The organism is Acinetobacter sp. SK-43 (assembly GCF_015351505.1).
GTDB lineage: Bacteria > Pseudomonadota > Gammaproteobacteria > Pseudomonadales > Moraxellaceae > Acinetobacter > Acinetobacter junii.
On sequence record NZ_JADKPY010000076.1, the window covers coordinates 1 to 53464 of the forward strand.

General features: G+C 36.7%; 40 protein-coding genes, 1 tRNA gene, 6 pseudogenes and 1 other annotated feature. Of the genes and pseudogenes, 24 read left to right on the forward strand and 23 right to left on the reverse strand.

Features of this window, described 5'->3' with window-relative positions:
* Window positions 1-679: hypothetical protein (locus IRT38_RS14220; RefSeq protein ID WP_260523784.1), on the reverse strand; the 679-nt coding region annotated here is incomplete at its 3' end.
* A gap of 258 nt (window positions 680-937) precedes the next feature.
* Here IRT38_RS14220 and IRT38_RS14225 point away from each other — a divergent pair.
* Entirely contained in the window at window positions 938-1975 is a 1038-nt protein-coding gene (locus IRT38_RS14225; RefSeq protein ID WP_194598064.1) for a L,D-transpeptidase, read from the forward strand.
* 78 nt (window positions 1976-2053) lie between these two features.
* On the opposite strand, the pseudogene IRT38_RS17590 reads toward IRT38_RS14225, so the two are convergent.
* Window positions 2054-2271, reverse strand: a pseudogene (locus tag IRT38_RS17590) (NF045616 family extracytoplasmic (lipo)protein); the annotation flags it as partial.
* Window positions 2272-2636: 365 nt separating this feature from the next.
* Here IRT38_RS17590 and IRT38_RS14230 point away from each other — a divergent pair.
* Window positions 2637-3017 (forward strand): IS982 family transposase, encoded by a 381-nt coding sequence (locus IRT38_RS14230; protein ID WP_260523785.1) that lies wholly within the window; start codon window positions 2637-2639, stop codon window positions 3015-3017.
* Here the strand turns inward: IRT38_RS14230 and IRT38_RS14235 are convergent.
* A pseudogene (locus tag IRT38_RS14235) lies at window positions 2986-3318 on the reverse strand (phage late control D family protein); the annotation flags it as partial. The gene IRT38_RS14230 and the pseudogene IRT38_RS14235 sit on opposite strands and share 32 nt — an antisense overlap.
* A 99-nt stretch (window positions 3319-3417) precedes the next feature.
* Here IRT38_RS14235 and IRT38_RS14240 point away from each other — a divergent pair.
* Window positions 3418-3738: pseudogene (locus IRT38_RS14240) on the forward strand (helix-turn-helix domain-containing protein); the annotation flags it as partial.
* 36 nt (window positions 3739-3774) lie between these two features.
* Here IRT38_RS14240 and IRT38_RS14245 read toward each other — a convergent pair.
* A pseudogene (locus IRT38_RS14245) lies at window positions 3775-5008 on the reverse strand (IS3 family transposase).
* Window positions 4617-4733, reverse strand: a sequence feature (AL1L pseudoknot). It overlaps the preceding pseudogene by 117 nt.
* Before the next feature lie 92 nt (window positions 5009-5100).
* Here IRT38_RS14245 and IRT38_RS14250 point away from each other — a divergent pair.
* Window positions 5101-5652, forward strand: coding sequence for a hypothetical protein (locus IRT38_RS14250; RefSeq protein WP_194598083.1), 552 nt, complete (start codon window positions 5101-5103; stop codon window positions 5650-5652).
* Window positions 5653-5954: 302 nt separating this feature from the next.
* On the opposite strand, the gene IRT38_RS14255 is transcribed toward IRT38_RS14250, so the two are convergent.
* Both IRT38_RS14255 and IRT38_RS14260 read right to left on the reverse strand, forming a co-directional pair.
* Window positions 5955-6044: transfer RNA gene (locus tag IRT38_RS14255), tRNA-Ser, on the reverse strand.
* Between the two features lie 96 nt (window positions 6045-6140).
* Window positions 6141-6488: pseudogene (locus tag IRT38_RS14260) on the reverse strand (GreA/GreB family elongation factor); the annotation flags it as partial.
* A 108-nt stretch (window positions 6489-6596) separates the two neighbouring features.
* Here IRT38_RS14260 and gmtY point away from each other — a divergent pair.
* The 6 genes from gmtY (at window position 6597) to IRT38_RS14290 (ending at window position 14705) form a co-directional block, all read left to right on the forward strand.
* A complete protein-coding gene (gene gmtY, locus IRT38_RS14265) occupies window positions 6597-7907 on the forward strand; it encodes a gamma-mobile-trio recombinase GmtY (protein ID WP_004660863.1) in 1311 nt (436 codons plus the stop codon).
* Window positions 7904-10672, forward strand: coding sequence for a VPA1269 family protein (locus IRT38_RS14270; RefSeq protein WP_004660861.1), 2769 nt, complete (start codon window positions 7904-7906; stop codon window positions 10670-10672). Before gmtY ends, IRT38_RS14270 begins: the two co-directional genes overlap by 4 nt.
* Complete coding sequence (gmtX, locus tag IRT38_RS14275; RefSeq protein WP_004660860.1) at window positions 10662-11270, forward strand: gamma-mobile-trio protein GmtX; 609 nt, start codon at window positions 10662-10664, stop codon at window positions 11268-11270. The genes IRT38_RS14270 and gmtX overlap by 11 nt, the downstream gene beginning before the upstream one ends.
* Window positions 11267-11746, forward strand: coding sequence for a transcription elongation factor GreB (gene greB, locus IRT38_RS14280; RefSeq protein ID WP_004660857.1), 480 nt, complete (start codon window positions 11267-11269; stop codon window positions 11744-11746). Before gmtX ends, greB begins: the two co-directional genes overlap by 4 nt.
* A gap of 65 nt (window positions 11747-11811) precedes the next feature.
* Window positions 11812-13032, forward strand: coding sequence for a DUF4297 family anti-phage-associated protein (locus IRT38_RS14285; protein ID WP_004660856.1), 1221 nt, complete (start codon window positions 11812-11814; stop codon window positions 13030-13032).
* Window positions 13029-14705, forward strand: a complete 1677-nt coding sequence (locus IRT38_RS14290) for an ATP-binding protein (protein WP_194598066.1) — start codon at window positions 13029-13031, stop codon at window positions 14703-14705. Before IRT38_RS14285 ends, IRT38_RS14290 begins: the two co-directional genes overlap by 4 nt.
* Window positions 14706-14773: 68 nt before the next feature.
* Here IRT38_RS14290 and IRT38_RS14295 read toward each other — a convergent pair whose 3' ends face one another.
* From IRT38_RS14295 to IRT38_RS14310, 4 genes and pseudogenes are all read right to left on the reverse strand, one after another.
* Window positions 14774-17461, reverse strand: a complete 2688-nt coding sequence (locus tag IRT38_RS14295) for a DEAD/DEAH box helicase (protein WP_004660852.1) — start codon at window positions 17459-17461, stop codon at window positions 14774-14776.
* A 9-nt stretch (window positions 17462-17470) separates the two neighbouring features.
* Entirely contained in the window at window positions 17471-19015 is a 1545-nt protein-coding gene (locus IRT38_RS14300; protein WP_194598067.1) for a site-specific DNA-methyltransferase, read from the reverse strand.
* An 86-nt stretch (window positions 19016-19101) separates the two neighbouring features.
* Window positions 19102-20379 (reverse strand): hypothetical protein, encoded by a 1278-nt coding sequence (locus tag IRT38_RS14305; protein WP_004660848.1) that lies wholly within the window; start codon window positions 20377-20379, stop codon window positions 19102-19104.
* Window positions 20380-20557: 178 nt separating this feature from the next.
* Window positions 20558-20704: pseudogene (locus tag IRT38_RS14310) on the reverse strand (transcription elongation factor GreB); the annotation flags it as partial.
* A 371-nt stretch (window positions 20705-21075) separates the two neighbouring features.
* Here IRT38_RS14310 and IRT38_RS14315 point away from each other — a divergent pair.
* Window positions 21076-22185 carry a transglycosylase SLT domain-containing protein gene (locus IRT38_RS14315; RefSeq protein WP_004908222.1) on the forward strand — a complete coding sequence of 370 codons (1110 nt, stop codon included), beginning with the start codon at window positions 21076-21078 and terminating at the stop codon, window positions 22183-22185.
* A gap of 55 nt (window positions 22186-22240) precedes the next feature.
* On the opposite strand, the gene IRT38_RS14320 is transcribed toward IRT38_RS14315, so the two are convergent.
* A complete protein-coding gene (locus IRT38_RS14320) occupies window positions 22241-22624 on the reverse strand; it encodes an SCP2 sterol-binding domain-containing protein (protein ID WP_004676693.1) in 384 nt (127 codons plus the stop codon).
* A gap of 197 nt (window positions 22625-22821) precedes the next feature.
* A complete protein-coding gene (ttcA, locus tag IRT38_RS14325) occupies window positions 22822-23727 on the reverse strand; it encodes a tRNA 2-thiocytidine(32) synthetase TtcA (RefSeq protein ID WP_194598069.1) in 906 nt (301 codons plus the stop codon).
* 494 nt (window positions 23728-24221) lie between these two features.
* Between ttcA and IRT38_RS14330 the strand changes: the two genes are divergently transcribed.
* Together IRT38_RS14330 and htpX are read left to right on the forward strand one after the other, a co-directional pair.
* Window positions 24222-25082 carry a lytic transglycosylase domain-containing protein gene (locus IRT38_RS14330; protein WP_227592176.1) on the forward strand — a complete coding sequence of 287 codons (861 nt, stop codon included), beginning with the start codon at window positions 24222-24224 and terminating at the stop codon, window positions 25080-25082.
* A gap of 214 nt (window positions 25083-25296) precedes the next feature.
* Window positions 25297-26202 carry a protease HtpX gene (htpX, locus tag IRT38_RS14335; protein ID WP_004908232.1) on the forward strand — a complete coding sequence of 302 codons (906 nt, stop codon included), beginning with the start codon at window positions 25297-25299 and terminating at the stop codon, window positions 26200-26202.
* Between the two features lie 74 nt (window positions 26203-26276).
* Here the strand turns inward: htpX and IRT38_RS14340 are convergent, their stop codons facing one another.
* The 3 genes from IRT38_RS14340 to IRT38_RS14350 all read right to left on the reverse strand — a co-directional run bounded on the left by IRT38_RS14340 (window position 26277) and on the right by IRT38_RS14350 (window position 31681).
* On the reverse strand, window positions 26277-26861 hold the full coding sequence (locus tag IRT38_RS14340) for a DUF4112 domain-containing protein (RefSeq protein ID WP_004908234.1): 585 nt from the start codon (window positions 26859-26861) through the stop codon (window positions 26277-26279).
* Window positions 26862-26939: 78 nt separating this feature from the next.
* Window positions 26940-28277, reverse strand: coding sequence for a magnesium transporter (gene mgtE, locus IRT38_RS14345; protein WP_194598070.1), 1338 nt, complete (start codon window positions 28275-28277; stop codon window positions 26940-26942).
* A gap of 299 nt (window positions 28278-28576) precedes the next feature.
* Window positions 28577-31681 carry a multidrug efflux RND transporter permease subunit gene (locus IRT38_RS14350; RefSeq protein ID WP_194598071.1) on the reverse strand — a complete coding sequence of 1035 codons (3105 nt, stop codon included), beginning with the start codon at window positions 31679-31681 and terminating at the stop codon, window positions 28577-28579.
* A 318-nt stretch (window positions 31682-31999) separates the two neighbouring features.
* Here IRT38_RS14350 and IRT38_RS14355 point away from each other — a divergent pair, with 318 nt between their 5' ends.
* Together IRT38_RS14355 and IRT38_RS14360 are read left to right on the forward strand one after the other, a co-directional pair.
* On the forward strand, window positions 32000-33613 hold the full coding sequence (locus tag IRT38_RS14355) for a phosphoethanolamine transferase (RefSeq protein ID WP_194598072.1): 1614 nt from the start codon (window positions 32000-32002) through the stop codon (window positions 33611-33613).
* Window positions 33614-33765: 152 nt separating this feature from the next.
* Window positions 33766-34902: a glycerophosphodiester phosphodiesterase gene (locus IRT38_RS14360; RefSeq protein ID WP_194598073.1), complete on the forward strand. Its 1137-nt coding sequence runs from the start codon at window positions 33766-33768 to the stop codon at window positions 34900-34902.
* Between the two features lie 34 nt (window positions 34903-34936).
* Here the strand turns inward: IRT38_RS14360 and pnuC are convergent, their stop codons facing one another.
* Window positions 34937-35506 (reverse strand): nicotinamide riboside transporter PnuC, encoded by a 570-nt coding sequence (gene pnuC / locus IRT38_RS14365; protein WP_194598074.1) that lies wholly within the window; start codon window positions 35504-35506, stop codon window positions 34937-34939.
* Between the two features lie 382 nt (window positions 35507-35888).
* Between pnuC and IRT38_RS14370 the strand changes: the two genes are divergently transcribed.
* On the forward strand, window positions 35889-36833 hold the full coding sequence (locus IRT38_RS14370; RefSeq protein WP_194598075.1) for a DMT family transporter: 945 nt from the start codon (window positions 35889-35891) through the stop codon (window positions 36831-36833).
* Window positions 36834-36943: 110 nt separating this feature from the next.
* Window positions 36944-38548: an alpha/beta hydrolase family protein gene (locus tag IRT38_RS14375; RefSeq protein WP_194598076.1), complete on the forward strand. Its 1605-nt coding sequence runs from the start codon at window positions 36944-36946 to the stop codon at window positions 38546-38548.
* A 28-nt stretch (window positions 38549-38576) separates the two neighbouring features.
* Here the strand turns inward: IRT38_RS14375 and IRT38_RS14380 are convergent, their stop codons facing one another.
* The 5 genes from IRT38_RS14380 to rlmE form a co-directional block, all read right to left on the reverse strand.
* Window positions 38577-38891 carry a DUF5713 family protein gene (locus IRT38_RS14380; RefSeq protein WP_004956036.1) on the reverse strand — a complete coding sequence of 105 codons (315 nt, stop codon included), beginning with the start codon at window positions 38889-38891 and terminating at the stop codon, window positions 38577-38579.
* Between the two features lie 110 nt (window positions 38892-39001).
* Complete coding sequence (locus IRT38_RS14385) at window positions 39002-40615, reverse strand: vWA domain-containing protein (RefSeq protein WP_194598077.1); 1614 nt, start codon at window positions 40613-40615, stop codon at window positions 39002-39004.
* 120 nt (window positions 40616-40735) lie between these two features.
* Complete coding sequence (gene folP / locus IRT38_RS14390; protein WP_194598078.1) at window positions 40736-41593, reverse strand: dihydropteroate synthase; 858 nt, start codon at window positions 41591-41593, stop codon at window positions 40736-40738.
* A 179-nt stretch (window positions 41594-41772) separates the two neighbouring features.
* Window positions 41773-43668, reverse strand: a complete 1896-nt coding sequence (gene ftsH / locus IRT38_RS14395) for an ATP-dependent zinc metalloprotease FtsH (RefSeq protein WP_004956031.1) — start codon at window positions 43666-43668, stop codon at window positions 41773-41775.
* A gap of 136 nt (window positions 43669-43804) precedes the next feature.
* On the reverse strand, window positions 43805-44455 hold the full coding sequence (rlmE, locus tag IRT38_RS14400; protein ID WP_004908277.1) for a 23S rRNA (uridine(2552)-2'-O)-methyltransferase RlmE: 651 nt from the start codon (window positions 44453-44455) through the stop codon (window positions 43805-43807).
* 231 nt (window positions 44456-44686) lie between these two features.
* Here rlmE and yhbY point away from each other — a divergent pair, with 231 nt between their 5' ends.
* Together yhbY and IRT38_RS14410 are read left to right on the forward strand one after the other, a co-directional pair.
* Window positions 44687-45010, forward strand: a complete 324-nt coding sequence (gene yhbY, locus IRT38_RS14405) for a ribosome assembly RNA-binding protein YhbY (RefSeq protein ID WP_042893369.1) — start codon at window positions 44687-44689, stop codon at window positions 45008-45010.
* Between the two features lie 7 nt (window positions 45011-45017).
* Window positions 45018-45554 (forward strand): DOMON-like domain-containing protein, encoded by a 537-nt coding sequence (locus IRT38_RS14410; RefSeq protein WP_004908285.1) that lies wholly within the window; start codon window positions 45018-45020, stop codon window positions 45552-45554.
* A gap of 46 nt (window positions 45555-45600) precedes the next feature.
* Here IRT38_RS14410 and IRT38_RS14415 read toward each other — a convergent pair whose 3' ends face one another.
* Window positions 45601-46209, reverse strand: coding sequence for a hypothetical protein (locus IRT38_RS14415; protein WP_004963543.1), 609 nt, complete (start codon window positions 46207-46209; stop codon window positions 45601-45603).
* A gap of 360 nt (window positions 46210-46569) precedes the next feature.
* On the opposite strand from IRT38_RS14415, the gene carA reads away from it, so the two are divergent.
* From carA to IRT38_RS14440, 5 genes are all read left to right on the forward strand, one after another.
* A complete protein-coding gene (gene carA, locus IRT38_RS14420) occupies window positions 46570-47709 on the forward strand; it encodes a glutamine-hydrolyzing carbamoyl-phosphate synthase small subunit (protein WP_004956022.1) in 1140 nt (379 codons plus the stop codon).
* A gap of 14 nt (window positions 47710-47723) precedes the next feature.
* The gene (gene carB / locus IRT38_RS14425) at window positions 47724-50957 is read left to right on the forward strand and encodes a carbamoyl-phosphate synthase large subunit (RefSeq protein WP_004908293.1); all 3234 of its coding nucleotides are present in this window, start codon (window positions 47724-47726) and stop codon (window positions 50955-50957) included.
* 92 nt (window positions 50958-51049) lie between these two features.
* Window positions 51050-51526 carry a transcription elongation factor GreA gene (gene greA / locus IRT38_RS14430; protein WP_004878279.1) on the forward strand — a complete coding sequence of 159 codons (477 nt, stop codon included), beginning with the start codon at window positions 51050-51052 and terminating at the stop codon, window positions 51524-51526.
* A gap of 68 nt (window positions 51527-51594) precedes the next feature.
* Entirely contained in the window at window positions 51595-52221 is a 627-nt protein-coding gene (locus tag IRT38_RS14435; protein ID WP_194598079.1) for a CatB-related O-acetyltransferase, read from the forward strand.
* 211 nt (window positions 52222-52432) lie between these two features.
* A complete protein-coding gene (locus IRT38_RS14440) occupies window positions 52433-52870 on the forward strand; it encodes a universal stress protein (RefSeq protein WP_004956015.1) in 438 nt (145 codons plus the stop codon).
* Window positions 52871-53017: 147 nt separating this feature from the next.
* Here the strand turns inward: IRT38_RS14440 and IRT38_RS14445 are convergent, their stop codons facing one another.
* Window positions 53018-53335, reverse strand: coding sequence for an MGMT family protein (locus IRT38_RS14445; RefSeq protein WP_194598080.1), 318 nt, complete (start codon window positions 53333-53335; stop codon window positions 53018-53020).
* Window positions 53336-53464 lie beyond the last annotated feature (129 nt).

Genomic DNA, 53464 nt, shown 5'->3' on the forward strand with positions numbered 1-53464 from the left:
TGAGGGTCACTGGCGTGTTGAATGCGGTGTTGTACGTGTCATCGCTTGCGACAGGTGGCGTGTTTGGTGTAGGTGCAAATGGAGACAAAGGTGTCCAGCTACCACCACCCAAACCATGTTCAAATGGCTTAATAACTGAAGATAATATTGGGTATTGAATTCCTAAAGGCGAAATATTATCTACCACCCGGTTCAACATTAATGGTTTGATACCATCAGCGACAGATGTTTCACCTGCCCGTGTCAGTTGAACAAAACGATGCCCACCTTGGGTAACATCAGGATCGCCCTCGAAAGACTCCCCTGCAATTTCAACGTAGTCCTTACCCTCTTTTTTGAATACGCGACCGTCGTCTAAGCGAACAACATCATTTTGTTGTTCAGATTCATTCATTTGCTGAAATGATTTTGCAAAATTTACAATTTTGTCGATATCTGAATTTGACTCGACCAGTAAGGAATTAAGACTGAAATTACCATCGTTATTGATTAAATCTTTGCCGTGTATTTCGACTACACGACCATTTGAAAGCTGCAATACGACATTGCTTTCTTCAGAAAGATGCAATACATCCTTTGCCTGAAGTTTCGCCCCTTTTTTTAGAATTAATTTTTTATTTGTATTGGAAAAGCGCCAAACATCACCATCAACCGAGATTACTTTTACTTTTGTATTCATTTATAACTTTACCTCAATTTAAATGTTCAGCCATATCAATTATTTATGCCTATATGGCTAAATTTATTTAGCGCGGACATAAAATCGTCCTAGATTAGTTAATTAATATACAATATTAACGTTACAGCTCATATACTTTTGCATGCTTAAGTTGGCATTTTTTTAACTAAAATTATTACAAAGGCGCATTTATTTAACTTTATTTAAACTATTGGTATTTTCATTTTGACAAATCGTTTTACCTTGGGATTAGCTACTATGTTGAGTCGTTTCTTAATTATTTGCTTGAGTAATATCTGTATTTTTTCAACTTATGCAAACGCACGAGAACCGCACAGTCTACTTAGTATTTCAACTAATGACCAGAACAATTTGGCATTGTTAAATCAACCCAGCACATGGTCTTTAGATAATCTAAATAAAGCTGAATGGTCAGACAATCTTGAAAAAGGCTATCTTCCTGTTTACGCAAAGTTACAAGTCCTGTTGAGTCGCCACTATTCATCTTCAGGGGCGATTGATGGTTCATTGGGCTTAAATACTGTTAAAGCGATTTCAGCTTTTCAAATTATGAAGGGTCTAAGTGGTGATGGAATCTTAGACGCAAATACTTGGCATCTTTTAAATGAAGATACAACCCAACCAACATTTATTGAATACACGATTACTGCACAAGACTTGAAGGGGCCTTATGCTCAATCTATTCCTATAGATTATGCTGAACAATCAAAGATGCGAGGTTTGTATTACACCCGTGTGACTGAGATGCTGGGTGAAAAGTTTCATATGGATGAATTGTTTTTACAAAAAATAAATTCAGGTGCAACTTTTAATAAAGTTGGTGAAAAGATTATTGTGGCAAATGTGAAAAACACGTTGCCAAAAAATATAAAAATGATTATCGCGCACAAAGGCTCAAAACAATTATATTTGCTTGATCAACAAAATAAGATGATTGCTTCTTTTCCTGCAACCATTGGTAGTGAAGATAATCCCTCACCATCTGGCACTCATGTGATTGGGAGCATTGTGCCAAATCCACACTACAGCTATAACCCTAAGAATTTTATTCAAGGCAAAAATCTTAAGCCTCTTAGTTTACCGCCCGGACCGAATAATCCAGTTGGAAATATTTGGATTGGTTTATCTCGACCTTCTTTTGGAATTCATGGGACACCCAACCCCGCTTTAATTTCTAAAACAGCTTCGCATGGGTGTATTCGATTGACCAATTGGGACGCAAATAATTTATCTAAAATTGTTCGCAAAGGCATGACTGTCAGATTTTTGGAGTAGAAGCTATTTTTTAAAGGCTCACTTGCGTTTTTAACTATAGTTAAGATCGAATGATGAACCGTGATTTTATAAAGTATGTTAATCACATTTGGATTTTCCAGGTTCGATATATTTAACTTCCAAATCATTATTTTTATTTATGACACAAATACTTGCATGAAAACTTTTATTTGTATCTAAAACGATTTCGTAAGCAACATTCATTTCAATTTCTTTTAATAAAGGGATTGAGACGCATTTTTCTCATCTATAGGGAGAGGAACGTTGGTATATAGTTTCTCATATGTGCTTTTAAATTATTTATCGTAACCTGAGTTCGGGATAAGAAAAGTAAATAGATAAAGGCTCAAGAATGATGTAAAGTTTTGGTTCTCAAGACAAAATCTAAATCACCAAGAGCCTCTCCATGGACAATATTACCGAACTTTTCTGCCACATTGATGATTTTTGTCTAGCTTTTGGGTCAGCTTTGCAAAAAGCACTCATTTCAACTGATCAAAAAACGAGAAACAGAGATAAGCCTGTCTGAAATTATGACTATCGTCATTTTATTTCACTATTCGGGTTATCGATTTTTCAAATCCTATTACTGCAACATGATCCAATGGTTCGGAAGTCAGCGTTCCCCAACTTGCCAAGCTATAACCGAATGATTGAGTTGATGCCACGATGCTTACAGGCGCTCAGTAGCTTCTTTCATACCGTGAAAGGACAGTGCACAGACATTAGCCTGATCGACTCTACAAAAATCAAGGTATGCGACAACCGACGCATTCATCGACATAAGGTATTTAAAGGTTTAGCTGAACGAGGAAAAACCAGTATGGATTGGTTCTATGGTTTTAAGCTTCATCTGATTATCAATAACTTGGGTGAGATCGTTAGCTTAAAAATAAAAGCAGGGAATGTCCACGATGTCAGGGTGGTCAATGAATTAAGTCGAGATATTATAGGGCTTTTACTGGGCGATAAGGGTTATGTGAGCAAAAAGCTGGAAACAGAGCCTGCCCAAAGTCATGGTCGCTTTCGTTGTTTTGCATGATAAAGGGACGGATGTCGTATTCTTGACTGAGTCCGCTTAAATCGAGTGTGAGGCTAGAAGCGAATAAAGGGCTTTTGTTCTGCCATTCTTTGAATAGGATTTCCACTACATCTCGCACGCTTTTGTTCATAAATACGCGGCTATTGCGGCGTTGTTTCCAAAGTGCGGTCGGGTCTTCTATGCTGAGCTTGTAGACGGTGAGGCTACCGTCCGATTGCCCTTGTAAGGCTTGTGTGATAATGCCTGTGGTGCGAAATAACTGACCTGCATCGGTGACTTGATCAATTGCAACTTGACTACCTGTATTAGTTCAGACTTAATCTGACATAGGTCTTGAAAAAGAAGAAGTTACCGATTTTGATTAAAGGTGTCGAATCTCAATCAATAAAGGTAACTTCTCATGTTGCATACTAACAATCAAATCATCAAACACAAAGTCGGTCTGCTGAATTTAGCAGAAGAACTCCAAAACGTATCCAAAGCTTGTAAAGTCATGGGCGTATCTAGAGATACATTCTATCGTTATCAAGAACTTGCCAGTACAGGGAATGTCGATGCCCTCATCAATCGGAGTCGTAGAACTCCAAATTTGAAAAACCGTGTTGATGAACAAACTGTGATTGACTTTGCAATTCAATATCCAGCTTATGGTCAGCATCGAACCAGTAACGAGCTACGCCAGATTGGCATCTTTGTATCTGGGAGCGGTGTACGCTCTATGAACCGTACCGGGTTTGTCGGAGACTTTTTATTTAAGTTAGGCCACCTGACCTAACGGGTTAATCTTATCATAGTACATTGCTTCAAACTCAAAAGGCGATACATAACCCAGTGCACTGTGTACACGCTTTTTATTGAACCAATCTACCCAGTTTAGTGTCGCAAGTTGTACATCTGCTAAACCTTGCCAATCTGCTTTTAGATATTCAATCACCTCTGTTTTGTATAAGCCATTCACCGTTTCAGCCAAAGCATTATCGTATGAATCACCCGTCGTACCGACTGATGCTCGTAAATTTGCTGCTTCTAAACGATGGGTATAACGAATGGAAAGATATTGCACACCTCTGTCGGAATGATGAATCACATTCTTTGGCATGCCTCGATCATGCAATGCTTGCTCTAATGCATCGAGCACCATATCTGTATTCATTCGTGTAGATACTTTCCAGCCAACAATGGCTCGTGAGAACACATCAATAATAAATGCGGTGTAGACCCAGCCAGAATTGGTTTGAATATACGTAAAGTCACTGACCTGAGAAGCACTGCTTCGCAAGGGTCAGGATGATCAGCAGTAAAATTACGTTTCACTAAATCATCTGCCCGTTTTTGGTCATCTCGGTTACGGGTGCTTTGTTTATTCTTACAACGCCAAACACCTTGTATACCTAGCTTTTTCATTAATCGAGCAACAGTACAGCGTGCAATAACATAACCCTCACGTTTTAATTTTTGCCAGACTTTACGTACACCATATCGACCTGAACTTTCCTTCCAAATTCGTTTAATTTGTTCAGCATGATGCTCATCATGTAGATCTCGTTTCGCTCGATGTTCTGGATTGTCAGCGAGATCTAAAGTTCGGTAATAGGTTGAAGCTGCGATCGGTAAAATCCTACAAATCGCATCAACACCATATCGATCTTTATTGTTATGGATAAAATCCACCATTATTTGTATGGGCGGTCGAGCTCCGCCTGGGCGAAAAAAGTGGCTGCTTTACGTAGAATTTCATTGGCACGCTTTAATTCTTTAATTTCACGTTCCATTTGCTTCATTTTTTCTTGATCAGATATCTGTTGTACTTTAATAGGATTTTGCTGATCTAAATGCTTTTGATGCCAGGCACGAAGTGTTTCAGGAGTACAACCGATCTTAGGCGCAATTGCTGTGATTGCAGCCCAAGTAGAAGGATAATCTTTTTCAGATTCAATCAATAATTGAACCGCTCTTTCTCTGATTTCAGGGGTATATTTTAATTTTGTCATCGGGGTAGTCTCTCAGAATATTGAGTCTCCGACAAACCCGGTACGGTTCAAATACTAAATTTACGTACTTAAATAATCAATATGATCGTTTTATGGATGTCATTGCATCTGAAACTGATCTCTTCGAGGTTCACTCTCTTGTCATCCAACGCAAAAAAGTGAATGGTTTATATCCTCAATTTGGTGATGAGCATTTTATTGATCAATTAGCTAAGGAAATTCTAATTGACAAAGCAAAGCCAATCATCAAGCGAGTGTGGCAGAATCGAAAGAATAATGATGTGCTAGGTATATTATCTAAACGTGAAATGAATATATTTGGCAGTGAGACTTTACGTCTGATTTTCTTTGTGCAAAAGAAGTCTTCAGATTGGCAAGATTTCAGTGAATCTAACCTGTATACAGATCTACGGCCATTCTTCGTTGAAGATGCTGCTGACTATGTTGCTTTAGGAATGATCGCATCAATGAATGCAGGTGTACTTCCCTTATATCAATCTCAAGAGCATAACTATTACGATCTCAATCAGCTTCATGTTGGTGAACGATTGAAAGTGTTAAAAGCTCAAATCGTTGGTTCTGATTTCTGGATTCGAATTGATGACCATAATCCAACAGTTCGTATTGAACATAAACTTTATTAAAAAAATAGTAATACGAGGTTAAATCGGTCCTCAGTTCTCTTCGGAGACTGAGGACTTTTTTATATAGTGCAAAAAATATGCGTTTCAGAAAAGCAGATAAATAAATTTTCAGGAAATTTGAACTTAATTTCTGCTTTATTATTCTTAGATGGAATTGCCAACTACTAAATTCACTTTTCCAATTCCGCCCTTACCAATCCAAAATTATTTAATTTAATCCAACATTTGATGTGGGGTAGGTTGAGGGGTAAATGCACAAGTAAAAAAAAGCCCTTGTAAAAACAAGGGTTTATTTAGATATTTGGCGGAAGCGGTGAGATTCGAACTCACGGAGGACTCACACCCTCGTCGGTTTTCAAGACCGGTGCATTAAACCGCTCTGCCACGCTTCCAATGGCGGCTATCATATAAATAAAAATTCAACTTGGCAAATCTTTTATTCAAAATAATGCACTGAACGCTCAAAATAAAATCAACAGCTTATAAATTTATTGATTTTGAGATTTTTCATAGCGAATTGAATTGATATACCAAAGTTTTTTCCCTAGAGGAGTGATGACCTCAACTTCGTCGTCCACTTGTTTACTCAATAAAGCACGCGCCATTGGTGATTCAATGGATATATGTTGTGGATGATGATCATATATTTCATCGACACCGACGATACGTAAGGTTTTTTGCTCACCAGCATCATTTTCTATCTCAACCCAAGCCCCAAAGTAAACTTTTCCTTCTTGCTCAGGGACATAATCTACAATTTTTAATTCTTCTAAACGCTTTCCTAAATATCTAACCCTGCGATCAATTTTCCTAAGTAATTGTTTATTATATTGGTATTATAACCCCACCTTAAAACATACTATTTCTAGTATTCTGTATTGACAATAGATCAAATAATGATAAGTTTAAATTGAGAAAACCTCATACTTCATACTAAATAGTATATGGCTTACGTTAAGAAAATTTATGTAAATTACAAAGATTGTTCTACTCAAACCACCTTAGTCTTGCCTTGCCTCTTGACTGAGAAAGGAATCATCATTTCTCATTTGCGCTATTTGGCTTGGTTTAATTCAAAAAGTGAATCATGGAAAGAAAGATCTTGTTATGCACTTAAACTTTTATTGAAGTATATAAATTCAGTTCCACAAATTGAGAATGCTACTAAATTACTGAAAGCTTTCACCGAGGCATTAATCACAGGCACAATTGACCCAACAACCCGTACAGATTCTCTTAATCTTTATTGGCGACCACGCACAGTCAGAGATACCAATAATCTATTATTTCATATTACCCATTACACTGATTTTCTGACTTCACAAGATGAACATTCAACAATTCGTATAAATCCATTTCGCAAAGCCACAAGTTATGAAGAGCGTCTAAATTGGTGCGCTTATTATCATAAACAAGCAAATGTCTTTCTAAATCATTTAACTAAAAGAGATTTATCACAGCAGCAAGTTCGTTTGGTTGGATCGTTCAATGAAGACCTGATTGATTTTGAATATGCAGTTCGTTTCCCTGAAGATCAAATTGAAAGATTGATTTACTTAGGGTTCGAAAAAAATGGTAAATATGACTATAAATCGCAAGCGATTACGATGTTGATGAATTACGGTGGGCTTAGGAAAAGTGAAATTTTTCATATTTACACTTCAGATATCACATTAAACCCAAACCGTCCTCAAGAAGCTCTTGTTCGTGTTTATCATCCTGAATTAGGTCTAGCTCCAGACCCTCATTTCAAAAATAGACGTGAATTTCTTTTATCCAAAACATCATTGAAGCCTAGAAATAACTATCCATTTACCGAACGTTTATATGCAGGATGGAAGTCCCCATTACTTACATCTAAACAAGGTTACTTTGAGGTTGTATTTAACCCTCCTGAAAAAGCTAAAGATTTCTTATTAATTTGGGCAAACTATCTCAAATATCAGCGTGTAGAGCCGCTGAAAAGTAATCCACATCCTTTTGCATTTACAAATAATTTAGGTCAGCCTGAAACTATAAAAAACTTTCAACGCCTGCATAAACGTGCAGTAGAGCGTATCGGGCTAATTTGCAAAAAATCTCTTGGTACGACTGAGCATGGTCATCGTCATGCATATGGATTTCGTGCGCGTCAGGCTGGTTTAAATCAAGTCGAAATTCAAAAAGCTATGCATCATAAAAGCCCAACATCATGTCTTGTTTATATCAAACCAACAATTGAAGAAGTCCAAGAAAAGTTGAGAGCGATTAAATGATTAAACCTCAAGCAATCAGACGAATTGAAAGTAAACGATTTAATAAAGAGTTTTCGACTTTTCCTAGCTTAGATTCTTTAAAACAATTTTGTAAAAATGAAGGTATTACAAACTCAGTACTCTATAAACAGAAATATAGAGAATATGGGCTACCTGCTCATCCCGAAAGAATTTATGACGAATGGATTAGCTATAAAGATTTTTTTGAAATAGCTGATTTTATTTCATATGTCGAACTAAAAAATTTGATTGAAAACAAAAATCTTAAAAATGCGAAAGAGTACAAAGCTTTTATTTTAAAATTAAATGATCTAAGTCTTCCACTTGATCCACAAACTGCATATCCAAATGAATGGGAAAACTGGTATAAATTTTTAGGTAAAACAGAACCATTTAAGCCAGATTTTATTTCTTCTGACTATGTCACTTGGGCAATAAAAATTAAAGAATTTATGACTAAAGCTCGTGGTGGAGGTACTAAAGAAACTCAGCTTTGTCGTTTCGTTCGTCTTTATATTGAACAATTTGATAAAAGCAAAACACCACATGCTTTTCTTATACAGGAAAAATTCGATGTAAAACCCTTTCGAGATATTCTTGAAAATATAGAATCTGAACCTATGAGGAGGAAACTCGTTGTTTATGTCAATGAATTCTTAGATTACATTATTGACAATGATTTAACGATTGAAGATGAAGAAACAGGCGAAATAGTACGAGTCGATAATGCTAGAAATCCGTTCAGCCTTTTACTCAATCAACAAAATATATCATCTAGCTCAATCCGCTCTGAAACAACAAAGCCATGCTTACAATACCATTTTGTTAAAAAAGCTCAAGAATGGATTATTCCAACCAATGCAAAAAACTTTCAAGATTTAGAGCACCTTCATAAATTCGATGCAGATTGGGTAAAAGTAAGCTTTGATCAATTAGATTTACATGATTTAGATTGTGTATACCGTGTAATTGATAATCAAGCATATTTATGGTGCCCAACTGACTGGATTCATACTTATACACTCACTAAAGTTCCCTTAAGAGGACGACAAATCGCCTATAATGATTCTGGTGAAGCCGATGAGTATATTGCAGATTTAGATCAACAAAACAAAATCATTTGGCTAAAAAATAATTCCCCACTTTCACGATTAACCAAAGAACAATCGTTCATCAAAAGAATGCCTGATGGTCAAACAGGTATGTTTACCACTACAAATAAAACAAATAACAATGGGCAAGGCTACACAATTCCGTGGATACCCGAAGACTTAGCATATTGGCTTATTAGGCTAAGGAAATGGCAACAAAAATATAATTCTATCTCATACCCCAGTGCTTGGATTAATTGCCAAAGAACAAATTTAAATGAGGTACAAAGAAAAGCCAAAGGATTGAATTGTTTTCTTTTTAGGCGCTTTAATGATTTTGAACCAGCAAATGTCGGAAATGCTTTAACCCCAAGATTAGCGGCTGCTCTTTATAATATACAGCCCTCAAATCTTTGCTTAGCTACACTTGAAGGAAATAGAGCAATTTTAGGTGCATATAAGTCTAAATATACACCTCATAGCATGCGTGTTAGCCTCATTACAGCCTATGTTCTTGAAATGGGTATGCCTATTGAAATCGTGATGAAGATCGTTGGCCATAGCTCCGTGATCATGTCGATTTATTATTGCAAAGTTTCCAATCATGATATTAGAACTCGATTAGAAGAAGGTGAAAAAATAGCCTTAAAATCTGAAGTTGAATCAATTCAAAGGACAATTGAGCAAAATAAAATTGAAAGTGTTAAAAACCAATTAATTGGTAATAATTTGGAGTTACTGCAAGCTTTATCTAATGAGGTTCCTGCAGGAAATTTTATTTTTAGAGATTACGGTATTTGCCCTTTTGCAGCTTCAAGATGTGAGGATGGTGGTGAGTTAATAAAAAGTAGTTCATTCTATACCCCTACACCCCAAGGTTATTTAGGAACTCAGAATTGTATCCGTTGTAGACATTTTATAACTGGGCCTGCCTTTATTGGTGGTTTATTGGCAATTACAAATGAGATCTTACTCCAATCCAATGATCAATCTGAAATATGTTCGAAACTACAAATTAAAATCAATCAGATTAATCAAGATATTGATAATATTGAAAAAGAAGAATATATAGCCAATTTGAAGAAAGAAAAATTTGAAGGCACAGCAAACAGATCCAAGCTTGAGACTGAACTTCGAAATTTCGAATCTGAATATGAAACAGCCGCTAAAAAATTGGATATGCTTTTATGCGATATCCAATCGGCTTATAGTCATATTACGAAATGCCACAAGCTCATCAACAACAATCCCCTTATAGAGAGCGATGAAAAACTTTCCTTAATTACAGCCCCTAATGCTGAATTGATATTAGAAATGGAAGAAGTGAGCCATTATCAACAATTACAAGAAGTCTGTGAAAATGCAGCCATTTATAAATCTTGTAATGCAGATCAAGCTATTTATCCAAGAACTCAGCTCATTGATAAAATGGCAATGTTTAATGAAATTATGCCCGCTTTATTCATGTTATCTAAAGAACAGCAACTTTCAGCAGGCAATCAAATTTTCAAGTTATTGATGAGTCGTCTCAAATCTTGGGATAAAGTGCAAAGTGTTATAGATGGAAAGCTTAAACTAATAGAACTTTCTGAAACTGAACAAATTTCAAAATCAGAGATTGAACTCATTCTACATAATTCACCAAATTTAATTGAGGTAAGTCGTGAATCCTGAAGAGTTATTACATAAGTTAAAACATGGATCATCACTTAAAATCCAACAGTCACTCGATGCAATCTATGAAGTATGTATGGAGCAACAGGAACGTGGAATTCAGGATTTTTCTGTAAGTACGATTGCTAATTTAGGATTTAACAGAGGTGTTCCTAAAGCGCAAAGCATCAGAAATAAGACAGGTGAAAAATATAGAGCACTGATTCAATGTTTTGCAGATTCATCCCAGACGACTAAATTAACAAAACCATCTCCAACAGACAATGCGTGGATTGAAGAAATTCAAAACCCCAAACATCAGTTGCTTGTCCGTATTATGGCATCTGAGTTAAAGGAAGCTCAACAAATGATCCGTGAAATCATTCCACCTAAACAAAGGATTGATATTTATGATCATAAGAATATGATACCCGATGAATCTTTTAAGCTTTCTGATCAAGAAGTACGGGCATTACAATATTTATTGTCTACAGATTTCCAAAAAAAATGGAATTTAAAGCCTACACATTATGGTGAGCTTGTAGATGAGTCAAATAAGCCTGTTTTTAAAGTGTCAACATTGGATGCCTTACGCAAGGCTTTGGAGTATTTGTCTTGAATCGTAAATTATTAACGGTTGAAGGTTATCAACGTTTACAAGATGAGTTAAATGATTTAGTTCGTAAAGAACGTCCTGAAATTACTAAAATTGTGTCTTGGGCAGCCAGTCTAGGCGATCGATCGGAAAACGCTGATTACATCTATAATAAAAGAAAGTTACGTGAAATTGATCGTAGAATTAGATACTTAACCAAGCTTTTTGAGGTGGCACATAAAGTTGAATATAGCCCTGAACAAGATGGAAAAGCGTATTTTGGTGCTTGGGTTGAATTAGAGAATGACGACGGTGAAACCATTAAATTTCGCATAGTGGGTGACGAGGAGATTTATGGTAATAAAGACTATATTTCCCTCCAATCACCTATGGCTAAAGCTTGCTTAGGTAAGTCTGTAGATGATGAAGTCCAAGTACAAACACCTACTGGTAAGAAAATTTGGTATATTACAAACATTGTTTATAAAAAAGTCACTTAATAGTTTGTTTTTTCAAAATAAATCTAGTATAAAAAAACATACTTATAACATTTAAATAATTTGCTATGTCTGATTCAGATAGAAGTGCTGTTGACACACTAAAGGGTTATTTTTATCAATTTGATCAATCCATTCTTAAATTATTGAGTCTTGAATCACCTGAGGATAGCGTGGCTATAGAATGTCTTGAGGATATAGATATAAAAACAGCTACTGAGGTCTCAGCTATACAGTGTAAATATTATGCTAAGACAGAATACAATCATTCAGTGATTAAAGATGCTGTAAAGCACATGCTTAATCATTATAAAAAAGTAACTAAAGGAGAAAAACAAAAAATAAATTATCAAATCAATGGACATTATAAATCTGGTCATGAGAAGTTGCCTAATGAGTTAGACATAGATTTCCTAAAAAAACATTTTTTAACTTATACTGTAGAAAAAGTTAAACATGAACATCATATTGAACTTGGATTATCAGATACTGAGCTTGAAGATTTTTTATCATGCTTAAATATTAATATTAACTCCCCAGAATATACAATACAATACAATCAATTAATAGATTCACTGTGCACACACTTTAATTCAACAAGATATTCAGCAGAATCATTTTATTACAATAATTCCTTGCGAATTATTAAAGATTTATCAATTAATTCAATTAAGAAAGATAGGATGATTACTAAAAAAACATTCTTAGAAAAAGTAAATAATTCCAATATTCTTTTTAATGAATGGTTTATAAAAATAAAGGGAAAGAAATCACATTTTAAAAACCTTAAACAAGAATACTTTACATTCTTGAATATTGAACCATTTGAAAGATTCTTTTTAATAGAAATAGATCAAAGTACTTATTTTCGAAATGAACTCAAAGAATTAATTTTTATCATTTCTAAAAAGTGGTCAAAAATTTCAAAATATGGAACAATTTCTTTTTGTCCGTACATCTTAATTCATGGAATAGATTATTCTGAATTAATCGAGATTAAAACAGAGTTATTCAGAGAAAGATATAAATTTATTGATGGTCATGATTTCCAAGGAGCTGAATTTAATCCAACTTCAATTGTACAAGCAGCAACTTACCAAAATCAAATTAAGATTAAAATATTAAATATGTTGACAAATTTGGAACTGACCCTTAATTCTATTCCTACTAAAACTAAGAAAGTTTATCAATTTTTTATCACGTCTCCTTACTTTGAATGCTCAAACCCTTCAATTGGAATACACAACATTCAAATTGAACATATTACAGATATTAAGGAAATCATATGATTGTTTCGAATCCAGATGAAAAAATAAATGCTCAAGTCATAGCTGTATTCCCCAATAAAGTAAAAATCGTTGTCGAAGATTTAGAGAATTTTAAAATTGCTGAAGAGTCATTAAAAGTTGGTTCATATTTAAAAATTGCAGATAATGAAAATGCAGTTTTAATAGCTGTAATTGAAAATTTTCAAATTTCTGTAGGCGAAGGTGTACAAAACTATATCATTGAAGCATTTCCTTTAGGGGTGCTTAGAAATGGAAAATTTGAACGTGGAGGTGATTCATTAGCTATTCCTCCAAAAGAAGTAGTTCCAGCAACTATAGAAGACATAAAAAAGATATATGAGGATACAGTTAATTCAGCAGAAAGCTTTACTTTTTCAAATCTTTCTTCAAATACAGAGGTCGCTGTACCAATTAATGGGAACAAGTTTTTTAATAAACATATTGCTATAGTTGGTTCAACTGGTTCAGGAAAATCTCATACTCTAGCAAAAATTATCCAAAAGGCGACCTCTGAGAAAAATGAGAATTTTCATTTAAATAATTCTCACGTTATCGTCTTTGATATTCATTCTGAATATAAAATGGCTTTTCCTAATGCAAGTTACATTGATATTTCGAATTTAACTCTTCCATATTGGATGTTAAATAGTGAAGAATTAGAAGAATTTTTCCTAGATACAGAAGCTAATGATCATAATCAACGTAATATTTTCAAAGAATCTATAATATTAGATAGAAAACAAAAGTTTACTGGTGAAGAGCAAGATAAACAAAGAATTCATCTTGATTCTCCAATACCATTTGATATTAATGAGGTTTTAAATTTTGCTAAATTTAAAAATACTGAACAAATTGATACTGGCGATACTTATGCTTCAGGTGAGAAAAAAGGACAACCTAAACTTAATCAAGGTAGTCTGTATGGCAAATTAACAAATTTTATTAATCGACTCGAAAATAAAATTAATGATAAAAGACTAGATTTTTTCCTTGGGGATAAATCTAAAAATATTACATTTGAAGAAACCTTACAATCTCTTTTAGGTTTCACCCCAAATAAAGAATCAAATATCACTGTTATTGACCTTAGTGGTGTTCCTTTTGAAGTATTGAGTATAACAGTATCTCTAATATCAAGATTAGTCTTTGAATATGGTTATATATACAAAAAATTACGTTGCTTAGATAATCCTGATGAAAAAATTAATAATGATGCACCTATTCTACTAGTATATGAGGAGGCACATAAATATGTGCCTAATAGTGATTTATCAAAATATAGATCTTCAAAAATGTCAATTGAAAGAATCGCCAAAGAAGGACGAAAATATGGTGTCACTCTGCTGTTAGCGAGTCAGCGACCTTCTGAAATTTCTGAAACTATTTTTGCACAATGCAATAACTTCATAGCGATGAGACTTACTAATCCTGTCGATCAAGCCTATGTCAGAAAACTATTACCAGACTCTTTAGGTTCATTAATTGATAAAATGACTTCATTTAAACAAGGTGAGGCTCTCTTAGTTGGTGAATCTATAATTCTTCCATCTATTGTTCAGATCGAACCATGCTCTATTGCTCCATCATCAAATGATATCCCGTATTGGGAACTATGGAAAAATAAATGGAAAGATATAGATTTATCTAAAATAAAAGCTGAATGGCACAAATAATTTAGATTATCTTGACTAAGAGTGAATAAATTATTTTCTCTTAGTCAATTAAAAATAATTTTTTAATTTCAAAGCAAAACTGTATTAATCTGCTCGTCCAAACTACGTCCAAATTCATCTTGCTTTTTCGCCATCAAGAAGAGACGGTTACCATTGCTGTCTTTAGCCCATTGCTTACCAATAGCATTTTTCACACGAGCATCATCAGCCGTATCTAAATGCCCACCTTTGTATTCCAAAACAAAAATCGAACCATCCACTAATTCGGCAACGAAGTCAGGATAAAAATAATCTTTCTCTGTTGGTAACCAAAATGAAGTATGTGGCTGTTTAGGAATATTACGCACCCAATATTTAACTTTAGGGTGTAGATCTAATAGCTGGGCGCATTGAAATTCTTCTGAAATCTTGCCTGAATCGGTCTTTTCTCTTAAATCATCGATTGCAACATAAAAATGCTTTTTAAATTTATAGCTTCCACGATAAGGCATTCGGACTGGATAAACACCTCGTTTAAACTCAAAATTATTTTCAAGTTTAGAGTCATGGCTGACTTGTAACTGACTGAATAAATCACCTTGGAATGCTTTTTTACGTGCAAGCTCAAATAAACGATCTAATTCATTGGACACAGCTAAAGCCAACTGGAACTGTGCACGATGCAATTGAGTCAAAGTAAAATTACGCACATTCAATAAATAGCTGATCAGCTTAGTCAAATAAGCTCGCAATTGAATTTGCGTAACACCCTGTCGTCTTGTTTTACGATCAAGCCAATTGAGCAAATCATTTTCAGTAATTGGTGTTGGCATATCTGCAAATTGGATTTGCTGACTGTTTAGATGTTCGTAACTTAATTGTTGATCTTGAAGATTAAGGTCAATCTCAAAGCTATTTACAGTTTCTTTGATATTAAAACCGTCCAATTGAACAGGATAATCCAGCAAGTCCCATTCAACAGAATCTTCAATCGTTTCTTTATCTGCAACTTGCCACACACCATCAACAAATAAACCGAGCTGTGGAATTAAGGCAAATGTCGCATCCCAGTTTTCAGGTGCTTGATAGGCTTGTCGTTCAGCACGAGCATCTTTAAATACTTCTTGCACATGCGTTTTTTGTTTAGGCGTAGCTTGCTCAATAATGGCTTGTTCAATTCGATCAAATTCTTCGTCTGACGTACCTTTATTGATAATTAAAGCCGTACCTTGACTGGTTTCTCTCGCTTGAACTGCTGCTTTCACGTCATTGGGTAAATCGTCTTGTTTCAATGCAAATGGCACAGAAATCAGCACTTCAGGTGTTTTGGGCTTTGTTATTTCCCCACCCGTTTGTTCTAAATCAAATTGCTGCTGTGGATTTGCTACAATTGCGGTGTCAGCTTCCCATTTGTTAAAGCCCATATTTGCAACCATACGGTCTTTTAGGGTGGCTGTGGCTTGTGCAATAGAACTAGAAATCACATGGGCATAGGCTTTGTTGAGTTCGTCATTTTGGCGTAATTTAGCATAAGGCATCCGCAATACACGACCCAGCAATTGTTCAACATCTGTTGCCGAATTAATGTTTTGTAGACTCGCCAAAACATAGGCAAATGAACAATCCCAACCCTCTTTTAACGCTTCAACGGTTATCACAATCTTGATTTTACAATCAGGACTAAACAAATTCTGATCATCCAATTCTTTGGTCTGACCTGTCGAAATTGCGATCCAATCTTCGGAGATATTTTCATAGTCATTTAGCAAATGTTGCTTTACCACTTCAACATTGGCTTCACCATTTTTATCTTGTGCCTGTATGAGCAAAATCGGTCGAATGTACTCATGTTCTTTCTGTGCAAGCAACTCCAATTTTTCACGCTGGATCAGTGCATCTCGAACACAATCTTGCCAACTATGCGGGTGCTCTGTCAGTACCACAGGCAATTTAATCATTTCAGCTGCTTTTAATTCCGCTGCGGAAACGGAATACAGTACATTATTGTCTTTTGGGGTTGCTGTCAGCTCTACTAAACAACTTGGATTCAAGCGTTGTAGCGTTGGAAAAAAGGTTTTGCCGCCTCTGTTTTTATGTGCCTCATCCACAATAATAATCGGTCGATGCAAATGAAAAAAATTGACCAGTGAATGTTTTACACGACCAATGTCTTTTTCAGTCAAAAACTTTTGGTATTGCAATGTGTCTGCTGTGACCCTATCCATATTTTCAATTTTTGCAGGGTTCAGTTTGGTAAAATGTTCACTTAATGATTCATCAAACGCATAGGCATTGCGCTGGAAAGTTTTTTCTTTATCAATGTTAAAAATTTGAATCGTAGTCACAATCACAATGCACGATTGACCCACATCATGTTTGTTTAGTGTTTGCAGGCTTTCAATATCACAAACTTTTAATCGGTCGCCATAATGACTTTGCAAGGCTTGGCGATACGGATGTTGCACATTCGAGAGTGCAGCCAAAGTTTGCTGACGGATCATGTCTGTTGGCACAAGCCATAACACAATTGGGCTATCTGTATTCACATAGTTCTGTGCTGCAATAGGGATACTATGCGCTGCAAGCAAGGTTTTACCGCCACCAGTTGGCACACGCAAACAAACACTTGGAATACCATCTAATCGGTCGCTATAAGCAATATGCTCACCAACACACCGCTTAAAAGCTCTTTCTGCCCCAAATGATGCAGCTAAGGTAAAAAATTGCTCTAAAGCTTGTAAAGACTGATGTTGATAATTTTTTAATTGAAGTGACATGAATAATCCTTACTTAGCCTTATTGCCATAGAGTGAATATGGAATTTGTTTAAACTCGATATTCAATGCTTCCAATCGAGCAGGACTTAAACGGGAGGCTTCGCCAATCACGATTCGTTTACCATCATGGGCATGACATTCATTCAAATGATTCAATACAGATGACGTAAGGACATTTCCACCATTTGGTCGTCGATCACCTAAAATACCGTTATACAGCAAATAGTAGGCTGTACCTTCATGAATACCTAAGAATGGATTATCAAAATTTTCAGTTTGGTTTAATGCAAATTTTGTTTCTAACCACCATACATAACTAGCAAGGTCTTTAAACTTCACATCGGCATTTAAGAAACCGTTATCATCGAAAACAGGGCTACCTAAAGTATAGAAGCTAAAACCACCACCACCTTGCCAATTAACAGCTTTGGAAATACCACCTTGTTCACCGTCAATGACTTTTTCAAGACGTGGGATCACATGGGTTTTTGCATGCTCACCCATTTCGATACCGATATAATGTCTTCCCATCTTGTGGGCTACAGCTACAGTTGTTGCCGAACCAAGGAAAGAGTCAAGAACAATATCACCTTGATTTGATGCAATATGAATAACTTTTTCCATCAATCGTTCTGGTTTAGGGCTAGAAAAAGTTTCATCCTTTCCAAATAAAAATTGGCTCTCTTTTTTTGCTTCATCAGTATGACCATGGTCATCATGATTCCACCAAGTCCATGGAACTACACCCTTAACCTCAGATAAATAACGAATAATATTTGGCTGAGAATCACTATTTTTACCAAAATATATTCGTCCCTCTTCTAATAATCTATCGAATGTAGCTCTTGAAACCCCCCAACAACGCCCTTCAGGAGGTGTAAATGTCTTTCCAGATGGACTTACAACTTCATAAAATTGTTCAGGTGTAGCATGACCAGCTTGAGCCGTCATTGGAATACCACGCCATCTACCTTTTGGATCATTATTTGGATTTTTATATACTTTTGCTTGTGTTTCATTCATTGGAACGAGATTTCGAACTTGCTTAAAGCTCATTATATTTTTTGCATAGACAAGCAAATGATCATGTGCGTCACCGATTGCTTCGCGATTTTCTCTAGAATATCTTTTCTGCCAAACTATATTTGCTACAAAATTTTTACGACCAAAAATCTCATCACATAAAACTTTTAAATAATGAGCTTCATTATCATCAAGTGTAATCCAAATCGAACCATCTTCAGTCAAAAGCTCTTTTAATAGTTGTAAGCGTGGATACATCATCGAAAGCCATTGGGCATGCTCTAACTTATCGTCATAATGCTCAAAAGCGGTTTGTGTATTGTATGGTGGATCAATAAAAATACATTTCACCCGACCACCAAAAAGTGGTAACAAGGCTTTCAATGCCTGTAAATTATCACCTTGAATAATCAGGTTTTCTTTTGCTTGTTCGACATCACCATATGATTTTTCGAATTTTAAAAGGTGATATGGAACTTGGGTTGCTGTTTCTTCAGCTTGGTTTCGATTGACCCAATCAAGTAAAGGCATGACATCACTGAATGTAAGATAAAAATTGACTTTATTTTATCAAAAACTAGCCTTTAAATGTTGATTAGATTTTTTACTGCTAAAAATTAAAAATCAGGTTTTATCGTTACTTTATCACTATTTAACCACTTATGTATTAACTCATCACCACTAAAAGTAGTCCAAGAGAGTCCATCATTTATTATACTTTTACAAACAAAGTACTCTAAGCAAGTATAACTCCAATTAAATCCAATATTTCGTGTATGAGATGGAACTTTATTATTTAACTTACAATGTTCTAAGTAAGATGTGATCCTCGCGATAAACATCTTATTCACAGAATAATATCTATCTTTTCTTTCTCCATGCTCTAAGCTATACAAATTTGAAGCAACTTTATCCGCATGATAACTTAACATACTATTTACAACTAAGAGATTATACTTTTCAACTAACTCTATAATTACGTGATCCAATTCAATAGATTTTTCAATTGGGATGGGTTTATATTTTTGTATATTTAAAATTAACTCATATGCATCAATTTTCTTTTGCTCGATAACAAACTCTCTAATTTCTTTAACATCTAAATAATCCAGTTCATAATAGTCTAATTCTATACTTAATTCTTCCAACATTTGGTTAAAACTTCCACTAATTAGATCTAAATTTAAAAAGGTGTTCCCATCAAAAAAAATATACTTGTATTTTTTATATCTACTGGCTAGTTCAGCACGTATTAAATGTGAGTTTTTATAAAAAAATTTATTTGTATCATTAAATACCCCAATAATTTCATCTGTTTTTTTACTATTAAAAATGACTCTTTTTTTATACAATGACTTAATTAAGAAGTTCTGATTAGCTCTTTCAGTAATAAACATATCTTTCCAAATTTCTTTATCCAATTTACCATACTGATTTACTTGGCATTTAAGAGCAATTAGATACAAATAAATTTTTTCTAAATAAGTTAAATTAAATGAATTTTTCATAAATAAAAATGAATAGTCATCTTTTATAACTGATTCAATTTTTTCTATAATTACTTCAGCTTGGTTATTTATATCTTTACTTAAACAATTTTGGCAACTTAATTCATCTTGAAAAAGCTTTTTTAACTCCATACGTGATCTAGCCTTAATTTTTTGATTACAACTAAGACAATTTGAATTTTCAATAGTAGATGTAACAAAACTAAATTTAGCAATGATAGCTTCTAAGTTAGAAATATTATTGAATCCATGTTTTTTTACAAGATTTTTTAATGAATATTCAAAATCATGTGTTTCCCAACTTAATGCCCAATAATCCTTAATAAGTAAATCATAAGTTTTTGATTCATCATCTATAACGTGTATTAAGATATTTTGTTTAGTCATTGTGGAAAATTTTATCAATAATTTCTTAAAGTATTCTATTTTTCAACTAGTTAAACTCTAGATCCATTATTGAATTGTAACTGAAGTATAATAGTACAACTAAATAGTATACATACTATTTATAAGTTTTTGTTTTTTATTAACAATTAATATTTTAGTATGAAATATAGGGTTATTTTTGGTAATCAGCATTTTCCGAACGATCGCCTAAACTTGCTGCCCAATTTACTTTTTTAGTGATCTCAGGTCGCTCGTCATGCCAAAGCTTTTTCAACTCGGCAACCAATAAATCATGTCCTGTACGAGTAATTAAATTCGATTTCATAGATAAAAATACGCTATTACAACATTCCATTTACAAGATTTAGCATTGTATTCCTTATTTGATCATCACCAAAGTGTATAAATTTTATTCTTTTTCAAATCAGACGGTTGTGATGTATTTCTCTTTTTTTTACTGTACAAAATTTGACAATCAGTTTTTTGACCCTTAATATGCGCCCCTAAGTTAGTTTTTGTTTACTTTTTATACATTTTGTAAATGTTGTGAAACATTTATTAAATATCCGATCAACCCAATGTCATTTTGAATGACGTTCATGACTTGCCCACCCCTTATCGAATTTATCAACTTTTAAAAGCGAAGTTTTTGTTTTCTGAGCTTTTAGGGCATAAATTATCTGTAGCGGAGACAACATGCACAGTAATTCAAGTTCTGGGTCTAGGCCTAGCCTTAACTCTTTATCTTCTAAACGTCCATTTCAAGCTTTAGCTTTAGGATTCGCAATCCTTCCTTTTAATAGCTTGAATGCTGAGAAATCTCATCAATACAACACAGTCGTAACGACAAAAGTTTTAACCGTGGTTGCAGTTGAAAATCCAACCACAGTTTTTAAAGACGGCGAATTTTTACATGGTTTCGGTTACGATTTAGCTCGAAACTACGCACAAAGTCTCAACGTAAAGTTAGATTTTAAGACCGTACCTGACAATGCCACTGCTCTAAAGTGGATTGCTCAAGGCAAAGCAAATCTTGCAATGACCACAGCAAATCTTGCAACGATAGAAAGTAAACAGCTTGTTTCCTTTTCTGCAAGTTGTGGCGATCAAGCAACTTTGAGTAAAAATGGTTTAAACCCTCAATTAAACTGGGTGTTTAAACAAGCTGACGATCCATTGACTTTAACTGCGAGTGGTTTTGTTTGCCAAAGCAAACAGTCAGGAACAACTCAGCAATTAGCCTCTTTTTATAATCGTAATGTCGTTAAACCTGAATCTTGGTCAACGATTCAAAAAGATCTCAATCAGCGTCTTCCAATCTATAAGGCAAGCTTTAAACAAAGTGCTGCGAAATATAATTTAGATTGGCATTTATTAGCTGCAATTGGTTATCAAGAATCATATTTAAAACCCACTTCGGTGTCTCCCACGGGTGTTCGTGGTTTGATGATGCTGACGAGCAGCACAGCGCAAGCAATGGGTGTAACTAACCGTACTGATCCAATACAAAGCATTCAGGGCGGTGCTAAGTATTATGATCTTATGTTAGATCAATATGAGAATGTTCCCTATCCAGATCGTAACTGGTATGCGCTGGTTGCATACAATATGGGGCCAGGTGCAGTAAATCAGATTCAAAAACGTATTAAGGCTCAAGGTAAGAACCCAAATCAATGGGTAAACCTATATGACTATTTACAGCGTAATCAAGCGCGTAATGGTCGTTACAAGCAAGCATTACAGTACGTCACCCGAATCCGTACATATCTAGAGCATCTAAAAACGAGTAATCGTATCGAAGTTTAAAATGCTCAGAGCAAAAAAAAGCTTACCAACGGTAAGCTTTTTTTTATGAATAAACTTATGCAGTTTGTTCAAGAACCTTTTTGAATAAATCTTTTTGTTCTTGGCTAGGCTTAGCAGTTTGTAATGCCATCAATTGAGACATGTCGCCTTGCACTTTAATTTTACCTGTCATGAATGCTTGCATAGCAGCTGCCATATCAAACTCTAAGAACACTTTACGTAGAGTCTCTGCATCCATATTTAAAGTTGTTTTAGCATTTGGAGATAAACCCTTTTGGATTTTACCAGCGTCTAAAGCTAACTCTGTATTTCCAGCTGCATCTGTTACAACTAAGTTAATCGCTAAGTTTGCAAGTGCTGGTGGTAAATTTAAATCACCTGCTTCAGCAGTAAGTTTTTCAACAGTTGCAAACCAATCATCAGTTAAAAATGCAGCCATGATTATTCCTCAAATGTATTTGTTCAGTTTCTTGTGCCATCTATCCAGACGACATCACATGAAGCTTTTTGCTCGTGCCCTGTTATAGCATGTAATTTTTATTTTAGGCTATGATTTTTTGTACGCGATATTCAATTTTTAAAAAATTTATAAAGAAAAGGCACTTATCAAAGTGCCTTTTAAAAAACTTTTACATTTTACTCTGCAGCAAAACTCAAATTCACCACATCGAGACGATTTTTCAATTCTTCTGGATCTTTCATATCAAACTCACGTTGACTATCCAATGCCTCGAAATCAAATAATTCACGGTCCGCTAGTTGTGATGGAGAAACATTCTGTAATGCCCCAAAAATACTATGTAAACGTTTCGGATATTGTTTATCCCATTCACGTAGCATGTCATTGATGATCGCACGCTGTAGATTTTCTTGCGAACCGCAAAGATTACACGGAATAATCGGGAACTTTCTTAACTCTGCATATTTGATGATGTCTTTTTCTTCAACATATGCCAATGGACGAATCAGAATGTTCTTTTTATCCGAAGATAATAATTTTGGTGGCATCGCTTTTAAACTGCCGCCATGGAACAAGTTCAAAAAGAATGTCGCCATGATGTCATCACGGTGATGACCTAATGCAACTTTAGTCGCGCCAATCTCTTGAGCAAAACCATAGAGTGAACCACGACGTAAACGAGAGCAAACAGCGCAATACGTTTTACCTTCTGGCGTTAAACGCTTAGTAATCGTATAGGTATCCTTTTCAAGGATATAATATGGAATATTATTTTCTTCCATATAACGTGGTAACACGTCTTCTGGGAAACCAGGTTGCTTTTGGTCAAGATTCACAGCCACGATATCAAAATTGATCGGTGCAATGCGCTTAAACTGCAACAAGATATCAAGCAATGTATAACTGTCTTTACCTCCAGACACACATACCATTACCTTATCGCCATCTTCGATCATGTTGTAATCACGAATTGCATGCCCTACTTGGCGACGAAGTTTTTTCAACAGGCGATAATACGCCGAACTTGTCGGAAGTTCTGGCTTGAAATTAAATCCTTGGTTGGACTCCACTGGCGCGTACATAGACGTGATTTACCCATAAACAAAAATACCGCGAGATTTTATCCGATTCCGAAAATTTGCGCACCAAAAGAATTTTTCAATTTCTTTCATTCGTCATATTCAAAAAGGATACTGACAAAACCTGCATCAAATTTGATCAGATTTAGCTAGATTGCTTATATTTCAAACTTTTCCACAGTTTTCCACAAAACCTGTGGATAAAATTGTGGATTTCTTCGCTATTGACAAACTGCTTTTATCTGAAAATAAGGCTTCCGATCAAATTGATCACTTTTTAACCAACGCTTTTTAACAATTAAAATCAATTACTTATATATGTCAAGTTTTCGTTTTCAAAAAAAATATTTAATTTTTTTTGATGAACATTCGCACAAAAGGACTTGATTTTTGTCAGACAGTCAAAATTAAAAAAATTGTAGCAAAAGTTTTTTTTATGATTTTTTTTGTTAAACTGCTGTGAAGAAATTATGCTTTTTTTTGCGAATATTATAACGATGGATAGTAAAAATTATTTTTCCGCCCTTTGGTTGGGGACAGTCGGTTTAATGAGCTGCTCAGCAATATATGCTGGTCAGACCATTTATCAATTCAAAGATACTAACGGCACCACACTTCTCACCAATAAGAAAAAGGCAGAATATAGCCATCTCAAAGTGGTGAAAGCCACTTATTATCCTGATAGTAATATTCACAGTTATAGCAACTGGGGTGCGAGTGAAGCTTCAGTACTTCCTAGCTATAGTCGTAATAAAAATGCATTTGATCAAATAATTCGACAAGCAGCTCAACAACATGGAGTTGCAGAAGGATTAATCAAAGCCGTGATGCATACTGAATCAGGATTTAATATCAACGCACGTTCTCCTGTTGGCGCCCAAGGTTTAATGCAACTCATGCCAGCAACGGCTCGACGTTTTAATGTAAGTAATGCATACGACCCTCAACAAAACATATATGCTGGTGCAAAATACCTCAGTTGGTTACTACGCAGATTTAATGGAAATACTCAACTTGCACTTGCAGCCTATAATGCTGGTGAAGGTAATGTTGATAAATATGGTGGAATTCCTCCATTTAGAGAAACTCAAGATTATGTCCGTCGAGTAACCAGTCGTTATCAAAACTTATATGCTTCTGGTCTAGGCATGAGTAATCCATCGTCTGCTCAAAGTGGACAAGTACTAGTTCAGTCTGCGAACTACACTACTCCACCACGAAGCGAACCGAGTCCTCCACCAAAACAATATAATCGACAAATCATTACCCTAGCTGATGGTACTTTTACTGATGCACCATCAGGTACATATACTACGGCAAATGCAACTGCATCCGCTCGAATAAATATTAGTGAATGATCGTTTAGCCTATATTCTCATACTATGATTTTTGTGTTGATTTTATAACTTTTTCACTCGCTAAGTGACTGTTTAAATACTAGTTCATTGTTTTATTAGCTTAATGTATCTACACCCATTTTTTGCTTGAATTTTTAAGCATCGCCCTGCATATTATGATCATGATTTAAATTTATAAATCAGATTACTTTTTCTTTACATGAGGGTTTTCTCAATGATGCGGATTGGTTTGTTCTTGCTAACCAACCTCGCGGTACTGGTTGTAGCTGGCATTATCTTGTCACTCTTCGGTGTCGGTAGTTACCATGGCGCGGGTGGCTTGAATCTAGGCAACCTTTTGGTCGTCTGTTTTGTCTTTGGTATGGTGGGTTCATTAATTTCCCTCTTCATGTCGAAGTGGATGGCTAAAAAAACCACTGGAACTGAATTAATTGACCCAAATGCGCCTCGAAATCAGGCTGAAGCGTGGTTGTTACAAGAAGTTGCTCAATTATCCCAACGCGCAGGTATCAAAATGCCTGAGGTGGGTATCTTCCCGTCATACCAATCAAATGCGTTTGCAACGGGTTGGAACAAGAATGATGCTTTAGTAGCTGTATCAACTGGCTTACTTGAGCGAATGAATAAAGATGAATTGCGTGCGGTTCTTGCACATGAAATCGGTCACGTTGCAAATGGTGATATGGTCACTTTGGCATTGATACAAGGTGTTGTGAACGCCTTTGTGATGTTCTTTGCACGTGTAGCAGGCGATTTCATTGACCGCAATGTCTTTGGTCGTGAAGATGGAGAAGCACCTGGTCTTGCTTACTTCGCAATTACGATTGTTCTCGATATCGTATTTGGTATTTTAGCCTCTACGATTGTGATGTGGTTCTCTCGTCAACGTGAATACCGCGCAGATGAGGCTGGAGCACGTTTAGCGGGTAAACAAGCGATGATTTCTGCATTACTCCGTTTACAAGCAGAATCAGAGATGCCTGATCAAATGCCAAAAGAAATGAAAGCTTTTGCGATTACTGAAGGTAAAGAGCAAGGTTTCAGCTTAGCGGCTTTATTCCAAACTCACCCAAGTATTGAACAACGTGTAGCAGCTCTACAACAATTAAATGTTCAATAATTCAAATAGATTAAACAAAATAAAGCCTCCTTAATGGAGGCTTTATTTATATTTATGAGTGCAAATTAAGCCGATTAGAATGACTGATAAAGTTGCCATAAATAACTGACACCGAGCCAAACAGCGAGAATCAGTAAGATCAATACAGCAATTCCTAATAGATCAGGAATACGTAACCAAATCCAACTGACAATAGGATTACGCCAAAATGCTGAGGTCTTTTGCTTTTGTTCCAAAGACTCATGCAAAAAAGGATGTACCACATGAATATCACTATGCACTTGGTATTCCTCACGGATGTGGTCATGCACAATCTCTAATGTTTTACGACTTGGACGGATAAATACATCAAATAGTGTCCCAACAATCGGTACAAATCCAACCAGCATATCGAGAATGGCAAGCTTAATTACACCAGCTAATTTATGTTGCGGTACACCAACTTCTTTTGCTTTTTTAAAGGCATACATGGTCAGAATGAAACCCGCAATATCTCCTGCAAATGGGATTGTGCTTAATGCAGCATCCGCACCAACGCCCTGTTTCGTGAAGGGAATTCGGACTAAACTATCCATTGTGTTAGCAAATTTAGCTAAATCTCGCTCGACTGCGATTGCTTGCTGTTGAGTTAATTTTTTTTGTTCTGTTTGACCAGTCATCAACCTAACCTAAAAACTACGTTTATGCTTGAGAATAAAGTAGTTTTTAGATTTTGTCGGTACATTTATTATTAAAATTTAGAATAAAATCATTGAAGCAATAAACAAATAAACAATGACACCCGTTGCGTCACAAATCGAAGTAACTAAAGGCGCAGAAGCACTTGCAGGATCTAAACCAGCTTTGTTCAGAATAAAAGGCAAACTCATACCAATCAAACACCCCATCAATACGATTCCCATCATACTTAGGGCAAGGACTAAAGCCACCATTTCATCACCACGGAAAAAACCTAGTAATGATACGGCGATCGCCATTGTTCCCCCCAAACACAACGCGACTAGGCTTTCACGTCCGAGTAAGTGAAACCAATCCTTAAATTGGACATCGCCTGTCGCTAATGCTCTCACCATCAGAGTAGATGATTGCGAACCAGCATTTCCTCCACTCCCCACAAGTAATGGTAAGAAAAAAACTAAAACTAAGTTTTGGGCAATAACATCTTCGTAGCGCGCTATTCCGATACCTGAAAGCAAACTACCAAAAACTAAAAACACCAACCAAAAGACACGTTTTTGATAGAGCTGAAGAATCGGAGTAGATTTAATACTAAGTTTTGATGATGCATTTACTGCACCTACTTTTAAAAAGTCTTCTGTTGCTTCTTCACTTGCCACATCCATTGCATCATCATAGGTCACGATACCGACCATCATGCCCTTGCGATCAATAATCGGCAATGCCAATAGATCATAACGTGCAATCGTCTTTGCAACCTCATCTTGGTCTGTATCGACATAAGCTGTCAGTACATTGGTTTCCATAAGTAGATTAATATTTTGAGCTTCAGCTGCCAAGATGAGTTGCTTTAAGGATAATACACCTAGAAGCTTTCTAGCTTCATCGAGAACATATGCAAAATAAATCGTCTCAGTGTCAGGAGCCTCTAAACGCAACATTTTGATTGCCTCATTGACCTGCATATTGGGTTTTAAGGTTGCATATTCCGAACTCATAATCGCACCAGCTGTTCCTTCTAGATAGGATGCAAGCTGGCGAATATCTTCTCTTTCAGCCTGTGCGAGTGCAGGCAACAATGCATTTTGTTGATCTTCATCCAAACACTTAAATACATCTGCACGTTTATCAGATGACATTTCACCTATGATTTCAGCCAAGGTATTTCGTGGCATAGCTTTTGCTAATTTGACTTGTGCATTCGGTGCTAGATATGAAAACACGTAGGCACGATCAGGCAAATGGGTCAATAATAATTGACTTTGATCTAAAGATAACTGGGTCAATACATCTGCAATATCAACAGGGCGAAATGTTTTTAGCGATGCTAGAGCGAGTTCGATATGATTATTTTTTAACGCGTCGCTTAATAAATATAAAAAGTTGTTATAGCTCATGTGGATCTCTTCACTACAAATAATCAGCAATGAAGAGTGATGTACAGTCAATTATTTGACTGATAAAAGAAGCTCTTCATCCTGATTTTGATGAATAAAAAAATGTGAAATTATGAATAAATCACAACTATGTATGTCCATTTAGGGAACAAAACCTCTTAGAACCGCTTATGCGGCAGGGCAATACTACAAATATTTCTTTTTATACTCAACCTACACAACAAAAATGAACAATTTGAGTCAAAGGTAAAATACCTCCTATCAAATTGTTCATCCGTAAAAATTAAAGCTTTAATAATCTATAATTTTGCAGTTTTCATTTTAGGCTTAAAGTAATGTGTGACTAACACGTACATAAATGGAATAAATATCAGCACCAAAACAGTTCCAAAAACCACACCGCCAAACACACTAAAACCAATCGCTTGTCGGCTCAGCGCTCCTGCTCCTGTTGAAAACATTAATGGGATAACACCCGCACCAAAAGCAATTGATGTCATCAGAATCGGTCTTAAACGTAAACCTGCCGCATGCAATGCCGCATCTAAACTATTGCGACCCTGTTGCTGTAAGCTTGCTGCGAACTCAACCATCAAAATTGCATTCTTACATGACAAACCAATCGTGGTTAGTAGTGCAATCTGAAAATAAATATCATTAGCAAAGCCAAATAGATAGCTAAAGATAATCGTTCCTCCAATTCCTAAAGGAATGGCTGCCATCACAACAGATGGAATAGACCAACTTTCATAAAGTGCTGCTAAACAAAGGAAAATAAACGCGACTGAAACCAGATATAACCAAATCGCTTGATTACTCGATTGTTGCTCTTGATAAGATAAACCACTCCATTCCAATCCGACTTCGGGCATTTGATCTACTAAAGTTTGAATCGCTTGCATGCCTTGCCCACTGCTAAAACCAGCAGCTGCATCAGCCTCGAGATTGATCGCAGGGTAACCCATAAAACGCTCTAACATCGGTGGTGCACCTTGCCAATCTATTTGGCTGAATTGAGTAAAAGGCACCATTTGTCCACTGGCATTTTTTACATACCAATAGTTCAGATCCTCAGGCTTTGAACGATATGGTGCATCACCTTGTAAATAGACGCGTTTGATCCGTCCACGATCAATAAAGTCATTGATATAGCTTCCACTCCAAGCAGTAGATAAAGTTTGGTTAATATCATTTACATTAAGACCATGAATCATCGCAGCCTTATAATCGATCTTGATATTTAATACGGCTTGATCATCATTGCTTTTTTTATCGAGATTCTCTACAGAATCCTGCTGATTGCCCTGCTGTTGTAAAGCTTCAAAAGACTTCACAAGACTATCCCGCCCCAGACCTTGAGTATCCTGAAGCCAGAAATCTATTTTGTCTGAGTTACCTAAACCGCGAATCACTGAAGGCATAATCACCATGATTCGCGCTTGATTATTTTTGGAAAAATATTGCATCGCTCTAGCACGAATCTGTTGAGCACTATTTTCTGAACCAGGTCTATCATCCCAATGTTTAAGAGAAATAAATGCTTGTCCAAGGTTTTGTCCTGTACCAGAGAAATTTCGACCATGGATGACCATGACACCATTCAAATTTGCTTTTTCATTTTCAAGGAAATAATCAGAAATCGTCTTACCTACCGCTTCTGTTTTACTCATCGGTGTACCTTGTGGAAGCGTAAATTGTACTCCCAGCAAACCTTGATCTTCTTGAGGTAGGAAACTCGTTGGAAGAATTCGATAAACCAAAACAAAACTTGCAATTAAGCCAACAATCGCGATTAAAGAAAATACTTTAAAACCAATAACCTTACTTGAAAACTTCAAATAACGCGTTTTGATATTGTCCAAACTATTATTGAACCAGACCGCCCATTTCGCCTGTTTCTGTTGCGGTTTGAGTAAAATGGCGCACATTGCTGGAGTCAAAATCAAAGCAACAAAAAGTGATAGCACCATGGCAACGACAAGGGTTATCGAAAACTGTCGATAGATAATGCCTGTTGCTCCACTAAAGAACGACATCGGAATAAAAACCGCAGTTAGAACCAACGTAATCCCGACCAATGCTCCACTGATTTCCTGCATGGACTGAATCGAAGCTTGTTTAGCACTTAATTGCTGTTCGTGCATAAGACGTTCAACATTTTCAACCACAACAATCGCATCATCGACCAACAGGCCAATTGCCAATACCATCGCAAATAATGTCAGGGTATTAATGCTCATCCCTAAAACAGATAAAACAGCAAACGTCCCCAAAATTACAACGGGTACGGTCACAGCAGGAACAAGTGTTGCTCGCCAGTTTTGGAGGAAGATAAACATCACCAAGACAACGAGGATAATTGCCTCAACTAATGTCGAAACCACTTGTGACATAGACTCTTTTACAAAAGGAGTATCATCACGTGGATACACCACAAAATACCCTTCAGGTAATGCTTTTTCTAATCGAGCGACCTCTTTATATACTGCATCAGCAACTTGCATTACATTTGCACCAACGGTCAATGACAGCGAAAGACCTGATGCTGGATAACCATTTAAACGGTTAAAAACCTGATAATTTTCTGCTCCTACTTCAACGCGTGCGATATCTTTTAGATAAATAAATTGCCCATCATTATTTGCTTTTACGACGATGTTTTCGAATTGTTCAGATGTTCGTAACAAAGACCCTGAGGTCACTTTCGCATTCAGATATTGATTTTCAACCGAAGGGAGTTCTCCAATTGCACCTGCAGCTACTTGAGTATTTTGATTTTCTAATGCTGATCGAACATCACTAACTTGTAATTGATAGCTCTGTAGTTTTTGTGGATCCAACCAAATTCGCATTGCATACTGCGAACCAAAAATATTAACTTCACCAATCCCTTCAATACGGCTCAAATTAAGCTCAAAGTTATTGGTCAAATAGTCAGAAATATCTAAATTTGTTGAACGTCCAGATTTATCACCTAGACCAATCACCATAAATGAATCGCTTAATGACTTGCGTACGTTCACCCCTTGACGTTGAACATCTTCAGGCAAACGATTGATTGCCCCATTAACTGCATTTTGGACTTGGACTTGTGCTTGATCTGGATCTGTGCCCTGTTCAAAGAACAAACTTATTCGGCTATTACCACTCGCATCACTGCTGGAGCTAAAATACAGTAAATTGTCGATTCCTTTGATCTGTTGTTCAAGCACTTGCGTAACACTATCTTCAACAGCTTGAGCATCTGCACCACTATAAGTTGCAGAAACAGTAATTCGAGGAGGCGCGATATCTGGATATCGCTCAACAGGGAGATTTTGTATCGAAAAAATACCAACCGCCATAACGATAATCGCGAGTACGGTGGCAAAAATTGGTCGCTCAATAAAAAACTTGGATAGCATGGCTGTTCATTCCATTTTCTGAAACAGTCAATTGTTAAATGAGACTAATAAGAGTAGTTCAGTTCTTGATCATTACTGAACAATTAAGCAAACACCATGCCTTTTAACATATCATTTCAAATCGAAGGAAATGAGGAGAAATAATGGATTTTATTACAAGGTTCACATCTTAAATGTATGAAGCATTTTGAAATGAAGATCATACATTTAAAATTAATTTACTGCGCAATCAAATACTTCACAAATACAGATTGACAGGTCAAGAACTTCCACAGATATTAGCGTGTTCGGCTCTCTCTCCTATTGTACTTGACATTTATGACGGCAAGCTTAAAAAGTTTTAATATTCTGCTACTTATTCTGTTGCCTGCTCTCGTTACAGGTGGTTTGTTAATTGTTGCAGGAAACCTATCAGATGGTTTACGTCTAGGTTTTTTATCCCTACCAGGCGTTATTTTTACTTACTTTGCAATCACACGAAGAAATACATACTGGTATATTTTTTCTTTGTTGTGGTGGTTTATTTTTTTACTCGACTCACTGCTCAGATCAAGTACATGGTTTCTTTTCAGTAGTGATAGTGAAGCCTACTTTATTATTGAAGCGATTGCCAATACTAATCGCCAAGAAATTTGGGAATTTCTACAACTTCATTCAGTCGCAGTATCTACTGTTTTTATCAGTTTAATTATTCTCATCGCGCTGCATAGTTTTGCAGTCTTTAAATTAATTAAAGTTCAACATGTAGAGCAAATTTGGCAAAGTAAAATCTTTCGCTCATTTATCATTTTGCTTACCGTATTAAGTCTGACTAGCTATTTGATGAAACCTTCTCGCAAGGTGCATCCTCTTATTTTTTGGACAGAATATCAAACTAAGATTCAAGATTTCCGCGGGCGAGTAAAACAACATAAGAATGTACATAAGCAATGGGATTTAAGTGCTGAAAAAAATCTAGTCATGACGCGACAGGCCAAAGGTAAACAAACCCATGTCCTAGTGCTTTCAGAAAGCTTAACCAGTTTGAATCTTGGCATTTGCGGTTACCCTAGAGATACCACTCCTGAGTTGAATAAACGACTTTCAGAGATTAAAGTTTTCTGTAATGCATTTTCGCCATCGTCATCTACCATCAATGCTTTACGTGTTTTATTGACTGAAAGCCCTGCATCAGAACATAAAAAATATTCACCCGAAAGTGTATTGGCTTATGCTCGAGCAGCAGGATATAAAATTTATTGGCTAAGTAATCAAGATGATAGTTATCTATCATCATTGTTTGGCTCTTATGCGGATCAAGCCATTTATAAAAATACCCGTTCAGGTCGTAGCAGCTCATCTTTAGATGAAAATTTACTCCCTATTTACCAGCAGGCACTTGCTGATCCCGTCGAGAAGAAGCTTATTATTTTACATCTGATCGGGACTCATCCTAATTACCAAGAACGCTACCCAACGACATTCAATAAATTTAATAGTAATAGTAATGATCGTGTTGAATCAGATTTAAAAGCACGAAATATCGATCCTTGGATTCGTTCCTTACGTAATGATTATGACAATGCAGTGCTATATGAAGATCATTTATTGGCAAAAATGCTGGACACTTTAAGAGCTGATCATTTACCTGATTTTAGGTCTTTCACGGTAGTTTCAGATCACGGTAATGAAGTTGGACATGAACTAGATTATGCTGGTCATAGCCCAACGACCAAAGCAGGCTACCAAGTTCCTGTCATCATGTGGTCGGATAAGTTAAATTTAACAGGCGTGAATAAAGACACAAATCTCAATACTGCTGAACTGGATCAGAATTTAATGCATATCATGGGCTTGAAAGATAAATCCTCTTCCAATCATTCGTATTGGCTAGATCAAGATTATCGTTTTACACCTGAGGCAAATTGGCCCTACTGGGAAAATAAATCCTAAGAAAATTATTATCTCACCCAGTTTGATCAATAGATTAAGCTGGGTTTATTTTTATCTATAAAAAATTCATAAAATTATCATCTTATTGTCATCCGTTTGATAAATTTAATTTGCACACTGACTGCTTTAATTAAAAATGAAAGAGTCGATTTATGTTAAAAAAAGCAGTGATTTGCCTGAGCTTACTCAGTTTAGTTGGTTGTAATGATGACAATAATGATCAAACCAACTCCAAACAACCGAATTATGAGCTACCGAAAATCTTAGTCGTTGGTCATCGTGGTGCTAGTGCTCTACGTCCAGAACACACTCTCGCCTCCTATCAAAAAGCTATCGAAGATGGTGCAGATTTCATTGAACCCGATTTAGTTTCGACCAAAGATGGTGTGTTAGTCGCACGTCATGAAAATGAAATTAGTGGAACAACCAATGTTGCAGAATTGCCAGAATTTGCTAATCGTAAAAAAACTAAAGTCATTGACGGCGTAAGTATTGAAGGCTGGTTTACAGAAGACTTTACCTTAAATGAGCTACAGCAACTGAAAGCGCGTGAACGAATTCCACAGTATCGACCAGAAAATACTAAATACAATGATTTATATCCAGTTCCGACTCTAGAGCAAATTATTGAACTTGCTGATGCTCATTACGAAAAAACCGGCAAGATTGTCGGCTTATATATAGAAACGAAACATCCAACATATTTCCAAAATCAAAATCTAGCAATGGAAGATCGTTTACTTCAAACTTTATCTAAATATAAATACAGTCGAGATATTGCTCCAATCTATCTTCAATCATTTGAAGTAAGCAATTTAAAATACCTTAAACAACAGTTAGATTTGCACAAGAGCCTCAAACACGCACAACTCATCCAGCTTTACGATGAACAATCAGCTCGACCAGCAGACTATGTTGCTAAACAAATCTCGACAACATATGGAGATATGGCAACCGCTCAAGGCTTAAAAGAAGTGGCAAGCTATGCAAATGGTGTTGGACCATGGAAAGTATATGTCTTTAAAGATGCAAGCATGACTGCAACCACATCCTTTATAAAAGATGCACACGAAGTCGGTTTAAAGGTTCATCCTTATACTTTCAGACCTGAGAATAATTTCTTGGCTGAATCATTAAAATGCAGCTCAAAAGCTGACGAACGTTGTGAGTCTGGCTCTATCAAAGAAATGCAACTCTACTTTAAAGCAGGTGTTGACGGTGTATTTACTGATGATCCTGCTATTGGGCGTAAAGCAGTACAAAGTTATTTAAATACCATTGCACAATAAATCAAAAATGGGTAGTTTTAGACTACCCATTTCCTTACATCGCAATTTGATTGCGCTTTACCTGTTGCCATTGCCACCAACCATAAGCCGCTAAACCTACAAATACCGCATACAAGCCTGCTGTTAATAGTAACTCTTTATAGATAAACATACCCACATAAACAATATCAACGACGATCCATAAAATCCAAGTCTCAATATATTTTCGACTTGTCCAATAGGTTCCTAGTAAACTAAATGCTGCTAACTGTGAATCCAGCATTGGAACAGATGCATCCGTAAATTGCTTAAGGAACACACCGAAGCACAAACCACCAATCGACGCTAAAATTATCTGCAGATACACCGATTTTATATTTATTGTTTCAACGCGAATTTCATGATCTTGGCGTTTTCCTGTCAGCCATACATACAATCCATATAGATTCATACCTACAAAGAAGAACTGTAGAATCGTTTCGCCATAGAGCTTAAAATTAAAAAAAAGATATGCATAGAGAACACATGCGAATACATTAAATCCCCAACACCACATATTTCGCTTTATGGTTAAGCTAACGCCAATAATACTAATTAAAACGGCGAAAATTTCTAAATTAGACAAATTAATACTTCAATGTAGCCCGATCTGTTTATTATGAGAAATTCTATTTAATAATCAATTTTTAAAATATGATTTTCCTTAAATCTATTTTATTGCCACTATAAATACGACTATTTTTTAGACATATCTTATGTTATAAAAATTACAAATATTCAGTTAAACCTCTTATGACTAAATCGAAAAGTTTTTCTCCACGCTTAGTACAAATTTCGCATCGCGTCTCAGCCTATGCAGCATGGCGACGTGTCTGCATTTTTATGCGAGGAAACTTTTCTAACGTTGATCAAATGAATAACTAAATAAAACATTCACAACAGAAAGGTCGCCTCAACAGCGACCTTTTTTATTGCATAAAAAAACCTATCCATAAGGAAGTTATCAAATGACACAGTTACAACAAAAGAATTTTATTTCACCAACACAGACTTCGCCGACTGTAGCGATGTTTCACCCTCGCCTTGCTACAGTCGGGCAATTTATTGCGGTTGTATTGATTTGGTCGCTCACTCCATTAGCAGCCGTCTGGACCGTGCATGAGATTCATTGGGCGTGGGGCTTATTTATCCGATTCAGTTTGGCCATTCCTTTAGCACTCATTTGTTTAGTCTGCTTTCGACTTAAATTAACCCTCAGTAAACAGGCACTGATGAGTTATCTCGCAGGTGCATTAGGATTATTTGGTTCTATGACATTTTGCTATATGGGAGCAACTCGAGTTTCATCGAGCATGATTTCAATCATTTATGGAACAGCACCTTTATGGACAGGTTTGATTTCAGTTTTTATCCTTAAACAAGAACGATTTCATAACCGCCAATGGTTTGGTCTGACGATTGCCTTTATAGGCTTGTTACTGACAATGGGTATCGGTTCACGCGATATTCAACTTGATCTTGTTGGCGTGATTTATGAAATCATTGCAGTGATGCTCTATGTATTATCTATGTTTGCAATTGCACGAGTTGGAGCTGGTATACACCCTATCATTCAAATGACAGGTTCAACGATCGTGTCATGGTTAGGTTATGTATGCCTACTTCCCTTTTTTCTGTCAGCAATTCCAACAGAGCTGTCAAGCATTCAAACCTCTATAGCTTTACTCTATAGTGCTTTGTGCTCTTCAGTTTTGGCTATGATTTTTTATTTCCACTTAGTCCAAAAACTCAATCCAACAACAGTCATGCTCATTACGATTATTACACCAGTACTGGCAACAATTTGGGGCACCTTATTTAATCATGAGCAAATCCATTTATATTTGGTTACTGGATTGGGCTTGCTGTGTTTTGGTCTTTTTGCGTATACCTATCCTAGAACTAAATACTAGCTAATCAGAACTCGAGTTGGTCAGTAAAATGACCGACTCGTCGATAGCATAACCCGCTATGCTACAGTTACACTACTTATAGAAAGATTTATTCAAGGATGAAAGAATCAATGCGTAGTAGCCTTTTATGGATTTGGTTGGCTGTATTTTTGATTTTACAAGGCTGTGTGCATGCCACTGTTCAACCAAATCAAATTTCTAAAGCTCATACGACTGAGCTAAAACAACGTTATTATCAAGTCAAAACAAAAGCTTCTGATGGAACCTTGATTGCTTTTACCGTCTATCAACCCAAACTATCAACAAATCAAACTGCCCCATTAATCCTCCATACACATGGTTTCGGCCTATCTCGCATGAAGCGCCCTGAACTAAGCTTGTATGGTTTTCTACTTCCAACTGGGCAGGTTGCCAAATCAGCTTGGAAAAAAGGCTATTGGGTCATCAGTTTTGATCAACGAGGACATGGGGGGAGTCAAGGAAAGATTCGCTTAACAGACCCTGAAAAAGAAGCACAAGATGTCATTACGATTTTAAATTGGGCTGAACAAAATTTACCGCAACTGGCTAAAAATCAAAATGGTGTTCGTGCTGGAATGATTGGTGAATCCTATGCAGGTGGTGTGCAATATATTGCTTCAGCTTTAGACAAACGATTACAAGCAATTGTTCCTATTACGACATGGTACGATATTGTTGAAAGTTTAGCCCCAAATGGTGTGCCAAAAAGTAATTGGATTGATTTCTTAAATCTGATTGGAGACTGGTGGAACTGGAACAAATTCGACCCAGAATTAAAACAAGCATATCGAGATACTCAACAGCCACAACTCAACCCTTCCATTTATGATTTTCTAAAAACACATCAAGCTAGCTGGTTTTGCCAACGTGAACAACGTCCTCAGGCTGATGCTTTAATTATTCAGGGATTTAGAGATGTACTTTTCCCATTTAATGAAGGTGTGAAAGCAACAAAATGCTTGCAAGAAGCGAATCGTCAAGTTCATTTGATCGGTGTCGAAGGTGGGCATCTACAGCCATTTGCTCAACACTCTCCTTTGGGCAGTACACCTTTTTGGTATATTGGAAAATCTATTCGTTGTGGGAATCAAAAGAGCTACGATTTACAAAAAACCATAATAAGCTGGTTCGACCTCAAACTAAAAGATCAAAATTCATCATCTGAACTTCCTGAAGTCTGTATTGATCAAAGTCCAGTAATCCAAATCAATGATTTAAAAGCAATTACATCCTACGATTTGAACAAAACATGGATTGCACCAAACACAACTCAGGATGTATTTATTCCTATCCATACAGCAAAGCAAAAAAGCTTCATCACAGGATCGTCTTTATTGTCACTTGCTGTCGAAACAGAAAATGATGATGCAACTTTGTTTATTTCAATGGCAGTCAAGTCAGCTCAAACAGGGAAATATAAGACTCTTAATGAACAAACAACGCCATTTAACCCAAAACGTAAGCAGCTTTATGACCAAATTGTTTCTGGATTAAATTTAAAGACACAGAATTATCAAGATGTTGAGTTACCAAGCATTAATACCCATCTTCAACAAGGAGATACGATTGGGCTACTCGTTCATAGTCAAAGTAAATATTACAAAAGAGTAAAACAGAACAAAGTTGAAGCTTGGATTTCTGGCCAAATAAAGTTACCTAAATTATGGAGTGAAAAAGAGGTAACTCAGCAGTAATTATTAAATAATTATATCGAGAGTGTGATTACCACTCTCGATTGGCAATTAACTCTTCCATTTCGATATCAAGATAACCTGCATCTTGAACAATCATCATCATAGCTTCAGCGATATAATCTGCGGCTGTATCATCTAAACTTGACTCTAAATCTTCAAACTGAGGTTTCATCTCATTGATTTCTTTGATCGTTTGATGAGCTACTGCGTAAATTTCCATTTCAGATAAATCAGACCGACTGACTTTCTTTGAAAATTGCTTAATATGTTGTTTGATTTCAGCCACTAGAATATCGGGATAATAATCATCATCAAACATCGGGAGAAGTAAATTTTCAAACATAAAAATGAATACATCAATAAAACGACATGCTTATATCACAATCTCATGTAAAGCACGATATTTAGGCATAAAAAAAGCGGCTCTATCAACCGCTTTTTAGAAAACAGATTTTAATCTTTTCGTGCACTTAAATTCTTGGCGATCTTAGCAAGCTCTACGAACTCTGCACGCATTTGGTATGGATCAGGTTGAGTAGATTGCTGACCAAGTTGAATAATCTGATCCCAGCCCATTGCACCATTATATTGTCCACCTTTTAATTGCTGTGCATAGGAAGCTACTGCAATCGCAAATCTTGTATCACTATTGGCTTTTTCTAGAGGCTTGCTACCAAGCTGAACAGCTTGATTCAATAAGATGCTTTTATCTTGATTTGGCAATTTATAGCGCAAATTTACAAATGCATATTCTGTTTTCTTTGAAGCATCGATTTTTGTGCTTGCTTGATAGCGTGAATCATTATTCCAGCCTTGCTGACCCACAGGAATAATTTCATATAGTGCTGTGACATTATGTCCTGCACCAATGTCTCCAGCATCAACTTTATCATTATTGAAATCTTCCTGTTTCAACATACGATTTTCATAACCAACTAATCGATATTCTTTAACAGTTGCTGGGTTAAATTCAACTTGAATTTTAACATCTTGAGCAACAGTGGCTAATGTTGATGATAACTGACGTTGCACGACTTTTTTGGCTTCATTCTTATTGTCGATATAAGAGTAATTACCATCGCCTGCATCAGCGATTTGCTCCATTAATTCTTCATTGTAATTACCTGTACCATAACCTAATGCAGTCAAAGAAACTCCACTTTTACGCTTCTCAGCCACCATAGCTTTTAAGGTACTAAAATCTGTAATTCCAACATTAAAATCGCCATCCGTGGCTAATAAAATGCGATTGATTCCATTTTTAATAAATGCTTTTTCAGCTTGTTTGTAAGCTAGTTGTATCGCCTGCTCTCCTGATGTAGCCCCACCCGCACGTAGCTCATCAATTACACGAAGAATTTTATCTTTTTGATCACCTGAGGTGGGTTCTAAAACTAATTTTTCCCCGCTCGCATAAGTAATAATCGTTACTTTATCTTGGGGACGAAGCTGTTCAGTTAAGATTCTTAATGTTTGCTTCACTAATGGCAATTTATCTGGATCATCCATACTGCCTGAAACATCGACTAAAAAAACAAGATTAGCAGCAGGTAACTGTTTGACTGATAAATCTTTTGCTTGAATGCCAATTTTGATTAATTTGGCATTTTCTTTCCATGGAGAATCAACAGTTTCCGTTGTCACTGAAAATGGATGGATTCCAACAGGTTGAGGATATTGATAATCAAAATAATTAATCATTTCCTCGACACGAATAGCATCAACAGGAGGCAAGCGACCATCATTCAGAAAACGTCTTGTATTGGTATAACTTCCTGTATCGACATCTATACTAAAAGTAGAAACTGCTTGCTCAGCTACGCGATGAACTGGATTGACTTCATTCTTTTGATATTTTTCTGTGTTTACCTCAAGTTTTACTCGCTCAGGTGCAGGGATTGCAGCTATGTAAGACGGTGTAACCATCTTACGTGCCATTTCCGAAGACATGTGCGCAGTCGGCGGCGGTGACATAGCAACAATGCCTGTTTCCCTGACTGGATTACCACAAGCAACGAGCATAGAACTGAGTACTGCTAAACTCAAAATTTTCTTTGATTGATACATCTTAAAACCCCTAGATCTAATTTCAATTTTTTTAGATATGTCTTTTGCTTAATATTCTACGTAAAAAAATAAAGATACACCGTATGTTAATGTATCTTTATCTTCATAATTTCTCTTAAATTACAATGAACTGAACAACATTCTATTCCAAACATTGATTGCATCTTTAGTCGCCTTAACATCATGTACGCGAACAATACTCGCACCTTGCTGGATACTTAACATATGTCCCATGACACTCCCTACTGTACGCTCTTGTGCTGGTATACCTGCTAATGCATCACCAATAAATCTTTTCCTAGATAAACCAGATAGCAAAGGAAATCCCATGCGATTCAGTTTCCAAAACTCGTTTAGTAATTGAAAGTTCTGTTGAGCATTTTTAGCAAAACCAAAACCAGGATCGAGAATAATATTTTCAGGCTTGATTCCAACTTGAACAGCTTGATCTAGACGCTGTTGTAATTCTTGAATCACGTCCTCTGTCACATTTTCATATTGATCTAACTGATTCATATTAGTCGGCTCACCACGCATATGCATCAACACTACAGGTATATTCAATTCGGCAGCCGTTTCTAATGCTTGGGGACGTGTGAGTGCACGAACATCGTTCCAAATATGTGCACCTGCTTTCACTGCCGCACGTATCACCTCGGGCTGACTGGTATCAATCGACATGATCACATCGTGTTTTGATAATGCTTTAACCACAGGAATCACACGGCGAATTTCTTCTTCTAGTTCGACTGGTGAAGCATTTGGACGGGTAGATTCTCCGCCTATATCAATGATAGTAGCGCCCTGCTCAATCATTTGTAACGCACGTTGTACTGCTTGATCTTTTTGATGATGCAACCCACCATCGCTAAAAGAATCAGGAGTTACGTTCAGAATACCCATAATTTGAGGTTGAGATAAATCTAAACTTAAACGACCACACTTCAACTGACAATTTGGTAATGGCATCAACTGCATTTAGACACTCCTCTCTCTAGTTTGTATATATTAACAAGACTGAAGTGCGCAAGCTGATGATTTATTTTCAATAGAATAATAAAGTTGCAATTTCCAAGCTAACAAATGCTCATTTTATTAATATTTTTTTAGAACATAAAAAAAGAGCAACCTAAGTTGCTCTTTTAAATTTCAAAGTATTAACCCATTGCTGGTAATGGTGGTGGCGTAGATGGACCATCTTTTGGTGGTTCAAATGCAGCCACAGGATTCTCAGCAACATATACTTTTGGTGGACGGGGTTCACGCCCTTCCATGATGTCACGAATTTGGTCACGATCAATCGTTTCCCATTCCATCAAGGCTTTAACCATAGCATGTGCGATATCTTGATTATTTTCCAAAATATCACGAGCTACTTTATATTGTTGATCAAGAATACGACGAACTTCTTCATCTACTTTTTGTTGAGTAGCTTCAGAAATTGTACGACTACCAACATTTCCAAAGAAACCATTTTGGTTTTCATCTTCATAGACCATGACGCCAAGTCTTTCTGACATACCATATTTGGTTACCATCGCACGAGCCATTTTAGTCGCTCGTTCGAAGTCGTTTGAAGCACCAGTTGACATTTGATTAATGAAAACTTCTTCAGCAATACGACCGCCAAATAAGATTGAAAGCTCATTCAACATCTTATCTTTATAATGGCTAGTTTGGTCTTGTTCAGGCAGCTGCCATGTCACACCCAAAGCCCAACCGCGTGGCATAATCGTTACTTTATGCACAGGATCAGTACCAGGCAAGATTTCAGCAACGATGGCATGACCCGCTTCATGGTACGCAGTAGCACGACGTTCTTCTTCACGAATCACCATCGACTTACGTTCAGGACCCATGTAGATTTTGTCTTTTGCATCTTCGAAATCATGCATGTCGACAGTGTTCTTGTTACGACGAGCAGCGAACAATGCAGCTTCATTCACTAAGTTTGCTAGTTGCGCACCAGAGAAGCCTGGTGTACCACGTGCAAGGACTTTAACATCCACACCAGTCACTGAAGGTAATTTCTTCAAATGAACATTTAAGATTTGCTCACGACCACGAATGTCAGGTAACCCTACCATCACTTGACGGTCAAAACGACCTGGACGAAGTAAAGCTTTATCCAATACATCTACACGGTTTGTGGCAGCAATTACGATCACACCTTCATTGCCTTCAAAACCGTCCATCTCTACAAGCATTTGGTTCAAAGTTTGTTCACGTTCATCATGACCACCACCTGTACCTGAACCACGATGGCGACCTACAGCATCAATCTCATCAATGAAAATGATACATGGTGCATGACGTTTAGCTTGTTCGAACATATCACGAACACGTGAAGCACCAACACCAACAAACATTTCAACGAAATCAGAACCAGAAATACTAAAGAAAGGAACTTTAGCTTCACCAGCAATTGCTTTAGCTAATAATGTTTTACCTGTACCTGGAGGACCAACCATTAACACACCACGTGGAATAGTTGCACCAAGACGTTTGAATTTTGCTGGATCTTTTAAGAAATCGACAATTTCAACGACTTCTTGTTTTGCTTCGTCACAACCTGCAACATCAGTAAACGTTACCTTGATTTGATCTTCAGATAACATTTTTGCTTTTGACTTACCAAAACTCATAGGACCGTTTTTGCCACCAGCGCCACCGCCCATATTACGCATGAAGAACATGAATAATAAAATGATGAGCAATACTGGGAAACTCGCAATGAGAAGTTGCATCAAAATGCCTTGACGTTGCGGAGCTGTCCCCTCAACTACAACATTTTGTTTGTTCAAGCTTGGTAGCAACTCAGTGTCTTCAACTTGCGGGCGAACCGTTTCAAATGAAGAACCATTGGTTTTTTCACCGCTAATATTTAAACCGTCAATTGTGACTTGTTTAATCTGCCCAGCATTAACTGCTGCTACGAAATCAGAATATTTCATCGCGGCAGGCTTATTGCGGTCACTGACGTTGCTAAAAATCAAAATCAGAACACCGAGTATGATGAGCCACAATACGGCATTCTTGAAGTAATCGCTCAAGGCTTTATTCCCATATCAATCTAATTTGATCATACCTAATCTTGGCTGACCTTCACAAAAACAGCAATGAATTTGCGTTGCAAAAAACTTAAAAGGTACAAAATGCACAATTTTTAACAACTTGGCAAGTACACTTTTATTGCAATGCCTTTTTACGACCTTGTCCAATCAAAAAAACCTCTTTTGATCGAGCACGAGACGCCTCAGGTTTAGCTGTTTTTAATACATCAAAACTATCGACCACTTGCTTTCTGAATTCGTCAAAACCCGAACCTTGGAACACTTTAACAATAAATTGTCCATTTGGTCCTAAAACTTTTTGAGCAAAATCCAAAGCCAATTCACAAAGATAAATTTGGCGCGGTTGATCAACAGCCCTATTACCTGATGTATTGGGGGCCATATCAGAAATTACAACGTCAACTTGACGTCCATTTAAAATATTTAACAATTTTTCAAAAACTTCTTCCTCTCGGAAGTCACCTTGTAAGAAAGTCACGTCAGGAAGTGCATCCATTGGTAAAATATCTGAAGCAATTACTAGACCATTAGAACCAACCAGCTTTCCAGCGATTTGTGACCAACTACCTGGTGCTGCACCAAGATCGACAACCGTCATTCCTGGTTTGATCATTTTATATTTTTCTTGGATTTCAAGTAATTTATATGCTGCACGAGCGCGATAACCTTCTTTTTGTGCTTTTTTCACAAAAGGATCATCCAAGTGCTCTCTCATCCATGCACGACTGCTTTTAGACAATTTTTGATTGGTAATGCGTGTCGCCATAACTCACTAAATTTCAAAAAACTTCTGATTAGTCATTGTACGTGAAAATTACTCTCATTACAGTACGGATGTACTTCATTCACACGAACTTTTACAGATTTTTTTCGATCATCTAGATTGGATATTTCTCTTATTTTTGATTATTTTTATCCATCCACAAGCCCCATTAAACTATCTTAGAAACAGGATGCGAGTTATACTAGTTCGTTTTTCAAATCAGGTATTTTTTAAATGGCGGCTTTATCTATCCATGAGCGCAAACGTTTACGTCAAATTGGCCACGCGCTGAATCCAGTTGTTATGATTGGTGGTCAGGGTTTGACAGAAAACGTAATTGAAGAAACAAATCGCGCTTTGAATGATCATGAACTTATCAAAGTTAAAATCGCGGGTGAAGATCGTGAAGATCGTGCAGCTGTAATTGATGCACTTGTTGAAGCTACAGGCGCTGAATCAGTACAAAAAATTGGTAAAATTGTTTTGCTTTATAAGAAAGCGGACAAACAAAATCAAAATCTCTCAAATCTCGTTCGTTTTGCACATTTAAGCAAGTAATCAGGCTATGGCAAGTTATGAACTCTCTGCTTTCGATCGTTTTAGTGCAATTACCGTTGTTGGAGCGATTGAGCAACAAACACCAGCGACTATAAATGTTGGTTTTTGGGTTCGTGACCCAAATCAGTTTTTAATTTATCCCGATCTCGTCGCAGCACATCCTCGCCTCGACTTTTTATGGGAACAAACGTGTTTTGAAATTTTTGTAGGTGTGAAAGATGAAGATTTCTATAGAGAAATTAATCTTTCCCCTTCTCAAGCTTGGCAAGCTTATCAATTTGAAGAATACCGATTCCCTGAAAATATACCGCCACTTCCTGCATATGATATTGAGCTAAATCACTTACAGAAAACCCATTACGGATTAAATGTAAGTTTAGACCTTACTCAATTTATGCAAAGCAATAAGTTGAAGTGGTCAGATTTATATGTAGGTTTAACTGCTGTATTAAATACCACACAAGGTATGCATTATTTTGCAATGCAGCACAGTAGCCCTCAAGCCGATTTTCACAACAAACGTGATTGGCTACATCAATTTTAATCAATAAAAAAGCGAGAATATATCTCGCTTTTTTATTGGCTAGTAATTAACTAGCACGAACTTTGTTCCAAGCTTCTACAGCTTGATCTTTAGTACGTTTAAAACTGCCAACTAGCGTATCTTTGTGCTTAACAGAGATTTGGCTAATATCATCTTTTAATTCTTTGCTTACTTTCGTTAAATCTTCAATTAAAGCATTTAACTCAGTTTTCAACGCATTCTTTAATTCAAACAAGTTACCTTGAGAAGAATTTAATTGTGATTTGATCACTTCAATACGTTGAAGTAAATCTTGCTTGATTTGAGTCAATTGATTTTGAATATTTTGATTCAATTCTTTAGCTTCAGTCTCAATTTTTTCTTGAGTTTCAGCAATCACTTCTTTCACTTGCTCTTGAGTTTCAGCAATTACTTCTTTCGCTTGTTCTTGAGTTTCAGCAATTACTTCTTTCGCTTTAGCAGTCTTTTCAGCTACAACTTCTTTCGCTTTTGCTGTTTTCTCTGCAACTGCTTCTTTAACTTCAGCAGTCTTTTCAGCTACAACTTCTTTCACTTCTGCTGTTTTTGCAGCAACAGTTTCTTTAGCTTTAGCCGTTTTCTCGACAGCAACTTCTTTCACTTCTTCAGCAGTTGTCGGCGCTTGATTCTCAGCCATTTTGATTCCCCTCTATACTGATTGTTGATTTTTTGCCTAGGTATAAGATAAATCGCTTCAGCATCGAATCAGGCAAAAATTGTCTAACAATTTGCATAATATCTCATTCTATACTTAGAAGAATGAGTTATTTTGCAATAGACACTCTCTTCTGCTCCTCTTTTTTTACACGTGTACTTTTAACTCACTTTAATAAATAAACACATAGACTTTTCAGAGACTCATGCGTATAATGCGCTGTTAAGTTACAAGCGAGCAGACTGGAAGGAGGGGCATGTTTTTAAAGACAGCCTACCTTTTTTTATGTCTACTCGCTTTTTTACAGCCCTATTTTTGTGGTTTTAGTTCAGGAGCTTTGGTTTGAGCACCCCCGCCATTTTAGCCCTCGCAGATGGAACGATCTTTAAAGGAACGTCTATCGGTGCATCGGGTAGTACGACTGGTGAAGTCGTTTTTAATACTGCCATGACTGGTTATCAAGAAATTTTGACTGACCCAAGTTACGCACAGCAACTTGTTACGTTGACTTATCCTCATATCGGAAATACTGGCTGTAATAGTGAAGACGTTGAATCAGGTCGCATCCATAAAGTATGGGCGAATGGTTTAATTATTCGTGATCTTCCACTATTACACAGTAACTTCCGTTCTGAGCAATCACTTAGCGAATATTTACAACAACATAATGTTGTTGCAATCGCAGATATTGACACACGAAAGTTAACTCGTATCTTACGTGAAAAAGGAGCACAAAACGGTTGTATCCTTGCTGGCGAAAATATTACAGAAGAAGAAGCTATCGCCAAAGCACGTGAATTCGGTGGTTTAAATGGTCTTGATCTTGCTAAAGAATGCTGTGACCCTGAAGGTTTCGAATGGACTGAAGGTTCTTGGGCATTAGGCAAAGGTTTTACCCAACCAGAACTTAAATATCATGTTGTTGCATATGATTATGGTGTCAAAACCAACATCTTACGTATGCTCGCAGATCGCGGCTGTAAATTAACAGTTGTTCCTGCACAAACACCTGCTGAAAAAGTCCTTGCTTTAAATCCAGATGGCGTTTTCCTGTCAAATGGTCCTGGTGATCCAGCAGCATGCGACTATGCAATCGAAGCAGTTAAAACCATTGTTGAAACCACAACATTACCAGTCTTTGGTATTTGTTTAGGTCACCAAATTTTAGCGCTTGCTTCTGGTGCGAAGACGATGAAAATGAATCATGGTCATCACGGCGCCAACCATCCTGTACAAAACCTTGAGAATGGTACAGTGATGATTACTTCTCAAAACCATGGCTTTGCAGTTGATGAAAGCACCTTACCTTCAAACTTAAAAGTAACACATCGTTCATTGTTTGATGGTACAAACCAAGGTATTCATCGCACTGACAAACCAGCATTTAGCTTCCAAGGTCACCCTGAAGCGAGTCCTGGTCCACATGATTGCGCTCCGTTGTTCGATCATTTCATCGAACTTATCGAAGCAGCTAAGAAGTAATTAAGGAGCGAATAATGCCTAAACGTACGGATATTAAAAGCATCTTAATTATTGGTGCTGGTCCTATTGTCATTGGTCAGGCGTGTGAGTTTGACTACTCTGGTGCACAAGCATGTAAAGCGCTTCGTGAAGAAGGTTACCGTGTTATTTTGGTGAACTCTAACCCAGCGACCATCATGACCGATCCTTCAATGGCGGATGCAACTTATATCGAGCCGATCACTTGGCAGACAGTTGCACAAATTATTGAAAAAGAACGCCCAGATGCAGTTCTCCCAACGATGGGTGGTCAAACTGCATTGAACTGTGCACTTGCATTAGATGCTAACGGTATTTTAGAAAAATATAACGTTGAATTGATTGGTGCATCAAAAGAAGCGATTGAAAAAGCAGAAGATCGTAAACTTTTTGACATCGCAATGCGTAAAATTGGACTTGAATGTCCTCGTGCTGATGTTGCTGAAAGCATGGAACATGCATTGGAAATTCAAGCACGTTTCGGCTTCCCAGTGATCATTCGTCCGTCATTCACGATGGGTGGTTCTGGTGGTGGTATCGCATACAATAAAGAAGAATTTATTGAAATCTGTGAACGCGGTTTCGATCTTTCTCCAACTAAACAATTATTGATTGATGAATCATTAATTGGTTGGAAAGAATACGAGATGGAAGTTGTTCGTGATAAAAACGACAACTGTATTATCGTATGTGCGATCGAAAACTTTGACCCAATGGGCGTGCATACTGGTGACTCAATCACTGTTGCCCCTGCTCAAACATTGACAGATAAAGAATATCAAATCATGCGTAATGCATCGGTTGCTGTTCTGCGTGAAATCGGTGTTGAAACAGGTGGTTCAAACGTTCAGTTCGGTATTAATCCGAAAGATGGTCGTATGGTTGTGATCGAGATGAACCCTCGTGTTTCTCGTTCATCTGCGCTTGCGTCTAAAGCTACAGGCTTCCCGATTGCAAAAATCGCTGCAAAACTTGCTGTTGGTTATACCCTTGATGAATTGAAAAATGACATCACTGGCGGTGTAACACCTGCAAGCTTCGAACCAGCGATTGACTATGTTGTAACCAAGATTCCTCGCTTTAATTTCGAAAAATTCCCACAAGCTGAGCCTGTTCTTACAACTCAGATGAAATCTGTGGGCGAAGTGATGGCGATTGGTCGTAACTTCCAAGAATCTGTTCAAAAAGCACTTCGTGGTCTTGAAGTCGGTGTGAGTGGCTTTGATGAAAAAATCGAAGTTGGTACAGCAAATGCTAAAGACATCATCTTAAAAGAGCTTAAAGTTCCAGGTCCAGATCGTATTTGGTATGTTGCCGATGCATTCCGTCATGGTTTCTCATTAGATGAAGTGTTTGAAGCAACGAAGATTGACCGTTGGTTCTTGATCCAAATTGAAGATATCGTTAAAACTGAAGCTCAAGTAAAAACTTTAGGATTTGGTGATTTAAACGCTGACAATATCCGTTCATTCAAGCGCAAAGGTTTATCTGACCTTCGTATTGCTGACTTAATGGGTATTTCACAAAAGCAATTCCGTAAACAACGTTGGAACTTGGGTGTATATCCAGTTTATAAACGTGTTGATACATGTGCTGCTGAGTTCGAATCAGGTACAGCTTACATGTATTCAACTTATGATGAAGAATGTGAAGCAAATCCATCAAGCCGTGACAAAATCATGGTCATCGGTGGTGGTCCGAACCGTATTGGTCAAGGTATTGAGTTTGACTACTGCTGTGTACACGCTGCCCTAGCTATGCGTGATGACGGTTACGAAACAATCATGGTGAACTGTAACCCTGAAACTGTTTCAACTGACTATGACACATCAGATCGTTTGTACTTCGAACCTGTTACATTGGAAGATGTTCTTGAAATCGTACGTACTGAGAAGCCTAAAGGCGTGATCGTACAATACGGTGGTCAAACACCTTTGAAATTAGCTCGTGCTTTGGAAGAAGCCGGTACACCAATCATTGGTACATCTCCAGATGCGATTGACCGTGCAGAAGACCGTGAACGTTTCCAGCAAATGATTCAACGTCTACAGCTTCGTCAACCGAACAACAGCATTGTAAAATCTGCTGAAGAAGGTATCTCTGAAGCTGCAAAAGTTGGTTATCCGCTAGTTGTTCGCCCATCTTATGTATTAGGTGGTCGCGCAATGGAAATCGTATATAACGAAGAAGAACTTAAGCGTTACCTTCGTGAAGCAGTTCAAGCGTCAAATGAAGCGCCTGTTCTTCTTGACCGTTTCCTTGATGATGCAACTGAAGTTGACGTAGACTGCGTATCAGACGGTAAAGACGTTGTGATCGGCGGTATCATGCAACACATTGAACAAGCAGGTATTCACTCAGGTGATTCAGCATGTTCGATTCCTCCTTACTCTCTTTCACAAGAAGTTCAGGATGAAATGCGTCGTCAAACTGTTGCGATGGCAAAAGAGCTTGGCGTTGTAGGTTTGATGAACGTTCAGTTTGCAGTAAAAGGCAACGACATTTATGTACTTGAAGTGAATCCACGTGCATCACGTACGGTTCCTTTCGTATCGAAATGTATCGGTGAATCTTTAGCGAAAGTTGCTGCTCGTTGTATGGCTGGTCAATCTTTAGAATCTCAAGGATTCACTAAAGAGATCATCCCAACTCACTTTGCTGTAAAAGAAGCGGTATTCCCGTTTGCTAAATTCCAAGGTGTTGACCCAATGCTTGGACCTGAGATGAAATCTACAGGTGAAGTTATGGGTGTAGGTGAAACTTTTGGCGAAGCATTCTACAAAGCTGTGCTTGGTTCAAATGAACGTTTACCAGGTTTGCCAACTGAAGGCGAAGTGAAATATGCATTCTTATCTGTTCGTGAATCAGACAAGAAATATATTGCTAATATCGCTAAACAATTGATTGCTTACGGTTTCAAACTTGTTGCAACCAACGGTACTTACCAAGTATTGCAAGAAGCTGGTTTAGAATGTGAAGCAGTCAATAAAGTGACTGAAGGTCGTCCACACATTGTAGACCGCTTGAAAAATGGTGAAATTCATCTTATTGTCAACACCACTGAAGGCAAACAAGCTCAATACGATTCTGCAATGATTCGTCGTGCTGCCCTACAAGGCAAAGTGTACTACACAACGACAATCAATGGTGCAGAAGCAGTTTGCCAAGCATTTGCTGTGAAATTGCCAATGGATGTATACCGCTTGCAAGATTTACAAACTGTAGGTTAATTCTCTACCGATAAAGTCCCGTCACCTTATCGGTGGCGGGCTTTTTCTTTTTTTAATCCTGTATTTTCCCAACCAATTTAGAGGGGACTAAAATGCAACGTTATCCTATGACTCCTGAAGGCAAGGTTGCCTTAGAGAAAGAATTACAACAGTTAAAAACAGTTGATCGCCCACGTATTACACAGGCTATTGCTGAGGCACGTGAGCATGGTGACCTCAAAGAAAATGCTGAGTATCATGCAGCACGTGAGCAACAAGGCTTCTGTGAAGGTCGTATTCAAGATATCGAAGGTAAACTTGGCGCATGTCAGGTAATTGACGTTAAAGATCTTGAACAAAACGGTCGTGTTGTATTTGGTGTTACGGTAACGATTGAAAACCTAGATACTGAAGAACGTAAGACCTATAAAATCGTAGGCGACGATGAAGCAGATTTTAAAATTAATAAAATCTCAGTGAACTCTCCAATCGCACGTGGCCTATTAGGCAAAAGCGAAGGCGATGAAGCTAAAATTCAAACACCACAAGGTGAAGTTGAATACGAAATCGTGAGCGTGGAATACCTATAATATTCCAAGCTCAATTAACCCCTCACCTTTGAGGGGTTTTTCTTCTCAAATTATTCTGTGAAATGTAAATGGACTCAACTTCGATCAACTCCCCTGTTAAACATTGGTGTGAGTTCGAATTTATTGCGAAAACTGTAAAAAATCCAAATATTCATATTAAAGGTAATTATTCCTATTATTCTGCTTATTGGGATCAAGGTTTTGAACGTTGTGTAGTACGTTATCTACATGACAAAGTATCCACACCAGATAAACCAATAGACCAACTTTATATTGGTAATTTTGTTTGCTTCGGTGCCGAATGTGTCATTATGATGGGCGGCAATCAGCTGCATAGACCAGACTGGATCTCAACATTCCCCTTTGATACACGCAGTTTTCTCCCTGCGGGTGACACCATAATTGCAGATGGCTGCTGGATTGGAAGCAGAGCCATGATCATGCAAGGTGTTAAACTCGGTGAAGGTGCTGTGATTGCCACAGGAGCTATAGTCACTCAAGATGTCCCACCTTATGCAATTGTAGGCGGTGTACCTGCTAAAATTATTAAGTATCGTTTTTCTGAAACAGATATTGAAAGACTACTTTCTTTAAAACTCTATGAGCTAGATGAAAAGCAGATTTTAAAAATTAGAGAACTATTACAAACTGATCAACTTGATGGTTTACGCTCATATTTAGACAAAAGTCTATAAAATAATTAACTTTACAATACACCTTATACAATTTCAATATTCTTATATTTTTCAAATAATTAAAAACATAAAAACATTTAAAACCAACAATTATTCTTATGAAATTACTAGGTTTTATTATGCGAATAATAAGTTTAATATGAAAGTATAGTTTTTATTTTAAAAAAAAATTTAGAAGCGAATCAAAGTGTAATAATAAGGAGTATTTATCATGGCTTATCAAAAAATTCTTGTCGCTATCGACGACTCTGAAATTTCAGCAAATGTCATTCAGCAAGCAGCACAACTTGCTAAAGCTTTAAATAGCCAAATTACTTTGGTTCAAGTAATGACTTTAGACCCATATTTAGCAGATGCGTATTTACGTATGGGGCAAAGCAATGAACTAATTGAACGTGTGCGATCTTATGTTCAGGAAAATTTAACGAAAGCTCAAAAACAATTTGAAGAATTAGGACAAACAGTTGCAACACAAGTTGTAGAAGGTTTTTCAGTTCATGAGGAAATTATTAAAGCTGCTCAAAATCTTGAAGTGGATTTAATTATCATGGGTTCTCATGGTAGAACTGGATTTAAAAAGTTTATTTTAGGTAGCGTTGCTCAGAAAGTTTTGGGGGAAAGTCATATTCCTGTTCTAATCGTTCGCTGATTTAAGATTATCGTTAATCTAAATAAAAACCGCATGCCCAATTTCAGGCATGCAGTTTTTTAAATTATTTTAATAAGTCAGACCTATAATTTACTTATTAACGTGATTTGATTCGATTGAATAAATTATTTATTTTTAAGCACATAATTAAAATATCCATTGATAATCTTTTAATTTAATTTTGTGATTCTCTAACAAAATACCTTCATTTTTTAATAGTTTTAATTGTCGATTTTCACCATTTTCATCTAAGTTTATTGTACTCACTTTACCTTGTGAATTAATTACCCGATGCCATGGAAGATGACTTCCTTCATCTAAATTCTTTAAAACTGTACCTACAAGACGGGCATGTTTTGGTAGCCCAGCTAGTTGAGCAATTTGTCCATAGGTAGCGACCTTTCCAAATGGAATTAAAGCGACGACTTCAAGAATTTGGCGTTGTAGTTCATTGGTATCATTCATCATCATTACTCATAAAATCTGTTAGCATGTCTGAATCCACATTAAAATACTTCCATAACAATTAAAATCTTGAAGAGTTGAGAGTTCGAAGATGCAATTGAAACTATTATTTGTATCCATACTGAGTAT

Bases quoted from the DNA above. Each gene is read 5' to 3' on its own strand.
- IRT38_RS14225 (WP_194598064.1), top strand. From the start codon at position 938: ATGTTGAGTCGTTTCTTAATTATTTGCTTGAGTAATATCTGTATTTTT.
- IRT38_RS14375 (WP_194598076.1), top strand. From the start codon at position 36,944: ATGCGTAGTAGCCTTTTATGGATTTGGTTGGCTGTATTTTTGATTTTA.
- mgtE (WP_194598070.1), bottom strand. From the start codon at position 28,277: ATGAGCTATAACAACTTTTTATATTTATTAAGCGACGCGTTAAAAAAT.
- IRT38_RS14380 (WP_004956036.1), bottom strand. From the start codon at position 38,891: ATGTTTGAAAATTTACTTCTCCCGATGTTTGATGATGATTATTATCCC.
- IRT38_RS14270 (WP_004660861.1), top strand. From the start codon at position 7,904: ATGATTAAACCTCAAGCAATCAGACGAATTGAAAGTAAACGATTTAAT.
- IRT38_RS14300 (WP_194598067.1), bottom strand. From the start codon at position 19,015: ATGCCTTTACTTGATTGGGTCAATCGAAACCAAGCTGAAGAAACAGCA.
- yhbY (WP_042893369.1), top strand. From the start codon at position 44,687: ATGGCGGCTTTATCTATCCATGAGCGCAAACGTTTACGTCAAATTGGC.
- IRT38_RS14415 (WP_004963543.1), bottom strand. From the start codon at position 46,209: ATGGCTGAGAATCAAGCGCCGACAACTGCTGAAGAAGTGAAAGAAGTT.
- ttcA (WP_194598069.1), bottom strand. From the start codon at position 23,727: ATGTACGCGCCAGTGGAGTCCAACCAAGGATTTAATTTCAAGCCAGAA.
- IRT38_RS14370 (WP_194598075.1), top strand. From the start codon at position 35,889: ATGACACAGTTACAACAAAAGAATTTTATTTCACCAACACAGACTTCG.
- IRT38_RS14355 (WP_194598072.1), top strand. From the start codon at position 32,000: ATGACGGCAAGCTTAAAAAGTTTTAATATTCTGCTACTTATTCTGTTG.
- IRT38_RS14435 (WP_194598079.1), top strand. From the start codon at position 51,595: ATGGACTCAACTTCGATCAACTCCCCTGTTAAACATTGGTGTGAGTTC.
- IRT38_RS14445 (WP_194598080.1), bottom strand. From the start codon at position 53,335: ATGAATGATACCAATGAACTACAACGCCAAATTCTTGAAGTCGTCGCT.
- IRT38_RS14385 (WP_194598077.1), bottom strand. From the start codon at position 40,615: ATGTATCAATCAAAGAAAATTTTGAGTTTAGCAGTACTCAGTTCTATG.
- IRT38_RS14295 (WP_004660852.1), bottom strand. From the start codon at position 17,461: ATGTCACTTCAATTAAAAAATTATCAACATCAGTCTTTACAAGCTTTA.
- IRT38_RS14340 (WP_004908234.1), bottom strand. From the start codon at position 26,861: ATGACTGGTCAAACAGAACAAAAAAAATTAACTCAACAGCAAGCAATC.
- carB (WP_004908293.1), top strand. From the start codon at position 47,724: ATGCCTAAACGTACGGATATTAAAAGCATCTTAATTATTGGTGCTGGT.
- IRT38_RS14330 (WP_227592176.1), top strand. From the start codon at position 24,222: ATGGATAGTAAAAATTATTTTTCCGCCCTTTGGTTGGGGACAGTCGGT.
- greA (WP_004878279.1), top strand. From the start codon at position 51,050: ATGCAACGTTATCCTATGACTCCTGAAGGCAAGGTTGCCTTAGAGAAA.
- folP (WP_194598078.1), bottom strand. From the start codon at position 41,593: ATGCAGTTGATGCCATTACCAAATTGTCAGTTGAAGTGTGGTCGTTTA.
- IRT38_RS14320 (WP_004676693.1), bottom strand. From the start codon at position 22,624: ATGGCTGCATTTTTAACTGATGATTGGTTTGCAACTGTTGAAAAACTT.
- IRT38_RS14440 (WP_004956015.1), top strand. From the start codon at position 52,433: ATGGCTTATCAAAAAATTCTTGTCGCTATCGACGACTCTGAAATTTCA.
- gmtY (WP_004660863.1), top strand. From the start codon at position 6,597: ATGGCTTACGTTAAGAAAATTTATGTAAATTACAAAGATTGTTCTACT.
- IRT38_RS14360 (WP_194598073.1), top strand. From the start codon at position 33,766: ATGTTAAAAAAAGCAGTGATTTGCCTGAGCTTACTCAGTTTAGTTGGT.
- IRT38_RS14230 (WP_260523785.1), top strand. From the start codon at position 2,637: ATGCCACGATGCTTACAGGCGCTCAGTAGCTTCTTTCATACCGTGAAA.
- IRT38_RS14290 (WP_194598066.1), top strand. From the start codon at position 13,029: ATGATTGTTTCGAATCCAGATGAAAAAATAAATGCTCAAGTCATAGCT.
- IRT38_RS14410 (WP_004908285.1), top strand. From the start codon at position 45,018: ATGGCAAGTTATGAACTCTCTGCTTTCGATCGTTTTAGTGCAATTACC.
- IRT38_RS14250 (WP_194598083.1), top strand. From the start codon at position 5,101: ATGGATGTCATTGCATCTGAAACTGATCTCTTCGAGGTTCACTCTCTT.
- IRT38_RS14315 (WP_004908222.1), top strand. From the start codon at position 21,076: ATGCACAGTAATTCAAGTTCTGGGTCTAGGCCTAGCCTTAACTCTTTA.
- rlmE (WP_004908277.1), bottom strand. From the start codon at position 44,455: ATGGCGACACGCATTACCAATCAAAAATTGTCTAAAAGCAGTCGTGCA.
- IRT38_RS14305 (WP_004660848.1), bottom strand. From the start codon at position 20,379: ATGACTAAACAAAATATCTTAATACACGTTATAGATGATGAATCAAAA.
- IRT38_RS14350 (WP_194598071.1), bottom strand. From the start codon at position 31,681: ATGCTATCCAAGTTTTTTATTGAGCGACCAATTTTTGCCACCGTACTC.
- IRT38_RS14285 (WP_004660856.1), top strand. From the start codon at position 11,812: ATGTCTGATTCAGATAGAAGTGCTGTTGACACACTAAAGGGTTATTTT.
- htpX (WP_004908232.1), top strand. From the start codon at position 25,297: ATGATGCGGATTGGTTTGTTCTTGCTAACCAACCTCGCGGTACTGGTT.